The sequence below is a fragment of the Natronomonas aquatica genome (genome assembly GCF_024449025.1).
Taxonomy (GTDB): domain Archaea; phylum Halobacteriota; class Halobacteria; order Halobacteriales; family Haloarculaceae; genus Natronomonas; species Natronomonas aquatica.
In genome coordinates this window covers 113,698-167,163 of the sequence record NZ_JAHLKM010000002.1, presented here as the reverse complement: position 1 = coordinate 167,163, position 53,466 = coordinate 113,698, and the positions used below count along the sequence as shown (strand labels likewise).

64 protein-coding genes and 4 pseudogenes (2 of these 68 cut by a window edge) are annotated in these 53,466 nt (G+C 64.2%); 33 read left to right on the top strand and 35 right to left on the bottom strand.

The features are described 5' to 3' along the window. Positions 1 to 579: the 3' portion of a CNNM domain-containing protein gene (locus tag KM295_RS02755; protein ID WP_256028333.1), read on the top strand. The gene continues 501 nt to the left of window position 1, outside the view; only the last 579 of its 1,080 coding nucleotides appear in the window; the start codon falls outside the window, past its left edge; it ends in the stop codon at positions 577 to 579. Positions 580 to 765: 186 nt separating this feature from the next. Here KM295_RS02755 and KM295_RS02750 read toward each other — a convergent pair whose 3' ends face one another. The 4 genes from KM295_RS02750 to KM295_RS02735 all read right to left on the bottom strand — a co-directional run bounded on the left by KM295_RS02750 (position 766) and on the right by KM295_RS02735 (position 2,106). After that, complete coding sequence (locus KM295_RS02750) at positions 766 to 1,182, bottom strand: PIN domain-containing protein (RefSeq protein ID WP_256028332.1); 417 nt, start codon at positions 1,180 to 1,182, stop codon at positions 766 to 768. A gap of 9 nt (positions 1,183 to 1,191) precedes the next feature. Next, entirely contained in the window at positions 1,192 to 1,422 is a 231-nt protein-coding gene (locus KM295_RS02745; RefSeq protein ID WP_418904735.1) for a hypothetical protein, read from the bottom strand. 233 nt (positions 1,423 to 1,655) lie between these two features. Continuing rightward, the gene (locus KM295_RS02740; RefSeq protein WP_418904734.1) at positions 1,656 to 1,976 is read right to left on the bottom strand and encodes a chorismate mutase; all 321 of its coding nucleotides are present in this window, start codon (positions 1,974 to 1,976) and stop codon (positions 1,656 to 1,658) included. After that, on the bottom strand, positions 1,969 to 2,106 hold the full coding sequence (locus KM295_RS02735; RefSeq protein WP_256028330.1) for a hypothetical protein: 138 nt from the start codon (positions 2,104 to 2,106) through the stop codon (positions 1,969 to 1,971). The genes KM295_RS02740 and KM295_RS02735 overlap by 8 nt, the downstream gene beginning before the upstream one ends. A gap of 239 nt (positions 2,107 to 2,345) precedes the next feature. On the opposite strand from KM295_RS02735, the gene KM295_RS02730 reads away from it, so the two are divergent. After that, positions 2,346 to 3,446: an AI-2E family transporter gene (locus KM295_RS02730; protein WP_256028329.1), complete on the top strand. Its 1,101-nt coding sequence runs from the start codon at positions 2,346 to 2,348 to the stop codon at positions 3,444 to 3,446. 22 nt (positions 3,447 to 3,468) lie between these two features. On the opposite strand, the gene KM295_RS02725 is transcribed toward KM295_RS02730, so the two are convergent. Genes KM295_RS02725 through KM295_RS02715 form a run of 3 tightly spaced genes read right to left on the bottom strand, consistent with a single transcriptional unit; the run spans position 3,469 to position 6,240 of the window. Then, positions 3,469 to 4,437 carry a metal ABC transporter permease gene (locus KM295_RS02725; RefSeq protein ID WP_256028328.1) on the bottom strand — a complete coding sequence of 323 codons (969 nt, stop codon included), beginning with the start codon at positions 4,435 to 4,437 and terminating at the stop codon, positions 3,469 to 3,471. Next, positions 4,434 to 5,174 carry a metal ABC transporter ATP-binding protein gene (locus KM295_RS02720; protein ID WP_256028327.1) on the bottom strand — a complete coding sequence of 247 codons (741 nt, stop codon included), beginning with the start codon at positions 5,172 to 5,174 and terminating at the stop codon, positions 4,434 to 4,436. Before KM295_RS02720 ends, KM295_RS02725 begins: the two co-directional genes overlap by 4 nt. Positions 5,175 to 5,202: 28 nt before the next feature. Continuing rightward, positions 5,203 to 6,240: a metal ABC transporter substrate-binding protein gene (locus KM295_RS02715; RefSeq protein WP_256028326.1), complete on the bottom strand. Its 1,038-nt coding sequence runs from the start codon at positions 6,238 to 6,240 to the stop codon at positions 5,203 to 5,205. Positions 6,241 to 6,474: 234 nt separating this feature from the next. On the opposite strand from KM295_RS02715, the gene KM295_RS02710 reads away from it, so the two are divergent. From KM295_RS02710 to KM295_RS02695, 4 genes are read left to right on the top strand one after another with little or no spacing between them, the layout of a single operon-like run. Next, positions 6,475 to 6,888, top strand: a complete 414-nt coding sequence (locus KM295_RS02710) for a hypothetical protein (protein ID WP_256028325.1) — start codon at positions 6,475 to 6,477, stop codon at positions 6,886 to 6,888. Between the two features lie 8 nt (positions 6,889 to 6,896). Then, positions 6,897 to 7,763 (top strand): FAD:protein FMN transferase, encoded by an 867-nt coding sequence (locus KM295_RS02705; protein ID WP_256028324.1) that lies wholly within the window; start codon positions 6,897 to 6,899, stop codon positions 7,761 to 7,763. Further along, positions 7,747 to 8,034 carry a hypothetical protein gene (locus KM295_RS02700; protein ID WP_256028323.1) on the top strand — a complete coding sequence of 96 codons (288 nt, stop codon included), beginning with the start codon at positions 7,747 to 7,749 and terminating at the stop codon, positions 8,032 to 8,034. The genes KM295_RS02705 and KM295_RS02700 overlap by 17 nt, the downstream gene beginning before the upstream one ends. Beyond that, positions 8,034 to 8,576, top strand: a complete 543-nt coding sequence (locus KM295_RS02695; RefSeq protein ID WP_256028322.1) for a hypothetical protein — start codon at positions 8,034 to 8,036, stop codon at positions 8,574 to 8,576. Before KM295_RS02700 ends, KM295_RS02695 begins: the two co-directional genes overlap by 1 nt. On the opposite strand, the gene KM295_RS02690 is transcribed toward KM295_RS02695, so the two are convergent. Both KM295_RS02690 and KM295_RS02685 read right to left on the bottom strand, forming a co-directional pair. Continuing rightward, entirely contained in the window at positions 8,573 to 9,094 is a 522-nt protein-coding gene (locus KM295_RS02690) for a winged helix-turn-helix transcriptional regulator (protein WP_256028321.1), read from the bottom strand. The genes KM295_RS02695 and KM295_RS02690 overlap by 4 nt on opposite strands. A gap of 3 nt (positions 9,095 to 9,097) precedes the next feature. Beyond that, complete coding sequence (locus KM295_RS02685) at positions 9,098 to 9,385, bottom strand: hypothetical protein (protein WP_256028320.1); 288 nt, start codon at positions 9,383 to 9,385, stop codon at positions 9,098 to 9,100. Positions 9,386 to 9,616: 231 nt separating this feature from the next. On the opposite strand from KM295_RS02685, the gene KM295_RS02680 reads away from it, so the two are divergent. Further along, positions 9,617 to 9,775 (top strand): DUF7838 family putative zinc beta-ribbon protein, encoded by a 159-nt coding sequence (locus tag KM295_RS02680; RefSeq protein ID WP_256028319.1) that lies wholly within the window; start codon positions 9,617 to 9,619, stop codon positions 9,773 to 9,775. A 153-nt stretch (positions 9,776 to 9,928) separates the two neighbouring features. Here the strand turns inward: KM295_RS02680 and KM295_RS02675 are convergent, their stop codons facing one another. Then, a complete protein-coding gene (locus KM295_RS02675) occupies positions 9,929 to 10,768 on the bottom strand; it encodes a sulfite exporter TauE/SafE family protein (RefSeq protein ID WP_256028542.1) in 840 nt (279 codons plus the stop codon). A 106-nt stretch (positions 10,769 to 10,874) separates the two neighbouring features. Here KM295_RS02675 and KM295_RS02670 point away from each other — a divergent pair. Further along, positions 10,875 to 11,238: pseudogene (locus KM295_RS02670) on the top strand (CopG family ribbon-helix-helix protein). 30 nt (positions 11,239 to 11,268) lie between these two features. On the opposite strand, the gene KM295_RS02665 reads toward KM295_RS02670, so the two are convergent. The 4 genes from KM295_RS02665 to KM295_RS02650 form a co-directional block, all read right to left on the bottom strand. Continuing rightward, the gene (locus tag KM295_RS02665; RefSeq protein WP_256028318.1) at positions 11,269 to 11,655 is read right to left on the bottom strand and encodes a hypothetical protein; all 387 of its coding nucleotides are present in this window, start codon (positions 11,653 to 11,655) and stop codon (positions 11,269 to 11,271) included. Positions 11,656 to 11,967: 312 nt separating this feature from the next. Continuing rightward, a complete protein-coding gene (gene gcvPB / locus KM295_RS02660) occupies positions 11,968 to 13,422 on the bottom strand; it encodes an aminomethyl-transferring glycine dehydrogenase subunit GcvPB (protein WP_256028317.1) in 1,455 nt (484 codons plus the stop codon). Next, entirely contained in the window at positions 13,419 to 14,747 is a 1,329-nt protein-coding gene (gcvPA, locus tag KM295_RS02655; protein WP_256028316.1) for an aminomethyl-transferring glycine dehydrogenase subunit GcvPA, read from the bottom strand. Before gcvPA ends, gcvPB begins: the two co-directional genes overlap by 4 nt. Positions 14,748 to 14,845: 98 nt before the next feature. Beyond that, positions 14,846 to 15,229 (bottom strand): hypothetical protein, encoded by a 384-nt coding sequence (locus tag KM295_RS02650; RefSeq protein ID WP_256028315.1) that lies wholly within the window; start codon positions 15,227 to 15,229, stop codon positions 14,846 to 14,848. A gap of 197 nt (positions 15,230 to 15,426) precedes the next feature. Between KM295_RS02650 and KM295_RS02645 the strand changes: the two genes are divergently transcribed. Together KM295_RS02645 and KM295_RS02640 are read left to right on the top strand one after the other, a co-directional pair. After that, positions 15,427 to 16,113, top strand: coding sequence for an SOS response-associated peptidase (locus tag KM295_RS02645; protein WP_256028541.1), 687 nt, complete (start codon positions 15,427 to 15,429; stop codon positions 16,111 to 16,113). Between the two features lie 60 nt (positions 16,114 to 16,173). Then, a complete protein-coding gene (locus tag KM295_RS02640) occupies positions 16,174 to 16,884 on the top strand; it encodes a fumarylacetoacetate hydrolase family protein (protein WP_256028540.1) in 711 nt (236 codons plus the stop codon). Between the two features lie 6 nt (positions 16,885 to 16,890). Here KM295_RS02640 and KM295_RS02635 read toward each other — a convergent pair whose 3' ends face one another. After that, positions 16,891 to 17,322, bottom strand: a complete 432-nt coding sequence (locus KM295_RS02635; protein ID WP_256028314.1) for a universal stress protein — start codon at positions 17,320 to 17,322, stop codon at positions 16,891 to 16,893. Between the two features lie 139 nt (positions 17,323 to 17,461). On the opposite strand from KM295_RS02635, the gene KM295_RS02630 reads away from it, so the two are divergent. After that, positions 17,462 to 17,608, top strand: coding sequence for a hypothetical protein (locus KM295_RS02630; protein ID WP_256028313.1), 147 nt, complete (start codon positions 17,462 to 17,464; stop codon positions 17,606 to 17,608). A gap of 15 nt (positions 17,609 to 17,623) precedes the next feature. After that, complete coding sequence (locus KM295_RS02625) at positions 17,624 to 17,956, top strand: DUF5658 family protein (protein WP_256028312.1); 333 nt, start codon at positions 17,624 to 17,626, stop codon at positions 17,954 to 17,956. A 70-nt stretch (positions 17,957 to 18,026) separates the two neighbouring features. Here KM295_RS02625 and KM295_RS02620 read toward each other — a convergent pair whose 3' ends face one another. Beyond that, entirely contained in the window at positions 18,027 to 18,149 is a 123-nt protein-coding gene (locus KM295_RS02620; protein WP_256028311.1) for a hypothetical protein, read from the bottom strand. A 136-nt stretch (positions 18,150 to 18,285) separates the two neighbouring features. On the opposite strand from KM295_RS02620, the gene KM295_RS02615 reads away from it, so the two are divergent. Next, positions 18,286 to 19,407 (top strand): thiamine pyrophosphate-dependent dehydrogenase E1 component subunit alpha, encoded by a 1,122-nt coding sequence (locus tag KM295_RS02615; RefSeq protein WP_256028310.1) that lies wholly within the window; start codon positions 18,286 to 18,288, stop codon positions 19,405 to 19,407. Positions 19,408 to 19,447: 40 nt separating this feature from the next. Here the strand turns inward: KM295_RS02615 and KM295_RS02610 are convergent, their stop codons facing one another. Then, complete coding sequence (locus KM295_RS02610) at positions 19,448 to 20,788, bottom strand: cytochrome P450 (protein ID WP_256028309.1); 1,341 nt, start codon at positions 20,786 to 20,788, stop codon at positions 19,448 to 19,450. 90 nt (positions 20,789 to 20,878) lie between these two features. After that, positions 20,879 to 22,066, bottom strand: a complete 1,188-nt coding sequence (locus KM295_RS02605) for a redox-regulated ATPase YchF (protein WP_256028308.1) — start codon at positions 22,064 to 22,066, stop codon at positions 20,879 to 20,881. Between the two features lie 159 nt (positions 22,067 to 22,225). Here KM295_RS02605 and eif1A point away from each other — a divergent pair, with 159 nt between their 5' ends. After that, the gene (gene eif1A, locus KM295_RS02600; RefSeq protein WP_256028307.1) at positions 22,226 to 22,510 is read left to right on the top strand and encodes a translation initiation factor eIF-1A; all 285 of its coding nucleotides are present in this window, start codon (positions 22,226 to 22,228) and stop codon (positions 22,508 to 22,510) included. Positions 22,511 to 22,700: 190 nt separating this feature from the next. Here the strand turns inward: eif1A and KM295_RS02595 are convergent, their stop codons facing one another. After that, entirely contained in the window at positions 22,701 to 22,895 is a 195-nt protein-coding gene (locus tag KM295_RS02595) for a cold-shock protein (RefSeq protein ID WP_256028306.1), read from the bottom strand. Positions 22,896 to 23,193: 298 nt separating this feature from the next. On the opposite strand from KM295_RS02595, the gene KM295_RS02590 reads away from it, so the two are divergent. From KM295_RS02590 to KM295_RS02530, 13 genes are all read left to right on the top strand, one after another. Further along, positions 23,194 to 23,814 (top strand): archaellin/type IV pilin N-terminal domain-containing protein, encoded by a 621-nt coding sequence (locus tag KM295_RS02590; RefSeq protein WP_256028305.1) that lies wholly within the window; start codon positions 23,194 to 23,196, stop codon positions 23,812 to 23,814. Positions 23,815 to 23,858: 44 nt separating this feature from the next. After that, positions 23,859 to 24,434, top strand: coding sequence for an archaellin/type IV pilin N-terminal domain-containing protein (locus KM295_RS02585; RefSeq protein WP_418904733.1), 576 nt, complete (start codon positions 23,859 to 23,861; stop codon positions 24,432 to 24,434). 43 nt (positions 24,435 to 24,477) lie between these two features. Then, complete coding sequence (locus KM295_RS02580; protein ID WP_418904732.1) at positions 24,478 to 25,068, top strand: archaellin/type IV pilin N-terminal domain-containing protein; 591 nt, start codon at positions 24,478 to 24,480, stop codon at positions 25,066 to 25,068. Between the two features lie 184 nt (positions 25,069 to 25,252). After that, complete coding sequence (locus tag KM295_RS02575) at positions 25,253 to 25,687, top strand: DUF8159 domain-containing protein (RefSeq protein ID WP_256028302.1); 435 nt, start codon at positions 25,253 to 25,255, stop codon at positions 25,685 to 25,687. A gap of 281 nt (positions 25,688 to 25,968) precedes the next feature. Continuing rightward, positions 25,969 to 26,409 (top strand): archaellum stator protein ArlF, encoded by a 441-nt coding sequence (arlF, locus tag KM295_RS02570; RefSeq protein ID WP_256028301.1) that lies wholly within the window; start codon positions 25,969 to 25,971, stop codon positions 26,407 to 26,409. 1 nt (position 26,410) lies between these two features. Further along, positions 26,411 to 26,893, top strand: coding sequence for an archaellum stator protein ArlG (gene arlG / locus KM295_RS02565; RefSeq protein ID WP_256028300.1), 483 nt, complete (start codon positions 26,411 to 26,413; stop codon positions 26,891 to 26,893). Positions 26,894 to 27,007: 114 nt separating this feature from the next. Continuing rightward, the gene (gene arlG, locus KM295_RS02560) at positions 27,008 to 27,466 is read left to right on the top strand and encodes an archaellum stator protein ArlG (RefSeq protein ID WP_256028299.1); all 459 of its coding nucleotides are present in this window, start codon (positions 27,008 to 27,010) and stop codon (positions 27,464 to 27,466) included. Positions 27,467 to 27,476: 10 nt separating this feature from the next. Next, complete coding sequence (locus KM295_RS02555) at positions 27,477 to 28,127, top strand: DUF7500 family protein (RefSeq protein WP_256028298.1); 651 nt, start codon at positions 27,477 to 27,479, stop codon at positions 28,125 to 28,127. 81 nt (positions 28,128 to 28,208) lie between these two features. Then, positions 28,209 to 28,565: a chemotaxis protein CheY gene (gene cheY, locus KM295_RS02550; protein WP_256028297.1), complete on the top strand. Its 357-nt coding sequence runs from the start codon at positions 28,209 to 28,211 to the stop codon at positions 28,563 to 28,565. Positions 28,566 to 28,567: 2 nt separating this feature from the next. Then, positions 28,568 to 29,764: a chemotaxis protein CheC gene (locus tag KM295_RS02545; RefSeq protein WP_256028296.1), complete on the top strand. Its 1,197-nt coding sequence runs from the start codon at positions 28,568 to 28,570 to the stop codon at positions 29,762 to 29,764. 3 nt (positions 29,765 to 29,767) lie between these two features. Next, positions 29,768 to 30,271: a chemotaxis protein CheD gene (locus KM295_RS02540; protein ID WP_256028295.1), complete on the top strand. Its 504-nt coding sequence runs from the start codon at positions 29,768 to 29,770 to the stop codon at positions 30,269 to 30,271. A gap of 123 nt (positions 30,272 to 30,394) precedes the next feature. Next, positions 30,395 to 30,556 carry a hypothetical protein gene (locus KM295_RS02535; protein WP_256028294.1) on the top strand — a complete coding sequence of 54 codons (162 nt, stop codon included), beginning with the start codon at positions 30,395 to 30,397 and terminating at the stop codon, positions 30,554 to 30,556. Positions 30,557 to 30,601: 45 nt separating this feature from the next. Further along, positions 30,602 to 31,321, top strand: a complete 720-nt coding sequence (locus KM295_RS02530) for a sugar phosphate nucleotidyltransferase (RefSeq protein ID WP_256028293.1) — start codon at positions 30,602 to 30,604, stop codon at positions 31,319 to 31,321. Here KM295_RS02530 and KM295_RS16970 read toward each other — a convergent pair. The 3 genes and pseudogenes from KM295_RS16970 to KM295_RS02515 form a co-directional block, all read right to left on the bottom strand. Next, positions 31,318 to 31,732 (bottom strand): annotated as a pseudogene (locus tag KM295_RS16970) (gamma carbonic anhydrase family protein). The gene KM295_RS02530 and the pseudogene KM295_RS16970 overlap by 4 nt on opposite strands. Positions 31,733 to 31,754: 22 nt before the next feature. Further along, positions 31,755 to 33,050, bottom strand: coding sequence for a phosphoribosylamine--glycine ligase (gene purD, locus KM295_RS02520; protein WP_256028291.1), 1,296 nt, complete (start codon positions 33,048 to 33,050; stop codon positions 31,755 to 31,757). Between the two features lie 78 nt (positions 33,051 to 33,128). Then, entirely contained in the window at positions 33,129 to 34,799 is a 1,671-nt protein-coding gene (locus KM295_RS02515; protein WP_256028290.1) for an acetate--CoA ligase, read from the bottom strand. A gap of 215 nt (positions 34,800 to 35,014) precedes the next feature. Here KM295_RS02515 and KM295_RS02510 point away from each other — a divergent pair. Together KM295_RS02510 and KM295_RS02505 are read left to right on the top strand one after the other, a co-directional pair. After that, positions 35,015 to 35,323 (top strand): annotated as a pseudogene (locus KM295_RS02510) (MBL fold metallo-hydrolase); the annotation flags it as partial. A 4-nt stretch (positions 35,324 to 35,327) separates the two neighbouring features. Continuing rightward, entirely contained in the window at positions 35,328 to 35,507 is a 180-nt protein-coding gene (locus tag KM295_RS02505) for a hypothetical protein (protein ID WP_256028546.1), read from the top strand. A gap of 3 nt (positions 35,508 to 35,510) precedes the next feature. On the opposite strand, the gene KM295_RS02500 is transcribed toward KM295_RS02505, so the two are convergent. After that, entirely contained in the window at positions 35,511 to 36,290 is a 780-nt protein-coding gene (locus KM295_RS02500) for a hypothetical protein (RefSeq protein WP_256028289.1), read from the bottom strand. Between the two features lie 120 nt (positions 36,291 to 36,410). On the opposite strand from KM295_RS02500, the gene KM295_RS02495 reads away from it, so the two are divergent. Next, positions 36,411 to 38,525 carry a thioredoxin domain-containing protein gene (locus KM295_RS02495; protein WP_256028288.1) on the top strand — a complete coding sequence of 705 codons (2,115 nt, stop codon included), beginning with the start codon at positions 36,411 to 36,413 and terminating at the stop codon, positions 38,523 to 38,525. 4 nt (positions 38,526 to 38,529) lie between these two features. Here KM295_RS02495 and KM295_RS02490 read toward each other — a convergent pair whose 3' ends face one another. From KM295_RS02490 to KM295_RS02475, 4 genes are all read right to left on the bottom strand, one after another. Then, complete coding sequence (locus KM295_RS02490; RefSeq protein WP_256028287.1) at positions 38,530 to 39,264, bottom strand: metallophosphoesterase; 735 nt, start codon at positions 39,262 to 39,264, stop codon at positions 38,530 to 38,532. Further along, complete coding sequence (locus tag KM295_RS02485; protein ID WP_256028286.1) at positions 39,265 to 40,854, bottom strand: hypothetical protein; 1,590 nt, start codon at positions 40,852 to 40,854, stop codon at positions 39,265 to 39,267. Next, complete coding sequence (locus KM295_RS02480) at positions 40,851 to 42,125, bottom strand: Single-stranded DNA binding protein (RefSeq protein ID WP_256028285.1); 1,275 nt, start codon at positions 42,123 to 42,125, stop codon at positions 40,851 to 40,853. The genes KM295_RS02485 and KM295_RS02480 overlap by 4 nt, the downstream gene beginning before the upstream one ends. Positions 42,126 to 42,279: 154 nt before the next feature. Next, positions 42,280 to 44,931 (bottom strand): AAA domain-containing protein, encoded by a 2,652-nt coding sequence (locus KM295_RS02475; RefSeq protein WP_256028284.1) that lies wholly within the window; start codon positions 44,929 to 44,931, stop codon positions 42,280 to 42,282. Between the two features lie 91 nt (positions 44,932 to 45,022). On the opposite strand from KM295_RS02475, the gene KM295_RS02470 reads away from it, so the two are divergent. Then, the gene (locus tag KM295_RS02470) at positions 45,023 to 45,571 is read left to right on the top strand and encodes a hypothetical protein (protein WP_256028283.1); all 549 of its coding nucleotides are present in this window, start codon (positions 45,023 to 45,025) and stop codon (positions 45,569 to 45,571) included. Between the two features lie 144 nt (positions 45,572 to 45,715). On the opposite strand, the gene KM295_RS02465 is transcribed toward KM295_RS02470, so the two are convergent. From KM295_RS02465 to KM295_RS02445, 5 genes and pseudogenes are all read right to left on the bottom strand, one after another. Further along, the gene (locus KM295_RS02465) at positions 45,716 to 45,871 is read right to left on the bottom strand and encodes a hypothetical protein (protein WP_256028282.1); all 156 of its coding nucleotides are present in this window, start codon (positions 45,869 to 45,871) and stop codon (positions 45,716 to 45,718) included. A gap of 102 nt (positions 45,872 to 45,973) precedes the next feature. Beyond that, on the bottom strand, positions 45,974 to 46,756 hold the full coding sequence (locus tag KM295_RS02460) for an HAD-IIA family hydrolase (RefSeq protein ID WP_256028281.1): 783 nt from the start codon (positions 46,754 to 46,756) through the stop codon (positions 45,974 to 45,976). A gap of 72 nt (positions 46,757 to 46,828) precedes the next feature. After that, positions 46,829 to 47,509 (bottom strand): phosphate signaling complex protein PhoU, encoded by a 681-nt coding sequence (phoU, locus tag KM295_RS02455; RefSeq protein ID WP_256028280.1) that lies wholly within the window; start codon positions 47,507 to 47,509, stop codon positions 46,829 to 46,831. Then, positions 47,509 to 48,310 (bottom strand): annotated as a pseudogene (locus KM295_RS02450) (phosphate ABC transporter ATP-binding protein). The gene phoU and the pseudogene KM295_RS02450 overlap by 1 nt, the downstream one beginning before the upstream one ends. Positions 48,311 to 48,328: 18 nt before the next feature. Then, complete coding sequence (locus KM295_RS02445) at positions 48,329 to 48,481, bottom strand: hypothetical protein (RefSeq protein ID WP_256028279.1); 153 nt, start codon at positions 48,479 to 48,481, stop codon at positions 48,329 to 48,331. A 178-nt stretch (positions 48,482 to 48,659) separates the two neighbouring features. Here KM295_RS02445 and KM295_RS02440 point away from each other — a divergent pair, with 178 nt between their 5' ends. Continuing rightward, the gene (locus KM295_RS02440; RefSeq protein ID WP_256028278.1) at positions 48,660 to 49,655 is read left to right on the top strand and encodes a phosphate uptake regulator PhoU; all 996 of its coding nucleotides are present in this window, start codon (positions 48,660 to 48,662) and stop codon (positions 49,653 to 49,655) included. Positions 49,656 to 49,661: 6 nt separating this feature from the next. Here KM295_RS02440 and KM295_RS02435 read toward each other — a convergent pair whose 3' ends face one another. Genes KM295_RS02435 through KM295_RS02425 form a run of 3 tightly spaced genes read right to left on the bottom strand, consistent with a single transcriptional unit; the run spans position 49,662 to position 52,541 of the window. Then, positions 49,662 to 49,985: a DUF7126 family protein gene (locus KM295_RS02435; RefSeq protein ID WP_256028277.1), complete on the bottom strand. Its 324-nt coding sequence runs from the start codon at positions 49,983 to 49,985 to the stop codon at positions 49,662 to 49,664. Continuing rightward, on the bottom strand, positions 49,978 to 50,895 hold the full coding sequence (gene guaA, locus KM295_RS02430) for a glutamine-hydrolyzing GMP synthase (protein WP_256028276.1): 918 nt from the start codon (positions 50,893 to 50,895) through the stop codon (positions 49,978 to 49,980). The genes KM295_RS02435 and guaA overlap by 8 nt, the downstream gene beginning before the upstream one ends. Then, the gene (locus KM295_RS02425) at positions 50,895 to 52,541 is read right to left on the bottom strand and encodes a CTP synthase (RefSeq protein ID WP_256028275.1); all 1,647 of its coding nucleotides are present in this window, start codon (positions 52,539 to 52,541) and stop codon (positions 50,895 to 50,897) included. The genes guaA and KM295_RS02425 overlap by 1 nt, the downstream gene beginning before the upstream one ends. A 157-nt stretch (positions 52,542 to 52,698) precedes the next feature. On the opposite strand from KM295_RS02425, the gene KM295_RS02420 reads away from it, so the two are divergent. Beyond that, positions 52,699 to 53,466 carry the beginning of a hypothetical protein gene (locus tag KM295_RS02420; protein WP_256028274.1) on the top strand. Its footprint extends 969 nt past the window's final position, so only the first 768 of its 1,737 coding nucleotides appear in the window; it begins with the start codon at positions 52,699 to 52,701; the stop codon falls past the right edge of the window.

The following is a 53,466-nucleotide window of genomic DNA, read 5'->3' as shown; positions in this document are numbered from 1 at the left end:
GAGATGACCGGCGCGTGGCTGGAGACGGAGACGGACCGCATCGAATCGCGGGCGGAACTCCGGCACCGACTCGGGTCGACGCTGGATCGGAGCGACCTCCCCGAGGAACGGAAAACGGAGATCCTCAACGCCTTCACCGTCGGCGAGCGACCGACGAGTGAGGTGATGACCGACCGCGAGGACATCGTCTTCCTCTCGACGACCGTTCCACCCGAGGAGAACCTCGACCGGATCGGCGACAGCCCCCACACTCGCTTCCCGCTGGTCGGCGAGGACCCGGCCGACTTCCGGGGCATCGTCTACGTGCCCGCGGTCGTCGATCGGTTCGAGGAACTCCGAAACGGCGAGATCACTTTCGAGGAGATCGCGGTCGATCCGATGACGATCCGGGCGGAGACGCCGATCAGCGAGGTCGTCGATCGGTTCCAGCGAAAGCACCAGGAACTCGCGCTCGTCCAAGACGGATCCGAGGGCCCCGTCGTCGGCCTCGTCACCGCGACGGACGCCCTCGAGGCGGTGATGGGCGAGATCGAGGATCCGCTCGATCTCGAACGGCAGGATCGACCGTCGTCGGCGTGATCGGAGAGGAGCCGTGGTCTATCGACTCTCTTTGTTCGACCTTGTTCAGATAGCTGAAATCCACCATATATACGATTAAATTGATTTCGCGAAAACCATCTCCCCTGAATTCGAGATATAGAAGGTGTCTATAGATGGCATATATAAGTAGAGATAGCTTGCTCTACAGGCGGTTGTTCCGATCGGCTAGAGCGTGTCGAATGAGTTGATCACGTCGCTCGTCGAATGTGTCTCGACGAGATTTTGTTCGTTGAAATCGGTATCGTCGCTCCAGACGTCTGCGTCTTTGGCCAAGGCGCACGCGACATACAGCACGTCGTCGGGATCAGTTTCACCGATCGCTGCTTCGGCCTCTTCGATGTGCGGATAGAACTCCTCGGCGGGGACGACCTCGATGTACTGAAACAGGAGGTCGACAAACTGTGCGACTCGCTCTGGACTCATGCCGGACTTCTCGACGATCAACTCGGTGTAGTTCTCGATCTCGTCGTAGACGAATTTGGGTGTCAGGAGGTCGGGTTCGAGCGTGACGATGAGTTCACGAGTTTTCGAGTCAGCGATGAGCGCGGAGATGACGACGTTGGCATCGACCACCAGCTTCATTCGTCGAGGCTACTCCGACTCTTTTTCGACGCGCTCGCGTGCGCTCTCGTTGATTTTGTCGGCGATATCGACGACGTCGCTCTCGGTGAGTTCACTCTCGGACGTGAGTTCGTCCATCACTTCGAGTGTCTCGATTTTGTCTCGAATCGCCTGCCGAGTCACTTCGCTCCAGTTGATCTCTGGGTGCTTCTCCATCCGCTCTTTGAGTGCGTCGTCCACGTTAACCGTGATAGTGGGCATACAGAATACTATTGAGACACAGATTACTGTGTCTTACGGTGGATAGAGCCTACCGGACAGAACGAACCCGTCTAGACCTCAATTCGTGGCAATACAGGGGGCTGCTGATGGTGTTAGAGCCAGCGAGAGTGGATGTGGCGCTTTTCATCGAATCCTAATCGAAGGAGCAGCTACCAGAAGAGTACTTCAAGGACTAAACGCGGGTTATACGGCCTATATCGACATATTTCGACCTATCGAGACTCCCGCTGCTCCACTTTGTTCAGTTCGATCAACAGCCGGAATATCGCCTTGACGAGGTTCGCGTCCACGTCGAACTGTTCGGCGTTCTCTCCGGCGCGTTCCATGACCGCCTGTTCCTGGGATTCGTCGGTCGTCGGTAACCCTCTTTCGCGCTTGACTGCGGCGATGCTGTCGGCGACGTAGGTCCGCTGGGCGATCTGTTCGACGATCTCGCGGTCGATGTCCCTGATCTCCTCGCGGAGTTCCTCGAGGTCCATCTCGGCCGGGTCGCCCCGGACCGATACCTCCCTGTCGGCGTCCTCGTCAGCCATGGTATCCCTCCGTGATGATGCCGAGGATCACCGGTCGGATCGGATCTCGGCCGCGCCGTCGCGGTGACGCTGGATCTCGGATGCTCCCGTTCCGTTCGTGTTCGGCTACCGGGACGGCTGACTCGCTCATTACCGGGCATTCGCCGTGGGGACTACAAATCGGTGGCGATCGATGCGACATCGTTACACACCGCCGTCCGTTCGGTCGGCGACCGATTCGTTTCCAGGAGCGAAGCGAACGGCCCTATAGTAACCACCGCAACTATTTCGTCGATCGTACGACTGCAGTGCGATCGAGTGTGCACTGGCCTTCGATCGCTACTCTGGGTCGTCGTGGCGTTTATTTTCTCCCTCGTGGAGGATGTACATATGAACGAAAAGCGTCTCGTCGTCGCAGTGTTCGGCGTTATCGTCGGCGTGGCGGTAGGCTACATCGTCTATCAGTTCATCGCGGCGTTCACCGTGGCAGTCTTTCTGTATTACTCGACGCGGCGGTTCTACGACGCGTTGGGGCAACTCCACCTCCCAAAGCGGATCCGTGCGATGCTCACGATCTCCTTGCTCGCGCTGCCGCTCGTCTTGCTCCTCAGCTATACCGTGGTCCTGCTCGCGGTCGAAGCCCGGGCGTTCATCGAGACGTATCCGATCGTCGAGTCCGTCCCCGAAAGCGTGGCGTGGTTCCAGGGGATCGAGGACCTTCCCGAACCGACCATCGCCGGCATCGCCGAGGCGTATCGAGCCGGTGAACTGGACACGTTCATCGATTTCGCCACCCAACACGCGGCGTTCGTGACGAGCATCATCACCGGTCTCTTCATGAACCTCCTTATCGTCGGGATCGTGACCTATTATCTCCTGATCGACGGTACGGCGTTCCGCTCGTGGTTGCTTCGGTTCGACGACGGTGATATCGTCAGGGAGTACTTCGAGGCCGCCGACAAGGAACTCGAGGCGGTACTTTTCGGAAACCTGCTCAACGTCATCGTCATCTCGCTCGTCGCGATCGCGGTTTTTATGGGATACAACGCCGCCGTTCCCTCGGCAGTCGAGGTTCCCTACCCCGCACTCGCCGGCGCGCTGACCGGGATCGCCAGTCTGATCCCCGTCGTCGGGATGAAGGTAATCTATCTGCCGCTCGCCGGGATCGCCGCGGTTCCGATCCTGCTCGACGGAACCCCCGAGCTTTTCGCGTATATCGTCGGCTTTCTGGTGTTGGTGATCGTGGTCGTCGATACGATACCCGATCTCGTCCTCCGGCCGTACCTCAGCGGCGATCGTACCCACGTCGGCCTGCTGATGCTCGCGTACATCTTCGGTCCGGTGGTGTTCGGGTTCTACGGGCTCTTTTTCGCTCCTATCGTGCTCGTGTTGGGGCTGACGTTCGCCGATACGGCGTTGCCACGGCTGCTCGGGGGCGATCGGCCCGAGGAGGGGCCGCCACCGAGCCAGACGCGAATCGACGAGTTCTGACCGCCCGCAGGCGGGATCCACCTCAATCGGCCGTAGATTCGTCCGCAGTCGCGGGCGCGTCGGCAGCGCTCCGGTTCGTCCGTACTTTCCCGAACAGGACGGCGGCGATGTAGACCGCCACCGCGACGAGGACGATAGTACCGCCGGCGGTCGCCTCGTAATGAAACGAGAGCGTGATGCCGACGAGCACCGCGATTTCCGCGAGGATCACCGAGGCGAGCAGCGCTTCCCGGAAGCTCCGGGCGAGCTGTGCCGCGCCGGCGACCGGGACGACGAGCATCGCCGCGACGAGGATCACGCCCATGATCTGCATCGCTCCCACCACGACCATCGCGGTGAGCATCGTCATGATCCGGTTGTACCAGGGGACGTTGAGCCCCGCTACCCTGGCAGCCGTCTCGTCGAACGTTACGTACAGCAGTTGTTTGTACGTCGTGCCGACGACGAGCGAGATGATCGCGAACAGCCCGATCAGGATGATCGTGTTCGAGCGTGAAACGGTTGCCAGACTCCCGAAGAGGTACTGATTGACGCCGACCGCGAGCCCGCCGGCGTTGAGACTTATGAGAACCGCCCCGAGCGCGAAGCCGGTCGAGAGCACGATCGCCATCGAGACGTCGTTGTAGGCGTCGGTGACCTCCGATATCAGTTCGATCGCGAGCGCGGCCACGATCGCCACGACGACGGCGGTGAGATACGGCGAGACTCCCGTTCCGAGGGTCGCGTTGACGAACAGGCCGACCGCGACGCCGGCGAAGGCAGTGTGGGCGAGCGCGTCACCGATCAATGCGAGCTGTCGGTGGACCAGAAACGTGCCGATCAGCGGGGCGATCACCGCGATCAGTATTCCGACCAGAAACGCCCGGTGCATGAATGCGTACTGGAGCATCTCGATGCCGGTAAAGCCAGCGACTAAAGAGAGCAGATAGCTCCAGGCGTCGATGAGCCACCCAGCCGGCCGGGTGAACACGCGCGCTACGTCCGCGATCATCGTGTCACCCCGGCTCGCTCGCCGGTGGTGATCCCGTAGGCACGTTCGAGAGCGTCGCTCTCGGGGAACGCTTCGGAGGGTCCGTCGAAGTACAGTTCCCCGTTGAGACAGAGAACGCGATCGGTGTGTTCGATGACCGCCTCGATGTCGTGTTCGACCAGCAGAACCGACATCCCGTCACGGTTGAGTTCGTCCAGAAGCGAAAAGAACTCCCCGACGGACTCTGCGTCGACCCCGACGGTTGGCTCGTCGAAGACCAACAGGTCCGCCTCCCCGGCGAGAGCCCGCGCGATGTAGGTTCGCTGGCGCTGGCCGCCCGAGAGCCTCGTGATTCGCTTTCCGGCGAGGTGGGCGATCCCGGCTTTCCGGAGCGCTTTTCGGGCCCGTTCCCGGTCGTCGGCCGTGATACGGCCGAACCCGGCATGCGGGAACCGGCCCATCAGGACGACCTCCTCGACGGTGATCGGCATCTCCTTCGTGTTCGTTGTGACGTCTTGGGCGACGTAACCGACACGCTCGCGGTCGACGAACGCTCGTGTCGGCCGATCGAAGAGCCGGATGTCGCCACGGTCGGGTTCGTACAGCCCGAGGAGCAACTGGAGTAGGGTACTCTTTCCGGACCCGTTCGGTCCGACCAGCCCGACGTACTCTCCGCCGTCGATCGTGAACGATACGTCTCGAACCACCGGAGTCGCCGTGTATCCGAACGAAACGTTCTCTACAGATATGTGTGACATTGAACAATGAATCGCGGACTGATCGGTCTCATTCGAAGTTTCGCCACTCCTCCTCGAGCGTGGTCTCTTCGGGGGCTGTCGAGCCCAGAACGATCTCGAAGGTCGGCATGTTGATGCTGCGGGCGATATCGAAGTAGCTCCATTCCTCCCGGCTCCACTTTTCAGTGACGCCCGCGTACGGGGTGACGGGGTAGTACGCCTCCGCGTCGGTCTCATCGACCAACTGGCGGGCCCAGCCGTTAGGCTCGAAGATCGCCGCCCCGATATACCGGATGTCGTGTTCGGCGATCATGTCCTGGGCGAACTGCATGTCACTCGTCCGGACGTCGTCGGCCGCGGCGAGGTTCGTGATCAGCGGCTGGATGTTCACGTCGTATCGGTCGGCGACGTATCCGAAGGCGTTGTGCGCCGCCAGAAAGACGTTATCGCGCGCGGCGCGCTCGAAGATACCTTCCCAGTCGGCGTCGAGATCGTCGAGTCGCTGTTTGATGTCGGCGGCGTTGTCCCCGAAGGTCCCCTCGTGTTCGGGCGCGACCGCCGAGAGCCCCTCGACGATGTTGTCAACGGCCCCCTTCGCCAGCTCCGGATCGAGCCAGAAGTGAGGATCCTTCCCGCCCTGGATCGCCTCCTCTTCGTCGACGGTTTCGTCCAGATCGATCAACTCGATCCCCTCGCGGACGTTTATCGAACGCGTCCCCGCCCCGTCGTCTCTGACGGTCTCGAGTGCGCGATCGGCCCACGGCTGAAACTCCGGGCCGACGTTGACGAAGGCGTCCGCGTCGACGATGTCGCGGGTGATCGACGGATCCGGATCCCAGCCGTGGCCGTGTAGTCCGGCCGGGATCAGGTTCTCAACCGTCATGGACGTTTCCTGTGCGATCTGTCGTGCGAAATCGTAGAACGTGAAAAAGGACGCGACAGCGACGTATTCATCCCCGTCGTTGTCGTCCGAGGCGCTCCCGATACAGCCGGCGGTCCCCGTCGCGAGCGCACCGGCCGATAGTCCGAGGAACGCCCTGCGGGGGAGCCGTCCCGGCTCGTTCCGGATAGTTGATTCTGGTTTCACTACCGCCACGTTCGTGACGACCGAGGTTATATTTTACCCACCAAATCAAAAAATTAGATTAATCTAATCCAATCCGTCGGTCGAGAGCAAACGTCGGCTGCTGCTATCGGGATCGGTCCCTTCGGGTGAGAAAGGTCCCGCAAGACGCACCGGATTCGACGGCTGTACGACGATTCGACAGCTGGACGCGAACGCATTATATCGGGGAACGATTCCGACCGGACGCGAACAACCATGCGCGTTCCAGTTCCAACCAATCGACTCGTCGCGTTCACGCTCGTGGGCGCACTCTTGACTGCCGTCGTAGCCGGTGGACTCGCGTTCCCCGTTCTCGTCCCCGGTCTGACGGCCGATTCACCCGGAGAAGCGACCGGAGCAGGCACCGATACCGGTCGACAGCTCGCCGCCGACGCCCCCGAACCGAACCAGAACTTCACGCCCGAAGTCCGAACACAATCTGGCTACGAGGAACACGAAGACCACGAGGAAGAAGAATACGAAGACGAACACGGCGAAGAAGAGTACGAAGACCACGAGGAAGAATACGAAGACGAACACGGCGAAGAAGAATACGAAGACGAACACGAGGAGGAATACGAAGAAAACGGCGAAGAAGAGCACGAAGAGAACGAGGGGTACGAAGACTGACTCCCGATATGGTAGCTCTCTCTTTAGCCTACGAACGGCTCGGAGACGCACAGCGCACGTTCCGCTGCTGTGACACGTCGTTCCGTGTGCACGCGGCGGGAATCGCGACAACCACCGCAGCCGATACTGCTCAGCGAACCGCCGAACGACTCCGCGCTCAACTCGATGCCTTCGACTCAGCGAGCGCCGTATATCGACTTAACGAGGCTGGCTGCGTCACGAACCAGCAAGTCGCCCGCCTCGTCCGCCGAGGCATCGAATACTTCCACCGTACCGACGGTGTCTTCGATATCCATCAGGGCCGGACCGAACACGACCTCAAGGCGTATCTCCGGGGCGACAGCGATTCGCTTCCACGATCGTTCGATACGGGGACGGTGACCGTCGACGGCGACACCGTCGAGACGGACGTTCCCCTCGATCTCAACGGCCTCGCCAAGGGGTATATCGTCGATCGGGCCGCGGACGCACTCGACGGGATCGGCCGACGGGGGTTCGTCAGCGGCGGCGGTGATATGTCTCCGCCGACCGGTCCGATTGCCATCGAAAGCCCGTACGGCGACGAGACGCTGCTGAAAACGCTTGATACCGGGTGGTCGATCGCGACTTCGGGTGACTATCGCCGCGAACGCGACGGTGTCGACCACGTCTATGACCCGACGACAGAGCACATCGGGGCCCGCCACGAGTCCGTAACCGTCCTCGCGCGGCGGGACTGCATGGAAGCCGACGCGCTCGCGACGACGCTCGCGGCGCTTCCGCTCGCCGACGGACGCTCGCTTGCCGAGGACTGGGATGGGCTTGAGGCGCTCGTCGTACACGACGGCGTCTTCCATCGAACGGAGGGATTCAAGCATCATGTCCTGGACGAATAAGCAGCGAATCACTGTCGTCGCGATCGTCATGCTGGTCGTAACGACCCCATTGCTGTGGCAGATCGCGAGCGTCCGGACGGCCCAGGCCGCCGAAGAAGAGCAGGCTGATCTCACTAACCGGACCGTTCCGGAACGACAGGCTTCGAACGACTACGATGGGGACGGAATCAACGACTCGAATGACCGCTGTCCGACCCGCCCGGAGACGGACAACGGGTTCCAGGATTCGGACGGTTGTCCGGACGTCGTCGAAACGACGGGGGCCTCGTGATGTCCGAACTCGTGTGGCTGCTTGATCGCGGTGCCGCCCTCGTCGCGTACCCCACGCTCTATCTCGCTGTACTCACCGGGATCTTCTATAACACCGAGCCGTTCGGCGTACTACACGAGGCGGCCCAGCGCGTCCATATCGAACTCTCGGTCTTTGCGATGGTCGTGACACTCCTTCACGCGCTGTTGGGGATACTCGACACGTGGTTCGTCGTTACCGGAGAGGCTCCCTTGCCGGCCTACTCTCGATCGTACTTCGTCGGCGGGGTCGTCGTCGGAGTCGGCGCGTTGCTCTTGCTCGTCGTTGCCGTGTTCGGGTTCGTCGACGCGAAGCGGTTCTCACGGCCGTGGGGACCCAGGGTCGTCCACTCGCTCGCCTACGGCGGGTTCGCCTTCGGGACGATCCACGCCGCCGCGATCGGCACTGACGTGACCGGTCTGATCCGTCCCCTGCTGGGCCCGACGCTCGCGTTTCTCGCCTACGTGCTCCTGTTGCGAGCGTTGATCCTGAAAGACCTCGTGTCCGTCGCCGCCCCGAACTAGTAGCTCTCCCAGAGTCCGAGGAGCCGATCCACGACTCGGTCAGTGAAGGACTGTCGATGGACGGTGTACAGGTACGCGACCCGGTCGGGGTCTGTGACCTCGTAAACGACGCTTCGTCCGTCCCGCTCTTTCGTGACGAGGTCGGCGTCGGCGAGATTCGAGAGATGCCACGAGACGGTCGAGTTCGCCTTTCCGATCCGGTCGCTCAATTCCTTCGTTGAAAACGGTCCGTCCGCGAGGAGATGAGCGAGGATCCGGCGGCTGTACTCCCGACGGAGCGCGTTCATGACGGTCTGGTCCGCCTCGTCGAAGTCCGCTTCGGGATAGTATCGAGTGTACTTTCCGTCGTCGGAGACCGCGATCAGCCCTCGGTCGGCGAGCCACCGGAGCTGGTACTGGAGCGTTCCCTGTGCGTAATCGAGTTCCTCAAGCAGCGCACGGAAGTGAATGCCGGGCGTGTCGGCTATCCGCTGGTAGATAGCCCGCCGCGAATCCAGTTCCAGATCTGGCTCCGGCATCTCTCAATCCCGTGTCAGGGCGATGAAAAACGTCAACAGGCCACCGAGGATGAGGATCGCTCCCCCGTGTTCGAGTAGTTCGACTGTCTCGGCGCCGAGATATGGCATTAGCGGGTACTCGAGGAAGACAACGAGTCCGTATACCGCGAACATCGCGTAGCCGGCAGTGACGATCCGCATCCGCGAATCTCGCTCCCGTCGCCACGCGAGGTAACTGAAAACACTCAGCGCTCCGGCGACCAGGAAGATACCGAGACTGACGTACTGTTCGAGAAGCGCCGCGAGCGTCATAGATCTGTGTAGTGCTCGGCGGTCGTCGATACGTTGTCGGGAGCCGACATAATCGAATCCAGACGCCTGAACTCAAAAACCGTTGGCGTCCAATCGTCGAATCCGGAACTATCGACACGGAGGTCGATCGGACGAGTCCGTTGTTTCTATATCGCCATATGTGGTATATTAGTGCGACGGGGGAGGACGAAACCAGAAAAGTACAATTCCTTGGAGTCGTTACCGGTATGCATGAGCCTCTCGCTGGAAGACGACTGTCCCCGATGTGATGCATCGGAGTTCTACAAAGCGGCGAGCATGCGGATCCAGCTCGGAACGAAAAAAAAGTGGCACTGTACCAACTGCGAGTACGGGTTCGTCACGATCAACGGGATCGACACCTCGGCCTGATATGCGATCGGAGTCAGTGGTAAAACCGCAATCGAAGAGGTGTCTTTCGATCGGACGCGCCGGAACGTACTGACACCCCACCGGGGACGCAGGCATCCGGCAGTTCGCGCGGGATCTCGATCTCCCGATCGACGACCGATGACAGAAATATGTTCAGAACACGCCGATGATGAATCCAACGCCCATGATGATGAGGATCACAGCCGAAAAGGCTGGTAAATACGGTGTGTACTGTTTAACAGTCTCCTCGTGGTGCTGATAGCCCGCGACCAGTAACATCGTCAGTCCCACGATGCCGATAATAACAGTAATTGCGTACGCACTCATCAGTTCGAGACAGTAGTTCGACCCGGCACAGAGGGCGATAATCTCGAACTCCTCCTCGTGAGCGAACCCGAGCAGGAAGGCGAACCAGGCGATTCCGAACAATCCCCTCTCGGCGACATCATCGGAGTCCCCATGGGTATGTGAGTGCCCCCCGATGAACGGAACAGTGCGTTTCAGGCGCGAACGAACTCCCTCGTCGTCCTGTGGATTCGAATATTCGTGAATATCACCGTGGCTGTGGCCGTGTACCGAGTGGTTCGTCGACTCGTGGTCGTGACCCCCGTGCGGGTGAGAGTGATCGCCATCGGGACTGCCATGCGAGTGGCCGTGGCGGTACTCTCGGATCCCAAGACCGATTAGCAATACGCCCGCAGCCAGGCTGACTGGGCCACCGATCTGGATAGTATTGAGAACCGTGACGGGCTCGTTTATCTGTGTGAGACTGAAATAGGATTTCGCGTAGAAGAACGCGCCAACCATCGTGAGACTACTGATGAGGTGGCCGATACCGATGATGAACCCCGCCGCAAGGCCGTAGAGCCACTTGTTCGTCTGATCCAGCGCGTATGAGGCGGCGACGGGCCACCCATGACCGGGCTCGACCCCGTGGACAGCGCCAAGTGCGACCGCACCGAGCAGTAGGCCGAACGTGTCGCCAGACACCATCGTCATACCCTGAAATCGGAAAGAGCGCCGAATAACGGTTGTTAATACCTGATTGGGGGAACCATCATACTCGGGACTCTTGTGTCCGGATATCAAATATGACCGTATGCGAACGAGTTTCAATATTCCCGATACGGTGATTGACGAGTTCGATCAGGTCTGGCAGGATGAGGGGTTGGACAACCGATCCCGGGCCGTCCGTGAAGCGATGCAGGAGTACATCGAGTCGCATTCCCGACTCGAAGACCTCAGCGAGGACGTTATCGCGCTCGTCGCCTTCGACTACCGCCATCACGAGGTGATCGGGGAACTCCACGGTGTCCAGCACGACTCACACACACCAAGGGGAGTGGTGTCTCGAATCCTTGTTTTGCCAGGGGACCGGCGAACGCGTTCGGGAATTGACCTACCGCCTTCGTGACTTCGACGGCGTGAATCGGGTGAAAATTATGGTGATTCGGGATAACTGACCGCGATAGACGTCGCGTTAATGCGCACGTTCAGTCCGCTGCCGTTGCCGTGTTCCCGGCTGGCTCCGACGGTGTGTTCAGATAAAGATAGATAAACACGAGGATCAAGGCGACCTGAACCGCCTTGTCAACGTAGTCAATCGTCCCGTATTCTGACTTGGCCACGATCCAGAGGGGGAACTGCACGGCCGTATACGGAATCCCGATCAGATAGAGCAATCGCCGCCGGTAGTCGAACAGAAAGAGCACGAGAGCACCGGCGTAGCCGACACCTGCGAGTGCAACGGGAATCCGTCCCTCGACGATACCAGCATAGACGTGGAGAACGCCAGTGATAACGACTAATGCAACTGCTAGCCACTGAAATCGGGTGAGTGAACCTATCCAACTCGTGGAATTATTTTGTTCGTCCGTCACAATACTATGTAATTCGGGATAGGTAATAAACACTGTTATTATCAGACCACAGGTGTCGTCATACGGCGTATATTAAGTGTTTGTCCGGTTTCTCAGTCGCGATGATTGTAGCTACGCTTTCGATCGATAGAGTACGGTATTCACACGACCGTTTCGTTCCCTCACTACCAACTACGCATCGGGCTGGCCGGTCTCAACTTCTGTAGCGCGAACATACATAAATCGTATAAAACGATATAGAATCGACCAGATGGGGGTATAGCTATACGGATCAGCGGAGCGAAAAAGACGGCGAGAATCGTATCGATCGTTCTATTCGTCGTCCAGCGCCTGCCAGGAGAGCCGGGGGTTTCGCGCTGCCGACGCCTGATCGATCCGTCGGGCGGCCGTCCGCTGTGGAGCGTCCTCGAGCGTTTCCGTGTCGTCCGCCCGAGCAGCGTTGAACGCCGCGGCGAGTTGTTCGAGGGTTCGTTTGCGCTCTATCTCGGTCGGTTCGGTCATCAGCGCCTCGTCGACGGTCTCCGGCCACTTCGTCGTCGGGGGATGGACGCCGTAATCGAGCATCCGTTTCGCGGCGTCGGCAGCGTCCTGCTCGCCCGCGCTCGCGACGAACTCGTGGTGGAAGGGCCCGAAGGGGACCTCGTATTCGATCCGCTCGGCGAGGTAGTTCGCGTTGAGCACGGCTTTCGCGCTCGCGTCGGTCAGTCCCGCCCCGCCCAGGCGGGTAATGTACGCGTATGCCTTCAGCAATACGAGCCAGTTTCCCTCGTAGCCGTGGACCTTCCCGATCGAACGGACCGGGGTATACCGTTCGTACCCGCCGTCCGCCCGTCGAACGTGCGGATCCGGGAGGAACTCCGCGAGTTCCTCGGTCACGCCGACGGGACCGGCTCCCGGGCCGCCGCCGCCGTGGGGTGTCGCGAAGGTCTTGTGGACGTTGTAATGCATAAGGTCGAACCCCATGTCCCCGGGGCGGCCGCGCCCGAGCAGGGCGTTGAGGTTCGCCCCGTCGTAGTACAGCAGGCCGCCGACCTCGTGGACCATTTGGGCGATCTCGGTGATATTGCGTTCGAACAGCCCGAGGGTGTTGGGGTTCGTCAGCATCAACGCCGCCGTTCGCTCCGAGAGGGCCGCCGAAAGCGCCTCGAGATCGACCCGGCCGTCGTCGCCGCTCGGCAACTCGACCACGTCGTACCCCGCCATCGCCGCGCTCGCGAAGTTGGTCCCGTGTGCGGAATCGGGAACCACGACCTCCGTCCGATCGTCACCGTTGGCCTCGTGATAGGCCTTCGCGATGAGGATCCCCGTGAACTCGCCGGCGGCGCCGGCCGGCGGCTGTAGCGTGACGGCGTCCATACCGCCGATCGTCGCGAGTTGCTCCTGCAGGCGGTGTTGGATCTCGAGGAGACCCTGAACGGATCGTTCCGACCGATCGGGGTGGACCGACGCCTCGCGACGGGCGGCGACGTCCTCGGTGAACTTCGGGTTGTACTTCATCGTACAGGAGCCGAGCGGGAACGGACCCGACTCGACGCCGTAGTTCATCTCCGAGAGCCGGGTGTAGTGGCGGGCGAGCGCGGGTTCCGGGAGCGACGGGAGCGTCAGCTCATCGCGTGTCAGCCCGTCCGGAAGCGAGGATTCGACGGTCACTCGGTCGGTGTTCTTCTCGGACAGAAGCGGCTCGTACCGGGAGTCGTCGACGCTCCAGCGAGCCTGGTCGTATTCGAGTGGATCGTCGGGATCGGGGCCCCCGTCGGACCCGGTCATCGTGCCGCCTCCCGGAGCGCCTCGAGGAAGCCGTCGATCGCGTCCTCGTTCGTCTCGGTCGTACAGATCTGAATCTCGTGTTCGTCGAGGACGTGGACAGCGTAGCCGTCGCGTTCGAGGTCGGCCGCGACGGCGGCGGCGGGCTGGTCGGTGCGGGCGACGAACTCCCTGAAGTGGTGTCGGTCGTGGACCGGTGCCCCGATACCCCGGATGTCGTCGATCCGGGCGGCGAGTTCTTTCGGTCGGGTCACACAGTCTTCCGCGAGATCGATCAGTCCGTCCGGTCCGAGCCAGGCGAGATGCATCGCGGTCCGCAACGCGACCCACGCCTGATTGGTACAGATGTTGGAAGTCGCCCGCTCGCGTCGGATATGCTGTTCGCGGGTCTGAAGCGTCAGAGTGTACGCGCGACGACCGCTCGCGTCCTCGCTGGCGCCGACGAGGCGTCCGGGAACCTGTCTGAGAAACTCCTCCCGGCAGGCGAACAGTCCCGTTCCCATGCCGTACGCCGCCGGTAGTCCGAGCGTTGCAGCCTCGCCGATGGCGACGTCGGCGCCCACATCTGCCGGCCGTTCGAGTACCGAGAGCGCGACCGGATCGGAGCCGACGACGAATAGCGCGCCGCTGTCGGCCGCCAGATCCCCGATCGCGTCGAGTCGTTCCTCGATCGTTCCCCGGACTGTCGGTGTTTCGGCGTACACCAGAAGCGTCTCCTCGCCCATCCGTTCGGAGAGCGCCTCGACGTCGGCGATCCCGTCGGCCATCGGATACGTTTCGATCCCGACATCGTGGCCGACGAGATAACTCTCGAGCGTTCGGCGGCGCCCCTCTTGGAGCCGTTCGGGGACGAGTACCCGGTCCCCGTCGACCGCCCGCACGCGGATCGCGAGCGTCGCGGCCTCACCGAGCGCCGTCGCCGCGTCGTACATCGAGCAGTTCGCGACCGGGAGCCCGGTTAGCTCGACGAGCATCGATTGATACTCGAAAAGCGCCTGCAGGAAACCCTGGGCTACCTCGGGTTGGTACTGGGTATAGCTCGTCAGGAACTCCGATCGAGACGACAGTTGGTCGACCATCGAAGGAACGTAGTGATCGTAGTGTCCGCGCCCGAGAAACTCGATAAGATCGTCGTTTCGCTCGAGCGTCCGGTCGATGAGCGATCGGACCGCCTGTTCGCCCCGCTGTTCGATCCCGAGTGATTCGTCGAACCGGACCGACTCGGGAATATCGAAGAGTTCGGCCTCGCTTTCGGCTCCGATCGCCGAGAGCATCGCCTCCGTCTCGGCGTCGGTGTGTGACGCGTAGGGGCTGCCGTTTGCTGTCATGAGAAACGTTATACCGGTGTTGCACCGCGTCGCTAATAGTGGTTGTGAGAGGTTTCGACCGGGAACCATCGATCGGCCGGATCGTCGCCTAGAGCCGATCAATCGGTTCGGCAAGTCACGTCCCAGCCCGTCTCCGAACGCGCGTCGGTCCGCCGGTAGAACGCACGGAGCCCATCGGTACCGGTCTCCGGGAGGACGTGCAGTTCGACGGTGTCGTCACGGACGGCGACCCGGAACGTATCCCCCGTTCGGTCGTCGTGGACGAGATACAGCGGCATCGGGAGGTCGAACCAGTCGCCGTACCGGTAGGGCCCCTCCTCGAGGACCCGCTCGACGAGCTCCCGAAGCGATTCGTCGTCGCGCCTCGTGTGAGGAGACAGCGAGAACACGGTTTCGCCATCGTATTCGACGCCGCCGCGCCGCAGGTACCGCCGGGTCGGACGCTTCGGAATGGCGAATGTCGGCGTTTCCTCGTCGGCCACACGGGTTGTACGTCGTGATATCGTTTAAATTCGCGGTCGATCGACACGATGGTTTAAGTACCATCCCGGGACCAGAGGCCCCGTGACGTAACGGATCGCCGACGGCGGCCGGGGCAGTCGTGTGGAACACCGCCGTCGGATCGACCGCGTTCCACCTGTTCGCCACCTATATCGATCGCGAGGCCGTAGCTGTCGGCATGTGTGGCCGCTACAGTCTCTTCGCCGACCGTCCCGATCTCGAAGCGCGGTTCGATGCGACCTTCGAGTTCGCGTTCGAGCCGCGGTACAACGCCGCTCCGGGGCAGGCGCTTCCGGTCATCACCGACGCTGATCCCGACAGCGTCCGGCGGCTGGAGTGGGGACTCGTTCCGCGGTGGGCCGACGACGCGAACGAACGCCACATCAACGCACGGTCGGAGACGGTCGCCGACAAACCGGCCTTCGCCGAGGCCTACGAGAGCCGCCGGTGTCTCGTGTTAGCCGACGGGTTCTACGAGTGGGTCGAGACCGCCGACGGGACGCGGCCGTATCGGGTCGCCCTCGAGGACGACCGCCCCTTCGCGATGGCCGGGCTCTGGGAACGCTGGACGCCACCGACCCACCAGACCGGTCTCGATGATTTCGGCGGGAGTTCGCTCGCCACGTCGGAAGCGGAGCCGATCGAGACGTTCACCGTTCTGACGACGGAACCGAACGAGGTCGTCGAGCCCCTCCACCACCGGATGGCCGTCATACTCCCGCCAAGGAGAGAGGAGGTGTGGCTCGACGGCGAGGATGTCGCCTTCGAGCCGGCGTCCCCGGAGCCGTTCCGATCGTACCCGGTGTCGACGGCGGTGAACGATCCGTCAAACGATCGCCCGGAGCTGGTTCGCCCCGTCGAGTGACCGTTGCGGTAGAGCCGGACGATGGCAACACGTAAGGAAGCGGCGGTCGCCGTCGTCCGTATGAAGCACGCACGCATCGAGACACCGGCCGGGATTCTGGAGGGAGAATACGACGACGACGACGGGACGGTCCACACCGACGACGGGACCTACGTCCCCGAGGAGTACGACCTGCTCGCACCGTGTGAACCGTCGGCGCTCTACTGTACCGGGAGGAACTACGACGAGACGATCGATCAGATGGGCTATGAGACGCCGGACGATCCGACGTTCTTTATCAAGCCACCGGTGTCGTTGCATCCGCCCGAACGGCCGATCCCGTACCCGGAGTTTTCCTCGGAGTTGACGTACGCTGGTGAGTTGGCCGCGGTCATCGGCACCGAGTGCAAGGGAATCGAGGAAGGCGACGTCGACGACGTCGTCCGAGGGTACACGATCCTCAACGACCTCGACTGCCTCGACCAGGAATCGCTGTCGGCGCGGAAGGCGTTCGACGCCTCTGGACCGCTCGGTCCCGTCATCGCCGATATCGAACCGGTCGGCGTCGAGATGACGACCCACATCGACGGCGAACTCCGACAGGAGGACACCACCGAGAGTATGCTAATCAAGCCACGGCAGATCGTCTCGTTTCTCTCCGATCGGGTGACGCTCAAACCGGGGGACGTCGTCAGCTTCGGGAGCCCCGCGAATCCGGGGCTACTCGAACGCGGCGACGAGATCGAGATCCACTACGAAGGCATCGGTACCCTCCGAAACGCCGTCGCGTGATCGCGGTTACCCGATATCGACGACGAGGATCGGCCGTTCGGCCTTCTTGACGATCCGCTCGGTCGTGCTCCCGAGATTGAGTCGCTTTTCGCGTCCGGTCCGACCCTGGGTGCCGATCACGATGAGGTCGATCGCCTCCCCGTCGGCGTACGAGAGAATCTCCCGGTATGGGACGCCTTCGGGTGTCGCGGTCGTGGTCGGGATGCCAGCCTCGGCGGCGCGAGTCGCCAGCCGGTCGACCGCGGCCGCGGCGTCCTCAGAGAGTTCCCTTCGAACCGACGATTTTTCGTCGGTATCGGCGGCGAGAACGACCCGGCGGTCGACGACCGAGACGAGGTGCAGATCTGCCCCGTAGGCATCGGCGGCGGCGAGAGCGTGTTCGAGAGCCTCCGTGGCACCCTCGCTGCCGTCGGTCGGCAAGAGGATCGAATCGTACATGCCCCCGTCTCGGAGGGCCACCTACTTGAAACGACCCGTCTCCGAGGGGGACGAGACGGTTGTGTCGACACCGGGGCGATCCGACTCAGCGCTCGAAACGACTCCGATATTGAAATACGGGTATACCGTACCCGCGGGTATGGCCGCGGACAACCCACACACGACCGATCCGATGGCGACCGAGCCGGTCGAGGAGGCGTATATCTCCCCGGTCGTCGATTTCGTCGTTCTGGCCGTTTTCGTGTCGATTCTCGCCTTCGCCGCCGTTGCAGTTATACTTCCGTGAGTTCACGGGATGGGTGTGAACGACGAACGCGCCGTTCCGGTGGTGGGGGGAAACGACCGGTGGGTCTGGATCGCCGCACTCCTCCTCTATGGGGTCGGTGACACGGTAACTACCCTCTGGGGGCTCTCGACTGGCGGAGTCACCGAAGCCGGGCCGGTCGCAAAGCCGCTCATCGCGGCGTACGGTCACGCTGCGATTCTCGGCATCAAAACGGTCGTCTTCCCGTCGTTTTACCTCGTGTGGCGGGCGCTCCGAACTCCGGGGCGGATCGCGGTCCCGTTCGCGCTCGCGGTCGTCGGTGCGGTCGTGACGGCGTGGAACCTTCTCGTCATCGTGGGAGCACCATGACAACCGATCGGATACGCGTGTTCGACGCCCCAGCCGGTCCTACGGGGCAGACCGGTGTGCCCCGGAGTCGTCACAACAGAAGCGAAACGAGCTGATAGAGGAATCCGATCCCGAAGATCGCGACGAGGACGACGGTCGTGCCGACGACGACTGGCGATAGATGTTCTTGTTCTTCGATGATGTAATCAGCCATAGTCGGGTTCGATTACTGTCTTCTGCGCCGTGAGGGCACTTATTGGTAGCGCTTTGCGATCCCGCGTCGGCCACACCGAACTCGGATCGGGGTCGCGTTCCCTAAAGCTATATCCCCGGCGTTCGGGTAATCGAGTATGGAATTCGAGGACGCAGACGTTCACCGGCGGCTCGACGTCGACGGCCGTCCCCTCGATGGGGACTACGAACCGCCACTGTCCGACGACCGGATGCGTGAACTGTATCGGGACATGCGGCTCGCCAGACACTTCGACGAGCGAATGATAAGCCTCCAGCGGCAGGGCAGACTCGGTACCTACGCCTCCTCGGCCGGACAGGAGGGGTCACAGTTCGGCTCGATGTACGCCCTCGCCGAGGATGACTGGGTGCTGTATCAGTACCGCGAGCACGGCTCGGTCATCGACCGTGGCGGACTCGCGGAGTACGTCAGCTACTGGCTGGGCTACGAGGAGGGCAACGCCGAACTGACCGAACACCACATCGCGCCGCTGAACATCGGCATCGGCTCACACATCCCCCACGCGGTCGGGATGGCCTGGGCGTCGAAGCTCCGCGGGGACGAAAACGCGATCATCTGTCACTTCGGCGACGGGGCGACGAGCCAGGGGGATTTCCACGAGGCCGCGAACTTTGCCGGCGTCTTCGACGTGCCGGCAGTACTCATGTGCAACAACAACCAGTGGGCGATCTCCGTCCCGGCGGACCAACAGACGGCGAGCCGAACGTTCGCCGAGAAGGCCGACGCCTACGGTTTCCCCGGTATCAGAGTCGACGGCATGGATCCGCTCGCGACCTTCGAGGTCGTTACCGAGGCGGTCGAGCGGGCCAAGGACCCGGAGAGAGCGCCGCCCGAGGGAACGAGCGGGCGGGCGACGCGACCGACGCTCGTCGAGGCCGTCCAGTACCGTTTCGGCGCGCATACGACCGCCGACGATCCGACGGTGTACCGGGAGGACGAGGAGGTCGAATACTGGAAGCGCTGGGATCCGATCCCGCGGATGGAGACGTATCTCAGAGAGCGGGGAACGCTAGACGACGAAACGATCGACACGATCGAGACGGAGGTCACGGAAACTGTCGCCGAAGCGATCGATCAGGGGACCGATATCGAACCGGATCCGGAGGACCTCTTCGCCGACGCCTACGCCGAACTCCCCGAAGATATCGAGGAACAACGCGAGTATCTCCGACGGCTCCGGGAGGAATACGGCGACGAGGCACTCCTAGAGGACCACTGACGACACCGGGAAGGCGACGAACTCTGGACACTCCGGTCGGTTACCGAACGGGCGTGATCGTCGCCGGAACACCGTCGGCCGGCCGTAGCGTCGGCGTCAATCGGAGATCGTCCAGGGCCGTCTCCGACACGTCGATGTCGAAATCCCGAACCAGACGAGCCAACACGAGTGTCGCGCCGGCCATGGCGAACCCCTGTCCGATGCAGGCATGTGGTCCGCTGGAGAACGGCCGATAGGCGGCGACACGTTTTGGATCCCGACGCCCCCAACGGTCGGGATCGAACGCCCCGGGGTTCTCGAAGTACCGACTGTCTCGGTGGATCGTCCACAGCGGCATAACGATCGCGGACCCGTCCTCGATGACGTATTCGCCGAGTTCGGCGTCGCCGTTCGCTCGCCGGAAGACGGCCCACGCGGGCGGATACAGCCGGAGCGCCTCCCGGTAGGCACGCTTCGTGTACTCGAGGTCGACGAGATCGTCGTGGGTCGGCGGCCCGCCGCCGAGGACCTCGACCGCCTCGGCCCTGACCCGCTCGCGCGCGTCGGGGTTCCGGGACAGCAAGCTCAAGGTGTAGGTGAGACTCAACGCCGTCGTCTCGTGGCCGGCGATAAGGAAGGTCGCGACCTCGTCGCGGATCTGGTTGTCGGGGTACTCGATGTCGGGATCGTCCTCGGCCCGCAACAGCATGGTCAGCATGTCAGTATGCTCCGGTTCGTCCCCGGCGGCGAGGGCTTCCCGTCGCCGGTCGATGAGTTCCTCGCTCAGCTCTCGGATCCCCGTCGCCGCCTCGCGGAATTCCTGTGAGGTCGGCGTCGGCACCCATTCCGGAAGGACCGTCTCGAGGCCGAACTCGAACTCCTCGCCGGCGATCCGCATCCACTCGTGGAACTGGTCGGCTCGCGCCTTGCCGATGTCCGTGCCGAGGATGATTTCCGAGGCGACCCGGACGGTCAGCGACGTCATCTGCCGGTGAAGATCTGTCCCGTGTGTCCCGTTTTCGGCCCACCGAGCAGCCCGCTCGTGGATCCGGCGGCCGGTCGTGTTCGCGTAGGCGGTGACCTGCCGACCGCCGAAGGCGGGAGCCACGATCGAGCGCTGCTGTGCCCAGAGATCGCCCTCGCTCTGTACCAGCCCGTTTTCGGCGATCATCGCGGCCGCACCCCCCGCGGGAACCCGGGGGAAGTCGTCCGGACGTTCGAGGGCTTCGGCGACGAGGTCCGGCCCGGTCAGGACGACGAGCGGCGGCCGGCCGGGGATCGAGACCGCCGTGCCGTCCTCGAAGCGGGCCTGAATCCCCTCGAGGAACCGGACAGTATCGGTCCCGAACCGGAGAGCGTTGACGACGCCGGCCTCCGGTGGCTCGGGGAGAGAGCGTACCATACTGTATTGAGGGGTCGAACGCTATTGGGGTTTTCGCGCCCGGCAGCGCCGTCCGGCTCTCGATCGTGCAGGGGATGGCGTCGAGGGCGGTCAGTTCGTCGTCGTGATCTCGATCACGTCCCGGTGTGCGAGTTCGGTGTCGGCGCCGATCTGCCGATCGGACCGGACGTCGTGGGCATGGAGAAAGCCCTCACCGATGTCGGTATGGAGAAAGTAGGCGAACTCCTCGGCGGTCGATCCCCCCGGAAAGACGAAACAATCCTGCAGGAACGTCCCGTCATCCTGCGGTTTGTGTGCGCCGGGGAAGACAGCGACGGCGCCCAGTTCCTCGAAAAGCGCCGTCTCGACGGCGCGTTGGACGCCGGTCCCGCCGAACTCGTCGAGAAAACCACGGATCCGTTCGAGACCGGCCGCCTTCTCTGCGGGCAGGTCGGCGGTCACCTCGAAGCCGTTATCTCCCGGCCGGTACTCGAGGACGCCCGCCTCGTCGCCCTGTTTCAGCGCCTTCTCGGCGTGGGCCGACACCGGCACGAAGGTCAGGTGCTCGTAGCCGGGATCGTTCGTGATCGGCCCCCAGTTTGCCTGTGCCGCCTCGGTGTCCATCTTGTTGGCTGCGACGACCATCGGCTTCGTCCGGATGCGGATCTCGCGAGCGAGCCGCCGGCGGTCGGCCTCGTCCCACGGCTCGGGAGCCAAGGGCAGCTCGAGCGCGAGTATGACCTGCTTGAGTTCGTCATCGTCGATGCCGAACGCCGACATCTGTTCGGCGAGATCGGCCTCGATGTCCCGCTCGGCGCCGTGATAGCCCGACTCGTAGCGCTCGATACCCTTCTTCAGGATGTCGAGATACCACATGTCGAGTTCGCTTTCGAGAAAATCGATGTCCTCCCGGGGGTCGTGGTCCTCCGTGGGTTCCCCCTCGAGGTCGGTTTTACCGGTGAAATCGACAACGTGGAGCAACACGTCGGCCTCGTTGAGATCCGTCAGGAACTGATTGCCGAGGCCCTTGCCCTCGTTGGCGCCGGGAACGAGCCCTGCGACGTCGACGAGCTTCGTCGGAACGAACCGGACCCCGTCCTCGCAGTACCCGTGGTTCGGAGTGCAGGTATGTCCGAACTCCGGGGCCGCACACTCGACGCGGGCGTACGCCTCCCCGACGGTCGGATCGATGGTGGTAAACGGGTACGCACCCTCGGGGACGTCGTTCATCGTCGCCGCGTTGAAAAACGTGGACTTGCCGACGGAAGGTTTGCCGACGAGCCCGATCGTGTAGCTCATTACAACCGTGAAGTCGAACGGTCCGTTAAAACGTTGTCAAACCCGCCTCCGTTGGGTGTTTCTCTCTCGCAGGGTCTCGATACCAGTGCTACTATCGATCGTGTCACCCGGTGGCGTCCCTCCCGCATCTTTTTATTACGTGCGGCGCGTAGATTAGGTGTGAGCGAAGAGACAGGGCGTCGAAACCTTCGGATGCCCAACGACGACGAGCTGTTCGCGGTCGTGACCCAACACGACGGCGGGAACCACGTGCGCGTCCAGTGTGAGGACGGCAAAAGCCGGATGGGCCGGATCCCCGGCCGCATGAAGTACCGGGTCTGGATCAACGAGGGCGACACCGTCCTCGTCGAACCCTGGGACTGGCAGGACGAGAAAGCCAACATCGAGTGGCGCTACGACAGCCAGGACGCCGAACAGCTGCGCCGCGAAGGCCACATCGAGTAACCGACGCCCTTTCGGACCGCCCACACACCGGATAGCCGATCGGCCGGCATTTCGATCTATTCTCCGAGAGTTCTACCGGACGCCGGAGTGTTATCTCCCGGCACCGCGTAGCTCCGGCTACAGGGCGTGAAAACAAAGGGAGGATTCGTTCGGGTACAGTACGAGCCGAGGGCGGGAGAACGGGCCGGGATTACAGCCGAACGACGTTCTTCGCGCGCGGGCCCTTGGGGGCGTCCTCGATTTCGAACTCGATCTCGGTCCCTTCGGTCAGGTCCTCGCCGCCGACGTCCTCCATGTGGAAGAACACGTCCTCGTCGGAGTCCTCAGTATCGATGAAACCGTAGCCGCCAGTGTCGTTGAAGAAATCAACCTTGCCGTCTGCCATTACGAATAGACGCAGTCCGCGGACGGGTATAAGCCCTTCGAACGTCGGCCCGTCTCCGTAGTGTGAAAACAATACACGGTATTCAGGCATCTCTAGTGAATGATCGTTTCACAATCGCCGCCCGGACCGCAAGCCGTACTTATACTCTTCGGCCGTGTTAGTCACCAATTCGAGACGGGATACGGGGTCGGAGTCGCGTCTCGGCTTTAGTAGGGGTGGACATGTACTACCCGGTAACGTCCGAGGCGAATCCCCGACGCGGTGACGCAGGGGGGTCGGCGGGCGTGCAATAGAAAGCATGTTCGACACAGAAACCGAAACGCAGGACCGCGGTCAGGTGGGCATCGGGACGCTCATCGTCTTCATCGCCCTCGTGTTAGTGGCGGCGATCGCGGCCGGTGTCCTCATCAACACCGCAGGCTTCCTGCAGACGCAAGCACAGTCCACCGGCGAAGAATCAACCGAACAGGTCTCGACTAACTTGGTGTATCTGAGTACGACCGGTAGTGTCGTTGAGAGTGGCGATGAGCCAGTCGGTATAGATAGTTTCAACACGACGGTTCAGCTGGGACCGGGATCGGATGCAATTAATCTCAACGATTCGACCGTCTCCGTGTTCACTGACGACGGTGTCTCCGCAGAATTTAATGGTGCTGACTCCACTGATTCCGGAATATCCATCGTCGAAGGCTCGAACGTGTTGAGCACGGATTCGAGCGACACTGATGCAACCGCAACGATCGAGTTTGACCTCACTGCAGGTCAGTTCAGTGATATAAGCAATAATCGATTTGACGCGGGGACAACGGTCGACATCGTGATCACCACAGCAGAGGGCACGCAGGCTGAGACGAGTTTCATCATCGAAAGCCCGCTCGACCCGCAGCTCTCTTCGGGTGACCAAATCAGACTTGACTGAGAACCATGATAGAACTATTCACAGACGGTGAGGAGCGCGGTCAGGTGGGCATCGGTACCCTGATCGTCTTCATCGCCCTCGTGTTGGTCGCGGCCATCGCGGCAGGTGTGCTGATCAACACCGCCGGGTTCCTCCAGACGCAAGCACAGTCCACCGGGGAAGAATCGACCGAACAGGTCTCCACCAACCTCGTCTTCCTCAGTACGACGGGGACAGTAAACGCGACTGATGGCTCGCCGACTGGAGTCAGCGAGTTCAATACGACGGTCCAGCTCGGGCCGGGATCGAGCGCGATCGATCTCAACGACTCGACCGTCTCCATCTTCACTGATTCCGGGTTCTCCGCCGAATACGACGGTGTAGATAACAGCCCCGAACTCTCCCTCGCCGAACGCTCTTCGGATGACACGGTCCTAAGTACGGATTCGTCTGACTCGGAAGCGACGGCGACGCTCCAGTTCAGTGCTGCCGATGCAACCACCGCCGGTGAGTTCGAGTCTGGAACGACGGTCGACATCGTGATCACCACGGCAGAGGGCACGCAGGCCGAGACGAGCTTCATCATCGAAAGCCCGCTCGATCCGCAACTCAACGACGGTGAGGAGATCAGACTCGATTAAAACAATGTTCGAACTATTCACAGACAGTGAGGAACGCGGTCAGGTGGGCATCGGTACCCTGATCGTCTTCATCGCCCTCGTGTTGGTCGCGGCCATCGCGGCAGGTGTGCTGATCAACACCGCCGGGTTCCTCCAGACGCAGGCACAGAGTACCGGCGAAGAATCAACCGAACAGGTCTCCACCAACCTCGTCTTCCTCAGCGCGACGGGGAACGTCTCCAGCAACGAAGACGGCGTCAACGAGGTCAAGACGACAGTGCAGTTGGGACCGGGATCGAGCTCCATCGATCTCAACGACTCGACCGTCTCCGTCTTCACTGATGCCGGAAGCTCGGCCGAATTCAACGGCGTTGAAGACGGCGAAGGAACTAGCGGCGCGATCTACCTGGACGGACAGACCAACACTGTCCTGAGCACGGATTCGTCGGATTCCGACGCGACCGCGACGATCGTGTTCGATCTCGACGGCAACCAATCGAACGGCGATTCGATCACTCCCGACCAGTTCGACGCAGGGACGACAGTCGATATCGTGATCACGACCGCGGAGGGCACGCAGGCCGAGACGAGCTTCATTATCGAAAGCCCGCTCGATCCGCAACTCTCCGCAGGCGACGAGATCAGACTCGACTAATCGGACTTCGTCGCTCGGATCCTGACCTCCTTTCTTCTTGACGGAATATCGGAGCGGTAGCCGCAGCACCGTTCGTTGAATCGACGGACCGTTGTCGTGTGTGAAGACCGTGCTTCACGCTCGGATTCGACGGCTGAAACACCTCCGCCGATTATACGAGTAAGCGCCGTCCATACAAACAAGGATGAAACGACGCACCTTCGTTACCGGGACGGCTACCGTCGCCACCCTCGGGTTGGCCGGCTGTCTCGGCGGAAACGAAGAACAGCCCCGAACCGACGACGAACACGTCGACGCGCTCCAGGCGGAGATCGCCGACCGTGACGTCGAGGTGATCGACATCCAGCTCGCCGAGGACGTCGTCGAGGTCGAACACGGCTACGACGGGGAGCCCAACGACGCGATCGCCAACGTCGCGATGGCGTTCGTCGAACGGATCGCCGACGAATGGGACGTCGAACGGCTCGAAGGGTATCTCCAGGATGAGGAGGGCAACGACTGGGCGTGGCACGCGAAAGCCGAGTGGGCCCGGGCGTACGCCGACGGCGAGATCGGCCCCGAGGAGTACGGCGAACGGCTCAGGGGAACACTGTCACAGGTACTCGACGCCGAAGAGTAGCAGGTCCGGGACCGTCCGCTCCCGGCGGCGACCGACACCGAGTGAATCACGGCCGGTTTCGGGGGCTGAAACGAACTGCTGGCTTTAGTGGTTCACAGAGGTAGCTAGAGACAGGAGCGAACCGACCGACGACTTAGTCGTGTGGGCGTCACTCTCGGGCGTCCGGCACCGCAAACCGAGGAATCCGACGATGACAGCAGACGACCAAAGGCGACGACAGGGCAGGGCGGACGCGGCCCCGAGCGTCGTCTCTCCCGATCGGAACGAGGGGGTGATCGGGCGTGGGCTTTAGCGTCAGCGGCTCGGCGGCGATCGTCTTTATCGGGCTGATCGTCGCCGCCGGGATCGCGATCCCCTCCGCTGTCGGCAGTTTCGAATCGATGGCCAGCGCACAGGGGGACCAGACCGACAGGGGGGTCGAAGCGCTGAACACCGCCATCGAGATCGAGAACGCCAGCCACAACGCGACGGACGGCGAACTCGACGTCCGGCTGCGGAACACCGGGAGCACGACCCTGTCGGTCAACAAAACGAGCGTGCTGGTCGACGGAACGGTTCCGCCGGCGGGGGACGTCACGACCGACGTCGAGGGGGATACGGGCGCGGAGCTTTGGCTCCCCGGCGAGACGCTCAACGTCACGGTCGGGAACATCGCCGATCCCGGACGGGTGAAGGTCGTCACCGGAAACGGCATCGCCGAAACCGCGGAGGTCGGGGGCTGAGATGAGCGGCGTTTCGGCCTCGACGCTCGTGATATTCATCGCGAGCATCGTCGTCGCGGCGGGCGTCGCCGGCACCCTCGTCACGACCGTCGGGGAGATCTCGACTTCGGCCGAGACGAAGGGCGACGAGATCACCGATTCGATCGACGCGGAGATCGAACTGCTCAACGACGGCGGCGGCGCGGACTTTTATACCGAGAACGGCGACGGGACCGCCAACGTAACCGTGTACGTCCGAAACACCGGCACGACGACGCTATCGAAGGATCCCGACGAACTCGACGTCCTCGTCAACGGACTGTTCGTCCAGAACGGAAACCTGAACGTGACGTCGATGAACGGCGATACCGGATCGGCGTGGGCCGAAGACGAGGTGATCGAGATCGAGATCGAACTCGACGAACAGCTCGACGGCAGCGGCAACCGCCTGACGGTCAGGACGGGCGGCGCCGAACGCTCGCTGGAATTCAACGCGGACGGATAGACCAATGAGAGAAAGAAAGACGGCCGGAACGGATCGATCGCGGGGCGACGGAACGCGTCGAGCGATCGGTCGACCGGACGGCCGGAACTCTCCCGGATCGAGGGGTGACCGACGATGAGCGGCGTTTCGGCCTCCCATCTGGTAATCTTCATCGCGAGCATCGTCGTCGCAGCGGGCGTCGCCGGCACCCTCGTGACGCAGGTCGATCGGGTCAGCCAGTCGATTACCGAACAGAGCGAGGGTATCGAAGAGCAGATCGACGCCGACGTTCAAATCATAAGCGACACCGGCAATAGCGGCTCGATCTACGACAGCGAAAGCGGGAGCCTCACACTGTACGTAAAAAACACGGGGGACAGCGAGCTGGATCCCACTCCGGACGACGTCGACGTTCTCGTGGAGGGACGTTTTAAATCCCCGGCGAACGTAACCCGCGTCGACGGCGGCAACGGAGCGATCTGGCCGCCCGGATCGGTCGTCGAGATCACCGTCGAGGGCGTCGATATCGACGGGCCGACCCGTGTGACGGTCACCGTCGAGGGAAACGAGGACACGATCCAGTTCCGCGCCTGAACACAGACCAATGACCCAAGACAGACCCGACGATCACGACCGCGACGGCGAGTACGTCGATCCGGAGGTCCCGACCGAACCGGATGCCGCCGACGAAGGGGGGAAAGTACTCTCCCCCGAGGAACTCGACATCAGCGACAGCGAGTACGTCGAACCGCTCGACGACGAGGGTAGATACGTCGTCTCGCCCGGCGGCGGGCCGCCGAACGTCCCGGATCCGACGCCGGAGAGCGATCCGGCCGACGGCGACGGCGGGCGCCGTCGCGCTCCGAGTGGGTCGGAAGCGTCGGGCGGGGATCGACAGCCACAGAGGGCCCGAAGCCCGGAGGCAGCCCGGACGCTGCTCTCCGAGGAGCTGGGCCGGTCGAACGCCCGCTATGGGATCGACATCGTCGCCCGCTTCGACGGCGACCCGGTCCGTCACCGGACGGCCTCCGACGACGTGATCGCGACCTTCGAGAACCTCGTCCAGTGGTACGCCAGACACGTCACCGACGGGACGCCGGCCGACGAGGTCATCGACATCCTACTCCGGGAGTCCGGGCTCGCCGAGACGGAGACGCCGAACCTCGCGAAACTGCTCGAGGCACACGACCTCGATCGGTCGGACTCGATCGCCGATCTCGTCGCCGCGATCCGCAAGGAGAGCGCCCGGGACTGACGCCGGTACGGTTTCGTCTCTGTTTCGAACGCTGAGTGGACGGCTAGGTTCACATACTGGCTGGGACAAACTCCGGTAGAGATGGACGTCCTGATCGCGGACGATTCAGAGTTCATGCGCAGCCTCCTCCGGGAGATCCTCGAAGGTGAGTACTCGATCGTCGACGAAGCCGAAAACGGCGTCGAGGCGATCGAGCTGTACGACGAGTACGACCCCGATCTCGTGATGATGGACATCGTGATGCCCATCAGGGACGGGATCGAGGCGACCGACGAGATCACCGATACGGATCCCGGAGCGAAAGTCATCATGTGTACGAGCGTCGGCCAAGAGCAGAAGATGAAAAGCGCCATCCAGGCGGGGGCGGAGGGGTACATCACGAAACCGTTCCAGAAGCCGAGCGTCCTCGATGAGATCGAGAACGTGGTGGCCGGATAGGCATGCAGATCGATATCGACTCCCTGGAGACGTACAATACTCTCGCGCGGGACGGTGCACAGTCGGCCGCCGAGTCGCTCTCGCAGCTGACCGGGATCGACACCCACGTCGAGGTGACGAACGTCTCGCTCATGACGCCGGGCGATCTCGAGTACGAGTACGTCGGAAGCGAGTTCTCCGGTGTCCGGATCGAACTCGGGGGTGCGCTCACGGGCGAGACGCTTTTGACCTTCGACGAGGCGGCCCGGAGCGTCATCGCCGGGACGCTCGCACCCGAAGAGCCCACCGACATACGCCGGAGCTCCATCGAGGAGGTCGGCAACATCATGACGAGCGGCTTCATCGACGGGTGGGCCGACCACCTCCAGACGACGATCGACATCTCGCCGCCGACGTTCCTCTCGGGGTCGGGTGCGGACGTGCTGGCGGCGTCGGCCGCAGCCGAGGACGAACAGGTGTTCGTCTTCCGGAGCCGGGTGGAATCCGCCGCCGAGTCGATCGATTTCCACATCCTGTTCGTCCCGGAGCGCGACAGTCTCATCGAGGCCCTCGGCCCGACGGGCGAGGAGAGTGTCTCCTTCGAAAAACTGGAGGTATTCAACGAGATGACGAAACACGGCGCCGAGCAGGCCGCCGAGAACATCACGACGATGACGGGCCTGGAGACGGACGTCGAGGTCAACCGCATGAGCTTCGTGCCGATCGACGACGTCCCCGCCACGGTCGGCGACCGGCGCTACATCGGGACAGTGATGGAGTACACCGGCAAGCCGAGTGGCTATCTCGCCATCCTCTTCGATCAACCCTCCGCGGAGGCCGTCGTCGACGCCCTGGTGCCGATGGAAACGGAGGGCGAGTGGTCGGAGATGGAACAGAGCGCGGTCAAGGAACTCGGCAACATCATGACGAGCGGCTTCATCGACGGATGGGCGAACGTCCTGGAGAGTTCGATCGACCACTCGCCGCCGGAGTTCGTCTCCGATATGGGATCCTCGATCATGAGCCCGATCGTCGGGCGGATGGCCCGGACCCAGGAACACGCCTTCCTGCTGGATTCGATGATCCACACAGACGGGGACGGTGCCTTCCACTGTGAGATCCTCGCTTTGCCGGACGAATCCGAGCTCCGGGAGGTGTTACGGGAACTGCTCGTCGAGCGGGCGGACAGGACCCAGGTAGACCCGAGCGAGGTGTTCTGAGACGTGGCGAGGCTCGTCGAGGGACGGGCCGGCCTCACCGACCGGGTCAAAATCTCGATCGCCGATCACGCGGTCGGCTCCGAAGGGCTGTTGACGACGAGCGGGCTCGGATCGTGTCTCGGGGTCGTGATCTACCATCCGGAACGCGGCATCAGCGGGCTCGTTCACCCGATGCTCCCCCGCCGGAACGAGGCGGAGAGCCGTCCCGCCGAGCGGTTCGTCGATTCGGGCATCGAACTCCTCGTCGAGGAGCTGCTCGCGGCGGGGGCCGACGAGTCGGCTCTGCGGGCGAAGATAACGGGCGGCGCCGCGGTCGTAGACTTCGGGAACGACGACGAGTCGATCGGGGACCGAAACGTCGCGGTCGCCCGCACGGTGCTCGCTGACCGAGGGATCGAGGTCGTCGCCGAGGAGGTCGGTGGCGACTGCGGGCGGACCGTCCACGTCGACGCCGAAACGGGGACCGTCACAGTCAAACGAACCGACGGCGTCGAAACGGAGCTATAGCCGTTCGGATACAGGTTTCTGCGGTGTCGATCGTGTTCACTTTCACCTTCACCTTCACTTTCACTTTCACTTTCACTCCGGGGATGGCCGGGCGTTTTGTCCCCGTCCGTACAACGAACAGGTATGTCAGTCGAATCCACCCGACAGGGAGACGGGCCGACGCGGGCACGCGTCCTCGAAGTGAGCGAGCTTCCGACGTCGGAGGTCCGACGGTACGCCCGGAGCGCGGGCGAGGTTCACTTCGAGCGACGGGGCGGTCGGACGTTCCTCGTCGCGGACCGGTAACCGGGCGGCGAACGGCTTTTCCGATCCCGGGCGGTACGGGTCGGCGTGCAGGCGATCGTCCCGGCAGCGGGCCGCGGCTCCCGGCTCCGGCCGGCGACCGACGACCACCCGAAAGCGCTCGTCGAGGTCGCCGGCCGGCCGCTCCTCTCGTACGTCTTCGATTCGCTCGCGCCGTGTGCCTCCGAGTACGTCGTCGTGGTCGGCTACCTCGGCGACCGGATCCACGAGCGGTTCGGGAGCGTCTATGAGGGGACGCCGATCACGTACGTCGAGCAACCGAGCCGTGAGGGGCTCGCGGACGCTGTCGGACGGACGGAACCGATCGTCGAGGACGATTTCCTCCAGCTCAACGGCGACAACGTCCTCCGTGGGAACGTCGTCGAGGTGATCGAAACCCACAGCGAACGGAACGCCGACGCGACGCTGCTCGTCGAACGCGTCTCCCGGGAACGTGCGAGACGAGGGGGCGTCCTCTCGATTGAAGACGGCACGCTCGCGGGGATCGTCGAGAAACCCGATGATCCGCCCACCCGGCTCTCGACGACCGGCTGTTTCGCCTTCTCGCCCCGGATCTTCGGGGCGATCGAGGCGATCGAACCCTCCGAACGCGGCGAGTACGATCTCCCCGACGCGATCGGGTACCTCCTCGATCACGGCGGTCGGATCGAGACGGTTCGTCTCGACGGGTGGCGGGTGAACGTCAACACGGAGACGGACATCGCCCGTGCCGAACGGCGGCTGTCGGGCGAGTCGACGAACGGTTAATCGATCCTGTCGGAGCCTTCGGCGTGTCGCCGGGCGAGTTCGACGTACCGGTCGCCGGCCTCCGTCCAGTGGGTATCCCCGATGTAATTGAGTTTCGTCGCCGGCGCGCCGGCGTACAGCGTTCCCGGCTCTACGTCCGTCCCCTCGGTGACGGGGCTGTTGGCGCCGATGACGGCTCGCTCGCCGATCACGGACTCATCGAGGACGGTTGCGCCCATCCCCACGAGCGCCCGCGTTTCGACCGTCGCGGCGTGGACGATCGCGGTGTGGCCGACGGTCGCGTAGGGGCCGATCTCGACGCCCTCGTAGAGGACGGCGTTGTCCTGGACGTTCGCCGATGGCGACCGCTGTCGGGTCGACGTAGACGCTCTCGTCGATCTCCGGCTCGGTTCCCTCGAAACTTCGGATCATGGGGTAGCCGACCGGCGCCGGGCTACTGTCCCCGGAGCTCGCTCGTGTGGTCGATCCGCTTTTCGATCAACGATGCCGTCCCGATGTCGTGTCTGACACGGAGGCCGTCCGTGCCGGTCCGCTCGAAGGCGTCCTCGACGATGGCCTCGGCGTCGGCGATGGAGTCGGCAATTCCGACGACAGCGAACGAACGGGACGTCGTCGTGTAGATACCGTCCTCGCGGGCGTCGACGCTGGCGTAGAACAGCTCTGCGTCGCCCGCGCTGTCGGCGTCGATGGCCACTTCCGCGCCGGCGACGGGATCGGTCGGATACCCCTCCGGGACGGCGTACTTACAGACGGTCGCGCGTTCGGCGAAAGACAGCTCGGGGAGACCCTTGCCGTCGCGGGCGGCGACGAGGAACTCGACGAAGTCGGTCTCCAGAACGGGAAGGGTGTTCATCGCTTCGGGGTCGCCGAACCGGGCGTTGAACTCGACGACCTTCGGCCCCTCGGCGGTCAGCATGAACTGCCCGTAGAGGATCCCCTTGTACTCGGGCATCGCCCCGACGACGTCTTCGATGATACCGACCGCCGCCTCGTAGTCGGCTTCGGACATGAACGGCAACGCGTAATCGGCGTCGCTGTAGGATCCCATCCCGCCGGTGTTGGGGCCCTCGTCGCCCTCGTAGGCGCGTTTGTGGTCCTGAACTGCAGGCGAGACGCGGTACTCGCCGCCGGCGACGAACGCCTGGATCGTGAACTCCTCGCCGACGAGCCGTTCTTCCAAGACGAACGACTCGTAGTCGCTCCCGCGGACGTACTCGATGCCCTCCGCTTTCGTTATCTGATCGCCGATCACCCGGACGCCCTTCCCGCCGGTCAACCCCTGCGGTTTGATCGCGAGATCGCCGTCGTAGGCCTCGATGTACTCGGCGGCCGCGTCCGGATCCTCGAACGTCTCGAAGTCCGGACAGCCGTCGATCGCCTTTTCAGCCATGAACTCCCGCTGGAAGGCCTTGTCCGTCTCGATGCGGGCCTCGGCCTCCCGCGGGCCGAACGCGTAGACGCCCGCGTCGTCGAGTGCGTCCGCGACACCCGCGTTTAGCGCCGATTCCGGCCCGATCGCCGCCAGCGTCGCGCCGACCGAGTCGGCGTACTCGACGATCGCCCCGGCGTCGGTCTCGTCGATCTCCTCGTAGCCAGAGGCCAGCGACGCGATACCCGGGTTGCGGTTGGAGGCGCAGGCGTACAGTTCCCCTCGTTCCGAGTCGGCCACCGCGCGCGCGATCGCGTGTTCGCGTCCGCCGCCGCCGACCAGAAGCACCGTCTCGCTCATATCCGGAGTCGGGGCACAAAGACGCCTAAACGTTGCCCTTGGAGACGGCGACGATATACACGAGTGTGTATATTCGCGCTACTTGAGGCCCTCCCGTTCGCGGAGCGAGGTCCGCCGTACCTTTCCGGTCGTCGTCGTCGGAAGCTCCTCGACGAACTCGATCTCTCTGGGGTACTCGTACTGGGCGAGCCGCTCTCTGACGTGCGCTGTCAGTTCCGTCCGGAGATCCGCATCGCCCGCCCGGCCGTCGGACAACACGACGAACGCTTTGGGCACCTCGCCGCGCTCGTCGTCGGGGATCCCGATCACGGCGCTGTCGACGACGGCGCCGTGGCTCGTCAGCGACTCCTCGATCTCCGTCGGGCCGATCCGATAGCCCGCACTGATGATGACGTCGTCCTTGCGGCTCTCGAAGGCGACGTACCCGTCCCCGTCGATCCGTCCCAGGTCCTCGGTGAGGAGCCACCCGTTCCGTACCTTCCCGTCGGTCGCCTCGGGCCGGTTCAGATACCGCTTGAAACACACCGGGTCGCCGTCGTATCTGACGGCGATCTCGCCGGTCTCGCCAGTCTCGACGGTCGCATCGGCGGTGTCTGGATCCACGATGGCGATCTCGTGGCCCACGCCGGCCCGCCCCATCGTCCCGTCGCGGAACGGGAACAGTGCCGTACAGTCCCCGACCAACACGTTCGCCTCCGTCTGGCCGTATCCTTCGTGGATCCTCGCGCCGTCGAAGGTCTCGTCGGCCCACGCCGCGACGTTCCCGCCGAGCGATTCGCCGCCGCTCGTGATACACCGCACCGACCCGAGATCGTACGCCGACGCGTCGGCCCCCATCAGCATCCGGAGCGCCGTCGCCGGAGCAAAGAGGTTCGTCACCCCGTAGCGCTCGATGACGCCGAAGGCGTCGGCGGCGTCGAAGGCACCGGCGTTGTGGGCGACGATCGGCTGTCCGTAGTAGAGCCCCGAGAACACCACGTCGAAAAGCGACGCGATCCACGCCCACTCGGCGGGCGTCCAGAAGACGTCCTCCGTCCGGATCGACATGTTACAGAACGTCGTCACGAACAGCGGGAGATGGCCGAGCAACAGCCGGTGGGCGTGTCTGACGCCCTTGGGTTCGCCGGTCGTTCCGGAGGTGTAGATGATGACCGCGTCCTCCTCGGCGTCGGTTTCGACGACGTCGAACGTCCGGGGTTCGCCGTCGATCGCCGCCCAGAGATCCGCCTCGTCTTCCTCGGGCGTGACGTCACCGACGGTCAGCACCGAAAGCTCCGCTCCGATATCCGTGCGGGCCTCACGGAAATCTTCGACGTTCGATTCGTCGACGATAGCCGCGACGGCGTCGGCGTCGGAGAGCCGATACGAGAGCGCGTCCGGACCGAAAAGCGTACTGAGCGGTATCGAGACCGCCCCGAGCTTCCAGCAGGCGATGTGAGCGATGACCGTCTCGGCCCGCTGTGGCGTGTTGATACCGACCCGATCGCCGCGCCCGACGCCGGCCGCCCGGAGATAGTTGGCCAGCCGGTTCGTCGCGTTCCGGAGCTCGTAGAACGTGTATGTGTTCCGCTCGCCGTACTGCTCGTCGAAGACCGCGATGCGACCCTCCTCGTCGGCCCACCGATCACAGACGTAGGTGGCGATGTTGAACTGCTCGGGAACCTCCCACTCGAAGGCCGACCGGAGCGCCTCGTAGCTCTCCCAGTCGTCCTCGTGGAAGTGATACGCTTCGATTCGGTTTCCGATCATCGCGTTTCGTCCCCGGTCGATCCTCTCTCCGTCGGTGATGCCGCGACCCCCGTTTCCCGTCCGGAATTTCTTTCTCGGCCGGAGGCACCCTCGAACACCGAACGCGTGTGGTCGGTTCCGTACATGAGCCTGTCAGGTATCGTTCGATAGAACCGATAATAAATCCCGGCCGACGGACAACGGTGATACGGGCCGGACGCGTGTTCCCCGGTCGCATGGTGAACGCAGCGGTACACGTCGTCGGTCGTGGCACGATCCGGGCCGACCCGAACTTCGCCATCGAGGGACACACCACGGCGTCGGTCGGGGATCCGTCCCCCGACGCCGGGGACAAGTACTGGCCGTCGGCACTGTACGCCGAGTTCGGACACTACGACGCCGCCGAGCGGGATCTCGGGACCGCCCTCGGGGAGATCGGCTACGGGATCGACGACGTCGAGTACGTGATCCAATCGCACCTCTATCCCGACCACGCCGGCGGCCTCCGACACTTCGACGGCACCGACACGCCCGTCTTCGTCCACCGCGATGAACTTCCGCGAGAACTACGAGGAACGGCGCCCGCTCGGCGGGGGACTGCTCCGGAGCAAACGCGAGTGGTTCGAGAGCCTGCGGCTGATCGAGGACTTCCAGCGAAGACACGGGGCGTCGGTCGTCTGCGGGCACGCGCCGCGGGATCCCGAAACGCTCCGGGACGGGTTCGCCTGACCTCTAGACCGTCTCCTCGTAGCTGTAACCCAGCGACGTCTCCCAGAAGAAGCGGTACTCGCCAGTCGTCTCTTCCTCGCAGACGCCGTTTACCGACTGGACGCCGTCGAGGTCGCCGTCCCACTCGACGCCGTAGATCCCGCGTTCGCCGGTGACCCGGGTGTTCCGGAGGCGTCCGCCACGGAGCGGGAACGTCCCCGACGGGGGCGATCCGAGACCGACCGACGCTTCCTCGCCGTCGACTGACGGTTCGGCTGCGTCGGCCAGGATCCCCTCACGCAGCCGCAGCGTCGCGCCGAGTTCGCTCACCCGTACGTCCCGGACCAGCCGCCCCTCCGTGGCGTCGGCGGCCGCCCACAACCAGTAGCGCCGCCGGCCGTCGGCTGGCTCGTAGACGGCGACACACGCGTTCGTGACCAAAAGCGGCGCTTCGGGGTCGATATCGTCCGGTTCGAGACTCGTCTCGGTGCCGCCGGGATCCCCCGGCGTCTCGCGGGTGATGGCGAGCCGCTGGACGTAGGCGACCGCGAAGTCTTCGGCTGTCTCGGCGTCGAGCCCCCAGACCCCGCTGTCGCCGTACTTCGATTCCATCCGTCCGACGTAGCTTTCGAACGCGTCTCTGTCGAGCGAGGCGTCGGCGGTCTCGGGGGAAAGCGCCCAGACACCGCTCGAGTCGACCCGCGTCCGCTCGTTCGTGACCCGCTCCTCGACACAGCCGGCCACGCCCGTCCCGGCGAGTATCCCACCGCCGGCGCGGATGGCGTCCCTGCGAGAGAGTTCCATATCCGGGTTGAACAGTCCCCGACTCAAATAACGTGCTATCGACGGCCGACATCGTCTCGCCGGCGCGTCGCCACGTGTCGCTTCCATCGTGCTTACCATCCTCCGGACCGATGTTCCCGTATGGAAAACCGCCTCGACGAGGCCGCCTCGCCGTACCTCCGCCAGCACGCCGACAACCCGGTCGCCTGGCAGCCGTGGGACGAACGAGCGCGGGAACTCGCCGCCGAGCGGGACGTTCCGATCTTCCTTTCGATCGGATACGCCGCCTGCCACTGGTGTCACGTGATGGCCGAGGAGAGCTTCGAGGACCACGAAATCGCCGAAACGCTCAACGAGAACTTCGTCCCGATCAAAGTCGACCGCGAGGAGCGCCCCGACGTCGATACCCTCTATATGAACGTCTGTCAGATGGTTCGTGGCTCCGGCGGGTGGCCGCTTTCGGTGTGGCTGACGCCCGACTGTGAGCCGTTCCACGTCGGCACCTACTTCCCGCCGGAACCGAGAGGGAACACCCCCGGATTCGGCTCGGTTCTCGAGGATATCGCCGAGGCCTGGAACGATCCCGAACGACGCGGACGGCTCGAATCACAGGCCGAACAGTGGAGCGAATCCGTGACCGGCGAACTCGAGGGTACGCCCGAGACGCCGGGGGAAGCCCCCGACGAGTCGTTCGTCGATACGGCGGCAAACGAGGCCGTCCGGAACGCCGACCGGGAGCACGGCGGCTGGGGCCGGGGCCAGAAGTTCCCCCATCCCGGCCGGATCCACCTCCTGTTGGGCGCCTACGAGCGGACGGGGCGTGAGACCTACCGGGAGGTGGCGACCGAAACGCTCGATTCGATGGTCTCGGGTGGGCTCTATGATCACGTCGGCGGCGGGTTTCACCGGTACTGTGTCGACAGCGAGTGGACGGTGCCGCACTTCGAGAAGATGCTCTACGACAACGCCGAGATCCCCCGCGCGTTCCTCGCCGGCTACCAGGTGACCGGCAAGGAACGGTACGCCGATGTCGTCGAGGGGACCTTCGCGTTCGTCGACCGCGAACTCACCCACCCCGAGGGCGGGTTCTACGCGACGCTGGATGCCCAAAGCCAAGACAGCACCGGGTCCCGCGAGGAGGGGGCCTTCTACGTCTGGACGCCGGAGGCCGTCCGCGAGGCGATCGACGACGGGACGACCGCGGACCTGTTCTGTGAGCGGTACGGCGTCACCGATTCGGGAAACTTCGAGGGGAACACGACCGTACTCACCGAATCGACGCCCGTCGGCGAACTCGCGGCCGACTCCGTGATGGACACCGAATCAGTCGAAGAACGCCTCGAAGACGCCCGGAGACAGCTCTTCGAAGCCCGCAAAGAACGGAGCCGACCGCCCCGCGACGGGAAGATCCTCGCGGGGTGGAACGGGCTGATGATCTCGGCGCTGGCCGAGGGGGCGCTCGTCCTCGATGCGTCCTACGCCGAACCCGCCGAGGACGCGCTGTCGTTCTGCCGGGAACACCTCTGGGACGAAAGCGAAGGTCGGCTCGACAGGCGGTTCGAGGACGGATCCGTCGGTATCCCGGGCTACCTCGAGGACTACGCGTTTCTCGGCCGCGGGGCCGTAGACACCTATCAGGCGACCGGCGACGTCGAGCATCTCGCCTTCGCCCTCGATCTCGCCCGCGTGATCCGGGAAGCCTTCTACGACGAGAGCGAGGGAACGCTGTATTTCACGCCGACGGACGGCGAGTCGCTTCTCGCCCGACCACAGCAACTCACTGACAGTTCGACCCCCTCCAGTACGGGCGTCGCGGTCCAGTTGCTGTCGACGCTTTCACACGTCGCCCCCGAAGAGGGCTTCGACGAAATCGCCGAGCAGGTCCTCGAAACGCACGCCTCGACGCTGGAGTCGCGGCCGCTCGAACACGCCTCGCTCGTCGTCGGCGCACACGACCGGGCGGTCGGGGCCGCCGAGGTGACTGTCGCCGCCGAACGGCTCCCGACGGAGTGGCGGGCCGACCTGGCCGAGACCTACCTGCCGTCGCGGTTCCTCACCGTCCGACCGCCGACCGACGAGTCCCTCGAGGCGTGGATCGAGGCGCTCGGCCTCGATTCGGTCCCGCCGATCTGGAAGGGTCGGGCGGCGATCGACGGCGAGCCGACGGTGTACGCCTGCCGGTCCTTCGCCTGTTCGCCCCCGAAACACGACATGGCGGCGGCCATCGAGTGGCTTCGCGGTGAGGCCGACGCCTGAGTGTCTACACCGTCCGATAGTTCCCGAGCCGTGTCCCGTCGAGCAGGTACGCCTCCCCCGCGAGGAGGCCGTCGGGCAGGAACGGAGAGAGGAACTCCCCGCCCTCGTTGATCGCCGTCCCGCCCGAGAGATCGTTGAACGCCGGACAGACGACGAGACGGTCGCCGACGGCCGGATACTCCGGGAACCCCGTCGGATCGATCCGACCGCGGAGCCAGACTCGCTCGGTCCGTCGAGCGCCGACCTCGTCTTCGAGCCGAACGAGCGGGTGTTCGTGGGCAGTACAGACCAGCGGCGCGCCGAGGACCGATTCGCTGGGCCAGGTGTGGCCGTGACAGAAGCCGACGTCGCCGATCCGGATCCCGTCGCCAGAGGTCACCTCGGCGCCCTCGACACCCCGACACAGCGACTCGATCCCACCGTCGTGGTTGCCCTTCGTGACCGTCACCGGGACTCGCTCGGTGACCGATTCGAGCAGCCGCCGGATCTCGGCGCGCTCGGCCCGTTTCGGCTTCCCGATGCTGTCGCCGAGATCGCCGAGAAAGAGAATCCGGTCGACCGAACGGTCCTCGAGCAGCCGATGGAGCGATCCGCGCCGCGCGTCCGATCGGCTGTCGAGTTCGACGCCGTCGCGCCGCAGTCCGACCTCGATGCCGGCGTGATAGTCCGCGACGACGAGGACGCGTTCGGCGCCGCAGTCGGCGATCCCGGCGGGTTCGCCGGGGACCGGCTCGAGCATTCAGATCGATTTCAGGGTGCCGTCGGTCGGTTCGTAACAGCGACCGCCCATCAGGGCGTCCTGGATCGCCGCCTCGACGTCGTCGGGTTCGGCGCCGTGTTCGTCCGCGACGGTCGAAACGATGGCGTCGCGGTCGGCTCCCTCGCCGTCGTCGAGCCGATCCATGGCGTCCATCACCGCGTCGGTGAGATCGACGTCCCCGTCGGCCGCCCCCGCCGACGGTTCCGTCTCGGTCGCCTCGGGCTCTGTCGCCGGTTCGGCATCGGCCCCAGCGGGCTCCGTATCGACCGCTGTCAGTTCGTCGTCTTCCGCGTCCACACTTTCGGATCGGTCTACTTTCCCGTCCTCGTCCGAACCGGACTCCGACGGTTCGACCTCCCCGGCGGTCGAAAACTCCGTGCCGAACTCCTCTTGGACCTCCCGTCGTTCCTCCTCGTCGAGTTCGAACTCGCCGGGATCGAAGTCATCGAGTTCTTCCTCGACGGCCTCGGCGTCCGCTTCGGAAGCCGGAGACTGGGTCTCGGATTCGCCATCGTCGGCCCCGGCCATCGCCCCCTCGCCGTCTTCGGTCGGCTCCGACGCCATCTCCGCCGTCTCCGTTTCTGTCGACGACGGCTCGTCCGTCGGCTCCGGTGTTTCGCCGATATCGGCCGCCGCTCCGCTCCCTTCACCGGGGGTCGCTTCGTCGTCAGTGTCCCGCCCTTCGGCCGGCTTGGACCCCGACCCGCTCCTCGCGGGATCCGGTTCAGCTGCCAGTTCCTCGCCTTCTGTGGCGGATTCAGTCGTTTCCGCCGCTGGTTCGGGGCCGTTATCGCCCGTCGCGGCCGTCTCCTCTGATCGTCCCCTCGGCGACGGGGCGGTCCCTTCGAGATCGAGCGTCGCGAGCGGGCTCGCATCGCCGGCTCCCCCGTCGGGGGCGACTTCGAGACGGCCGACCTCGTCGCGTTCGCCCGCGACGACCCGGACGGCCTCGATCGCGAGCCCCCGGAGCGCTTCGAGATACGCCGGTGTCGTGCCGTAGTGCTCGAGGGCCAGCGCGACGCCCTCCGCGAGCCGGTCGTCGACGCCAGCCTCCGAAAGTGCGGCCCGGAGCCGATCGCCCGAGAGACCCGATTCGACGGCCGAGGCGGCGATCCCGATCCGTTCTACGGTCCGTTCCGCGGCCGTCACGACCCACCGGTCGCGCGTCCCGCTGTCGACCTCGCTTACCGTCTCCGGACGGACCGACGTGTAGATCCGGTCGCCGTCCTCGGGCTCGTAGGTCCGGGCTTTCCCCGAGAGCGCGAGAAACGCCGGCGGCTCGGTACGCTCGAGGAAGGCGAGGGCCTCCGGCTGGTACTGGCCGGCGTAGGTGACGAACGCTCCCGTCGGACCGACGACCCGGCCGCGGACCATCTCGGGGTTGACGTCCTCGACCTCGGTGAGGACGCCGACCGCGAACAGCCGGTTGACGCGGGCGCCGGTCGGCGTTACGACGTAGTTCGGAGCGCGCTCCTCGTCGCTCTCGCTGTAGGAGAGCTCCGCGTCGTCGAACTCGGCGGCGAAAAGGCGGTAGGCGACCTCCCGTCGTCCCGGTCCGGATCCGCTCATGGCTCTGCCTCCGTAAGGAACGTCTCTGCACGCGCTTTCGGGTCCTCGTCGCTTTCCTCGAAGGCGGTCGCATCGAGGTTCGCGCCGTACTCGTCGACCGACAGTGCGCCGCGGACACTGAACTCCCGCCCCTCCAGTGTCTCGGCGATCTCCTCGGCGATCACGTCCCGATCCATCGCGTCCCGGGCGTGATCCAGCGCGTCCTCGAGCGTCCCGCCGTAGATCTCCTCGGTCAACTCACGGCCGAGGATGACGGTCACCGTGTCGGTCCCGTCGTCGAGGATCGCCTTGATGCGCATGTCGTCCTCGGGGTCGACCTGTCCGTGGCTCCGACACTGGTCGTTCTGGACGACGCGGCCACACTCCGGACACCGCTGGATGAGTCCGGAGCCGTCCCGGACCTCGATCACGTTGCCGGTCAACACGGCATCGTAGACGCCGCCGGCTGCGACCGCCTCCCGAACCGAGAGTTCGGTTCCGGAGTCGCTAACCCGAACTTCGGTCGCCGGCTCGACGGTCGAGAACTCGGTGACGTTCACCGACGGAACGCCGCGGAACTCGTCGACGTAGACGTTCTCGAGTCGGACGGATGCCCCTTCCGTGATCGCCCCGTGGGGGTCCCAATCGGTGAACGGCAGCCGCGTCGTCTCGTCGCCGACGACGCCGCTTTTGATCTCGGTTTCTCCGTCCCGGCCGTCGATGATCCGCTCTTCGACCTCCAGTACCCGGACCTCGAGGGTCCTGCCGCGATCGCCAGGCTCGAGATCGATGAGGTCGCGCTCGCCGCCGATCTCGTGGGGGACCGAAAGCGGTTCCTCCTCGAGTGTCACCGTCGTCGACTGTCCGAGATTCAGCTCCGGTTCGCCGTCCCACTCGCGGACGCCGGCGTTGCCGGCCGTGATCGTATCTCCCGGCGACAACGAGAAATCGGTCCAGGCGGTGTAGGAGATCCCCCCCGTTTCGTCGGCGAGTTCCCCCTCGAAGATGACCTGGTCTTCGCCCTCGTACCGTATCGATCGTTTCCCGACCGTCAACACCCGGGCAGTGACGGTGACGTTGCCGCTTTCGGGTGTGACATCCGCAACGTCCGTCCGCGAGGGAGCTTCCCCGCCGTCCCCGCCGCCGGCGTCGCCGTACTTGCGCCGCAGGCTCTGTTTCGCCTCGTCCATCGGCACCGAGTACGAGACGAGTTTTTCGAGATCCGCTTTGACCTCCGTTTTGTCCACGCCGAGGCTGGAGGCGAGTTCCTCGGCAGCGTCGTCCAAGCTCATAGCCTGAGGTTGGTCGTCCCCCTTCAAAAGCGTTCGTGACGGGGGGTTACCCGAACACCGTTACCGGATCACCGTTGCCGGAACCGGCGACCGTTCGACGATCCGCTGGGCGATGTACCCGAGCGGAACAAACGACAGGTCGGGCGGTGCGTAGTCACTCTGCCCACTCGAGCATCCGGGCATAGAACGGATCGCTCCCCAGTGCCTCCCGATCGCCGACCAACACGAGGGCTCGCTTCGCCCGCGTGAGCGCGACGTTGACCCGGCGGTAGTCCTCGAAGATCGGGCTGGAAAGCTCGCCGGTCGCGACGAAGGAGACGACGATGACCTCCGTTGCGGACCCCTGAAACCGATCGACGGTGTCGACCGTAACGTCGGAGAGTCGCCGGGATATCTCGGCGACCTGTGCACGGAAGGGTGCGATGACACCGATGTCGTCGGGATCGACGCCGGCCTTCAGGAACGATTCGACGACGTCCGCCACGCGGTCGGCCTCGGCCGCGTTCGTGTTCCCTGTCGCGGTCCCGTCCGGATCGACGAAGGTGACCGGATCGCGCAGTTCCGCCGGGAGCGTGTCGGGGGCGACGCCGTCGATGTCCCCGAGTCGACGACCCGCCACCGCGGCGTTCGCCGGCCGGAGCGCGCCGTCGTAGAACTCCCGACTCGAGAAGAACTGGATCCGCTGGTTCATCCGGTACTGTCTGTCGAGAAGCACCGCCGCCCCGGGGTACCGTTCGATGAGCCGCTCGAAGAGCGATCGCCCCAGGTCGTTTTCCGCCCTGACGACCGGCGGGAGCTGCTGGTGGTCGCCGATCAGCACGAACCGGTCGGCGAGCGTCGTCGCCAGGAAGGTCCCGGGTTCGGTGAGCTGGCCGGCCTCGTCGACGACCGCGACGTCGAAAGTCTCCGTTTTGAGTGTTCGGGAGCCACAGGCGGCGGTCGTCGCCGCGACGACGTCGGCGTTCCGGAGCTCCGCCGTTCGTTCCGACGGATCGCCGGTCCGATCGAGGCGGTAGCGCTCCATGTCCTCGCGGACCCCCGTCTCCGAGCCCCACCGAACCACGTCGGTAAAGCCCTGCTCTTCCAGCGCCTCGATCGCGTTGTCGACCGCCCGGTTGGTGAAAGCCGAGAGCAACACCCGTTCGCCGCGATCGACCAGCGCCCGGACGATCCGGGCGAGCGTGAAGGTCTTGCCGGTCCCCGGCGGTCCCTGGATCAACGCGAGGTCCTCGGCGGTCAGCGCCGCGTTGACCGCGTCGTTTTGGGCGTCGTTGTTGTCGATGTAGGTCCCCTCGGAGCCGCCGAACTCCGGGTCCCGGCGGCCGAAGAGGACGTCCCGGCTGTCGGGATCGCCCCTGAGGATCGCGTCGTGTAGCGCGGTCAGTTGTCTGTCGACGCCGATCTCGGAGGGGTACCGATCGAGCCGGCGGAGTTCGATGGGTTCGTCGGCGACGACGACGATCTCCTCGCCGAGTTCCCTGACCGTCGCGAGTTCGGCGGTCCCCCGGGTCGGGTGGCCGTCGCTGGCCAACACGCGATCGCCCTCCCGGATCTTCGAGACGGCCTCGTCCGTCCGGCGTGCGCGCAGCTCCCAGCGGCCGCCCGAAACGGCCTTTCGGCCGACCGGCTCGAGATCGATCAGCGCCCGGTCGTCGTCGGCGCGTTCCTCGGCGGACTGTTCCCACAGTTTGCGGTACTCGGTGTGGACTTCCCGCCGCTCCTCCTCGATCGCGCGGTAGAACCGCTCGAAGTACGCCCGTTCGGCCTCCGGTAGCGGTTCGCCGACCGTCCCGGCCTTCGACTCCTGGTCGAGCCGGCCGGCGACGGCCATACAGGTGTCCCGCTCGAAGCAGTACTCGCATTTCGCGTCGGCCTCGAAACCCGTCGGGACCGACAGGTCGTACTCGGCGGCCGCGATCTCGTTTCTGATACGGAGGACGTACTTCAGGAAGCCGGGGCCGATCGAGAACTCCTTTGCGGGCGAGAGATCACCCGACGCCTCGCCCCGGTCGAGCGCCGTGTTCTTGGTATACAGAAGCGTCCCCGTGTCCGGGGCGTCCTCGATACTGTCGGTCAAAAGGAGCGCATAGCAGGTGGCCTGTACCTTGTCCTGGAACCGCGGTTTGCGTTTGAGGTTCTTGCCGGTTTTCAACTCGACGGGCATGCCCCGCCGGACGGCGTCCGCCCGTCCCTTGATGCCGAACCGTTCGGAGATGAGCGTCTGTTCGGACCGCCAGGAGTCCTCGCCGAAGCGACCCTGCTGAAGCCAGCCCTCGATCGCGGCCGCGTTCTGTCTGACGTCGTCGGCGACGCTCTCTGCGGTCTCGCCGAGCAGACCGACCTCGATGGCCGCCTCGGCGACCCGCTCGTCGATGCTGTCCTCGATGTCCCGTCCACGGAGCAGGTCGCCGAACACCTCGTGAACGACGGTCCCCTTGAGGACGGGGTATTTCAGCGGCATGCCGGTCAGCTTGTTCAGATAGTAGATCCGGGGACACTGGACCCACCCCCGGATGTCGGTCACGTCGACGAGAAAGTCCGGCTCGACGACGACCGCCGAATCCCCCGTGGTCGAAAACTGCGTCTCGCCGCCGAACTCGCGTTCTTCGACGTCCGTAACCAGAAGCTCCATTCCCGCCTCGAGGACGGCGGCCGTCTCGGTCCACTTGCCCCAAAGCGTCACCTGCACGGGGGAGCCGGCGCCCCCATCGGGGCGGACCAGTACCTCCGCGAGGTCGCTCGTCCCGCGGCTCGTTTCGACCGTCCGGGGGTCGCGTACCTCGACGACCGGACCGCGTACGTTCACGTTCGTCCCTGCGTCCTCGGCGAAAAAACGCTGTCGGTCGTCCCATCAGGGAGTCGATAGCTTCTTTTCGCTCTCCGCCGAAGTGACGGACATGCGCGTCCGCGACTGGCAGGATATCCTCGAAGACGTCGTGGAATCAAACGCCGAGCCGAGCGGGTGGCGGGCCGTCGCCGGGGACCGAAGCGGCGGCGTCGGCGAGGACATGTTCCTCGGACACCCGTCGGTCGGCGTCTTCCAGCTGAAGACGTTCGCGAAGAACCCCTTCGAGGTACAGGGCGTCGGCTCGCAGGTCGCCCGGCGGATCGACGACGAGCTCGATCCGATCTTTCCGGGCGAGGACAGCGGCGGCCGGTTCGGCGTCAATCAGGGCATCGAGGACGAAGACCAGGCCGAAGCGCGGGCGAAGGAACTCGAAACCGTCATCGAAACCCACGCCGAGGCGCCGACGACCGGCGACGCCCTCTTCGAGGACGTCATGGACGCCCTCGATAGCCCCGCTTTCGGGCCCATGGAGTACGACATGTACGACCGGCCCGAGGAACTCGAGGACCTCTCGGACACCTTCGAGGAGGCCGAGGAACTCCTCTCTTCGGAACTCGACGACCTCATCGAGGAGGACGTCGGTCGCGGGTTCCACTGAGTTACGTATATAAATACACCGTCCGCTCGTCGGTGCCCGACGGTCCTTGCTTGGGGCACCCCCGCTCACAAACGGGCGGGACGGAGCCGGTCCGGCCGTCGGCGGCGACCGGGCCGGGGGCCGACGGTTGTCGGCCCGCGGGGGTCACTCGGGTTCGGCTCTCGTGTAGCTTCTGTAGCTCATCGTCGACCCGTCGACGATGACCATGTCGGTGCCGTGCTGTCGTTCGTGCGGCGGGTCCTCGCCGACCGCCTCGATGTCCGCATCGCCGTACGTGTACGGTGTATAGGTTTCCACCATGTTCGTGGATGGGTGTCGACCGCATATAAACCCTTGGTAGGTATTATCACGCATTACAGCGAGAGCGAAACGAAAGCTCGCGGTTCCAGCCGGAGGTGAGAATCAAAGCACGTCCGCGATGTCGGCCAGCGAGTCGATGACGTGATCCGGCGTGACGTCGCTTTCCTCGAGGTCGGCGTCGGTACTGACGCCGGTTCTGACGAGCACCGTCGTCATTCCCGCCCGGTCGCCGAGCGCGATGTCCGTGTTCAGCCGATCCCCGACGACGAGACACCGCTCCGGCGGCACGGACAGCGAATCGAGGGCCGCCCGCCGCGCCTCGGCGGACGGTTTCCCGAGGACCTTCAGGGGTTCGCGCCCGGCGGTCCCGGCGACGGCGTTGACGATCGCTCCCGAGCCGGGGACCATTCCCTCCTCGGCGGGGATCAACCGGTCGGGGTCGGTTCCGTAGAACGTCGCCCCCGCTTCGATCGCCCGATACCCGGCGAGCAGGTCGCCGTACCCGAACTCCCGTGTCCAGGAGACGACCAGCACGTCGGCGGCCGTCGCGTCGTCCACGAGGTCGATCCCGGCCGCCTCGAACTGCTCGCGGAGGCCGTCCGCGCCGATCAGAAAGACGGTCTCTTCGGTGTGTGTTTCCGCCAGATACTGCGTCGTCACCGTCCCGGCGGAGAGTATCTTATCCGGTTCGGTGTCGATCCCGAACCCCGCCAGCCGTTCGACGTAGGCCCGCCTGGATTTCGTCGGGTTGTTCGAAAAAAACAGCAGGCTAGTGTCTGCCCTCCGGAGGTCCGCTATCGCTTCGGTCGCGCCCGGGATCGCCCGTTCGCCGCGATAGATGGTCCCGTCCATGTCCAGCACGGCCCCCTCGAACGTCGAGTCCATGCCCCGATTACGGGGTGGGACCACTAATAGGGGTCGTCCTCGGAGACGCCGGCCGGGACGGGGCGGCCCCGGTCAGTAGATCAGTTCGTCGCTGTTTTCGATCATATACAGGGTTCGGGCCGCGATGTTGACCGCGTGATCCCCGACCCGCTCTAGGTCCCGGATCGTCAAAAGCAGCCGCGAGACCTCCGACATGAGCGACTCGATCTCGGTGTCGGAGGAGGTGTCGTCGATCTCCGTCTCGATGAGGTCGCGGACGACGATGCCGGAGGCGTCCTCACACATCGCGTCGATATCGTCGTCCCGGTCGTCGATCTCGAAGCACCGTTCGGCGTCGTCCTCAGCGTAGGCAGTCATCGCCTTCTCGACCATCTCGATGACGGCGTCGCCGATCCCCTGGATGTCGACGTCCGGATAGAGGTCGCGTTCGGCCTGGAGCGTGTATTCGCCGAGGTTGGTCGCCAGGTCGGCGACTCGTTCGAGGTCGGTGATGATCTTAAACGAGGCGGCGATGAACCGGAGGTCGCCGGCGACGGGCTGTTGGAGCGCGAACAGGTCGATACAGTCCTGCTCCAGACCGAGATAGAGCTCGTTGATCTCGTGGTCGCCTTCGATGACTTCCTTGGCCAGCGATTCGTCTTTCGTCTCTTGGGCGTCGAGTCCCATCCGCAGCCGTTCCAGGACGATCTCGCTCATATAGAGGATCTCCTCGCGGAGCTCGCTCAACTGCTGTTGGAATCCCTTGCGCGCCATTAGGGTCGGTTTGTGGACACTCCGATATGTCTCTTCGGGAGATGTCCGACGAGCGTCCGACTGGTGAGCTCGGCGATCCCCGGCAGTTCTCCGAACTTGCCGGTGATGTAGTCCTCGACGCGGTCGGTTCCGGGATTCCCGAAGATAGCGTCGGTGTCGTCGTACTCGACGAGTTCGCCGCCGGTGAGAAAGACGGCTATCCGATCGGGGATCCGGGCGGCCTGTTGCATGTTGTGGGTGACGATGATGACCGTGTACCCCTCGGCGAGGTCGTCGATAAGATCCTCGATCTTCGGGGTCGCGACCGGGTCGAGCGCCGACGCCGGCTCGTCCATCGGGATCACCTCGGGGTTCGGTGCGATCTCGCGGGCGATACAGAGCCGCTGCTGTTGTCCCCCAGCTCCAACCCCGACTCGCCCAGCTGATCCTTCAGCTCGTCCCACAGCGCGGCGTTCTTCAGTGATCCCTCGACGCGTGCGTCGATACCGCCCTCGTACCCCTGGATACGCAGTCCGTAGGCGACGTTGTTCCGGATCGATTTCGGGAACGGGTTGGGCTTTTGAAACACCATGCCGACGCGACGCCGGAGGGGCCGATCAGCGCCGTCACCTGTCCCTCGGGGATCGACACCGTGATCTCGGAAAGCGCCCGTGTTTCGCCGTAGTGGACGCCGATGTTCCGGATCCCGATGACTGTCCGCCCCGTCCCGCGGCGTTCGGTCGTCTCGGCTACCCCGGCTGTCGGCGAATCGGCGACCGGTCCGGTCTCTGTCGTCGGGTCGGCGGTTTCCTCTGAACCTATGATTGCTCCGTATCGTCGTCACAGAGAGGAACGCGCCCGCCCGTGCTCGACGAACGCGGCCGCGGGATCGGGCGTGACCGGCCACAGGATACCGGAACGTCGGTTCCCCGCGCGTCGGCCGGACGGGTCCCCCGTCTCGCTCCATCGCTGTCCGATGATCGATACGGCCATACGTAGCTCGCTGTGCTTTCTATATATTTCTATGTTCGATAACGTTTATCTCTCTATATTGATCCCAAATCGGACGATATTGCGGCAAAGAAACCGCTGTAACGCGACGATTCCGGACCGATTGCCCGTTTCTATATATCTCGACACTAATTTATACTATATCCGCATATACCTCGATATGGAGACGCGAAAAGTCCAGGTGACCGGCGGATCTACGTACACTGTCTCGCTCCCGAAAGGCTGGGCGACCGAAAACGGGATCTCCGGCGGGAGCCGCATCGAGTTCCATCCCGAAGACGAGACGCTGCTTTTGATTCCCGAGACGGACGACGGGAAGATCGAGGGTGCGCTCGACATCACGGGACTGGAAGGCGAGGAACTCATGCGCGCCGTCGTGACGATGTACGTCAGCGGCTTCGACATCATTACGCTCGAGACCTCACAGGTGACCGCCGCCCAACGCCGGAGCATCCGCGAGGCAACCCAGGGGCTCGTCGGGCTCGAAGTGATCGGCGAGACCTCCGGCCGGGTCCGGCTGCAGGACCTTTTGGACTCCTCGGAACTGTCGATGCACAACGCCGTCACCCGGATGCGGCTCGTCGCGACGACGATGCTTGACGATGCCGTGACCGCGCTCATAGAGGACGACGACGAACTCGCCGCCGACGTCGTCCAGCGCGACGACGACGTCGACCGGCTGTGGTCGATGGTCTCGCGCGTGTTCCGGTCGGTGCTGCGCGATCCCTCGGCCGCCGCCGAGATCGGCCTCGACCGGGAGACCTGTTTCGATTATCACTCCAGCGCCAGACAGCTGGAGCGGATCGCCGACCACGCCGCAAAGATCGCGACCCACGCCCAGACGCTCGGGGCTCCGCCGTCCGACGCCGCCGAGGCGCTCGAGGCGCTCCACGGGGAAGCCACGGAGGTAATCGAGGTGGGGATGGACGCACTCTTAGAGGAAGATTCCGACCAGGCGACCCGGCTCGCAAACGACGCCAGACGGCGTCTCACCCGGATCGACGAACTCTCCCGGGCGGTCGACGATCGAATCCACGAACTGGAGGCCCAGCAGGCACAGTCGCTCGGGTTGATCGTCGATTCGCTCTCCCGGAGCGCGGACTACGGCGGCAACGTCGCCGAGACGGCGCTGCAGAACGCCGCGCCGAAGCCCTGAACGGCCCTACCGCAACAGTTCCTCGGAAACGGTATCGGGATCGAGAACCGCCGGATCGACGATGTGACCGGCCTGTCCCCTGATGAATTCCGGAACCGAATCCCGGGTATAGAAGACGATCCGGAGATCGGGATTGCAATCGAGGGCGACAGTCACGGACGTGGCCAGCCCCGCGTCGGTCACCACGAGCGTATCGGCGTCTTCGATCCCCGCCGCCTCGAGCGCCGGACGATCGGCCGTCCCCTCGGCGTGACGGACCGTCGCCCCCTGGCGTTCGAGCGCCCCGCCCAGCCCCGCGGGATCGCCGCCGGCGATGACGATCTCACTCATATTCGATCGTTGCCGGGGGTTTGTGCGTCACGTCGTAGACGACGCGGGCGACGTTTTCGTTCTCGCCGGTGATCCGCGATTGGATCCGCTGGAGCGTCTCCCAATCGAGCTCTTGGGCCCGGGCGGTCATCCCGTCGCGGGACTCGACCGAGCGGACCGAGACCACCCACCCGTGGACCCGGTTGTCGCCCTTGACACCGGTGGCCTTCCCGAGGACTGCCGCCAGCGCCTGCCAGGGTTCGTACTCTTCGAGTTCGTCCTCGACGACGTGGTTGGCCTCCCGGGCGACTTCGAGTTTCTCCTCGGTGACTTCCCCGAGGACGCGGATCGCCAGCCCGGGACCGGGGAACGGCATTCGCTCGGAGACGACCTCCTCGAGGTCCAGCGCGCGTGCGACCTCCCGGACCTCGTCCTTGTAGAGGTCACGCATCGGCTCGACGATCCCCTCGAAATCGACGACGTCGGGGAGTCCGCCGACGTTGTGGTGGGATTTGATTGTCCCCTCGCTCTCGATCCGGTCGGGGTAGATCGTCCCCTGGACGAGGTAGTCGGCGTCGACGTCGCGGGCGACGGTCTCGAATTCCCGGATGAACCCCTCGCCGATGGCGTGGCGTTTCTCCTCGGGATCGGTGATCCCCGAGAGGGCATCGAGGAACCGATCGCGGGCGTCGACGATCCGGAGACTCTCCATGTAGGAGAACGTCTCGCGGATCGATTCCGTTTCGCCCTTCCGCATCAGCCCCGTGTCGACGTACACCGGCGTGAGCTGGTCGCCGACTGCCTCGTAGGCCAAGGCGGCGGCCGTCGAGGAATCGACGCCGCCAGACAGTGCGATGACGGCGTTTTCGTCGCCGATCGCCGCGCCGATCTCTTCGATCTTCTCGCCGATGAACGGTTCGGCGTCGACCATCAGGCGGTCACCTCCTCGGCGTCGGTCTCCTCCGATTCGAGGATCGTCTCGACGAGGCTGACGAACGGCGGCGAGGCCCGCCCCGGCCGCGACCGGAACTCGGGGTGGAACTGCGTGCCGAAAAAGAACGGGTGATCCGGCAACTCCAGGATCTCCATCCGGTTTTCGGCCCGCCCCGAAAAGACCATGCCGGCGGCCTCGAGGCGCTCGATGTACTCGGGATTGACCTCGTAGCGGTGTCGGTGTCGTTCGGTACAGGCGGTAGCGCCGTAGACCTGGTGGGCGATCGTTCCGGGCTCGATGTCCGTCTCGTGGGCGCCGAGCCGCATCGTCCCGCCCATGTCCTCGATTTCGTACTGCTCGGGGAGGATGTCGATGACCGGGTGCGGCGTCGACTCCTCCATCTCCGCCGAATGGGCCCCTTCGAGCCCACAGACGTTCCGGGCGAACTCCACGACGGCCATCTGAAAGCCCAGACACAGCCCGAGGAACGGCACGTCGTTCTCGCGGGCGTACTGAACGGCCCCGATCTTTCCCTCGGTCCCGCGGGCCCCGAACCCGCCGGGGACGATGATCCCCTCGGCGCGTTCGAGCCGCGCTTCGTGGTCGCCGTCCATCTCGTCGGCGTCGACCCACAGGACGTTGATGTCGGTGTTCGTCTCGAAGCCGGCGTGTTTCAGCGACTCGTGGATCGAGAGATACGCGTCCTCGAGGGCGTACTTGCCGACCAGCGCGATGTCGATCTCCTCGGTCGTCTCCTGTGTGACGATTCCTCGCCACTCGTTTTCGCGGTCGGCTTTCTGGATCGCCTCTCCCGCGAGATCGAGTTCGGACATGACGTACTCGTCGAGCCCCTCGTCTTCGACCATGAGCGGGACGTGGTAGATGTCCTCGACGTCGGGGTTCGAGAAGACCGCATCGACGGGAACGTCACAGAACAGCGCGATTTTCCGTTTGGTTTCGGGGTCGAGTCTGTCCTCACAGCGGCCGACGACGATGTCCGGCTGGAGGCCGATCGACCGGAGTTCCTTGACCGAATGCTGGGTCGGTTTCGTCTTCTGTTCGCCGTTCTTCGAGTACGGGACGAGCGTCACGTGCGCGAAGATGATATCGTCGTCGTCCTCTTCGTGGGCGAACTGTCGCAGCGCCTCCAGATACGGCATTCCCTCGATGTCGCCGACAGTCCCGCCGACCTCGATGAGACAGACGTCGTGGCCCTCGGCGGCCTCCCGGATCCGCCGTTTGATGTCGTCGGTGATGTGAGGGATGATCTGGACGGTGTTTCCCAGGTAATCGCCCGCGCGCTCCTTCTCGATGACGTGGCGGTAGGTCTTGCCCGTCGTGATGTTGTGATCGAAGGTCATATCGATATCGAGGAACCGCTCGTAGTTCCCGAGATCGAGATCGACCTCTCCGCCGTCCTTCAGGACGTATACCTCCCCGTGCTGGTAAGGGTTCATCGTTCCCGCGTCGACGTTGAGGTACGGATCGATCTTCACTGCCGTCACGTCGAAGCCGGCGTTGGCGAGTAATCGGCCGGTACTGGCGGCCGTAATCCCCTTGCCGAGCCCGGACATCACCCCGCCGGTTACGAAAACGAATTTGTTCCCCAACGTGGGATCGTACTCAGTAAGTTCCGTCGGCATACTGACGGTGCGCGAGCGTTCAACTAAACCGTTTCGACCGCCCCCACGGTCGGTACGTGGTGACGTTCGACTCCCGTCCGAAACGGGTCGATCACGTCCGACCGAACCTACGAACCTCACGCCGGATTTATATATTCCAAATACGACAGGCCGGTACATGCGGTACAATCGGGGGGCACTCCTGGCGTGGGCTGCGGCCGGAATCCCGCTTGCGGTGTCGTTACTACAGGCCATTGTGGCCGGCGCTGTCGGAACGGATACGGCGGCTGGATTGCTGATTGTCCCGGGGTTCTACGGGGCGGCGGTGGCGACCGAGGGCGGTGCGGGGGCCGTGTCCGTCCTCTGTTTCTTCGGCGCCCTCGGCTGGCTGGGGCAGGGGATCGCCCTCTTCGTCCGCAGCGAGCGACGGCTCGGGATCGCATTCGGCGTCGGTACCGGCGTCGTGGTCGTCCTGTTGTTCGGCTGGCTCGCCGTCTCCGCCATTTCGGCGGGCGCACTCGCGTCGCTTCTCTTGGTACTGCTGGTTTCGGTCGTTACGGTCGGCGGCGTCGTCGGCGCGCTCGTACTGATGCCGGACCAAACCCCCTCCAGCGGACGTTCGGATACCGGATCTGATTCGGAGCGTGACAGCCACGCTGACACGGTCAGCGGGGACGCTCCCGATACTGAGCCGAATCCCTCGACCGTCGATAACGCGACGCTCGATCGGCTGGAGGAGATCGCACCCGACGCCGTCCGGTACGCCCGCGAGAACGCGGCTCAGGGCGACGACAGGATCGAAACGGAGCTTTACCGCGGGATTGAAACCGCACTCGCCGACGGCTGGTTCGAGATGTCCGTCGCGTCCAGGTACGGTGAGGGATACGAGATCGTCAACCTGCCCGCCCGGCTCCGGGAACTCGATCTCCCGACTGTCGGCGGTCGA

Coding starts and splice junctions, on each gene's coding strand:
- KM295_RS02535 (WP_256028294.1), top strand. CDS start 30,395: ATGTCAGTCGAATCCACCCGACAGGGAGACGGGCCGACGCGGGCACGC.
- KM295_RS02685 (WP_256028320.1), bottom strand. CDS start 9,385: ATGACGCTCGCGGCGCTTCTCGAACAGTACGTCAGTCTCGGTATCTTC.
- KM295_RS02575 (WP_256028302.1), top strand. CDS start 25,253: ATGAAACGACGCACCTTCGTTACCGGGACGGCTACCGTCGCCACCCTC.
- KM295_RS02435 (WP_256028277.1), bottom strand. CDS start 49,985: ATGAGTGAGATCGTCATCGCCGGCGGCGATCCCGCGGGGCTGGGCGGG.
- KM295_RS02620 (WP_256028311.1), bottom strand. CDS start 18,149: ATGGCTGATTACATCATCGAAGAACAAGAACATCTATCGCCAGTCGTC.
- KM295_RS02705 (WP_256028324.1), top strand. CDS start 6,897: ATGGTAGCTCTCTCTTTAGCCTACGAACGGCTCGGAGACGCACAGCGC.
- KM295_RS02445 (WP_256028279.1), bottom strand. CDS start 48,481: ATGGCCGTATCGATCATCGGACAGCGATGGAGCGAGACGGGGGACCCG.
- KM295_RS02595 (WP_256028306.1), bottom strand. CDS start 22,895: ATGGCAGACGGCAAGGTTGATTTCTTCAACGACACTGGCGGCTACGGT.
- KM295_RS02490 (WP_256028287.1), bottom strand. CDS start 39,264: ATGCTCGAGCCGGTCCCCGGCGAACCCGCCGGGATCGCCGACTGCGGC.
- KM295_RS02735 (WP_256028330.1), bottom strand. CDS start 2,106: ATGAGCGAGTCAGCCGTCCCGGTAGCCGAACACGAACGGAACGGGAGC.
- KM295_RS02485 (WP_256028286.1), bottom strand. CDS start 40,854: ATGAGCGGATCCGGACCGGGACGACGGGAGGTCGCCTACCGCCTTTTC.
- arlG (WP_256028300.1), top strand. CDS start 26,411: ATGAGCGGCGTTTCGGCCTCGACGCTCGTGATATTCATCGCGAGCATC.
- KM295_RS02695 (WP_256028322.1), top strand. CDS start 8,034: ATGTCCGAACTCGTGTGGCTGCTTGATCGCGGTGCCGCCCTCGTCGCG.
- gcvPA (WP_256028316.1), bottom strand. CDS start 14,747: ATGACAGCAAACGGCAGCCCCTACGCGTCACACACCGACGCCGAGACG.
- KM295_RS02515 (WP_256028290.1), bottom strand. CDS start 34,799: ATGATCGGAAACCGAATCGAAGCGTATCACTTCCACGAGGACGACTGG.
- gcvPB (WP_256028317.1), bottom strand. CDS start 13,422: ATGACCGGGTCCGACGGGGGCCCCGATCCCGACGATCCACTCGAATAC.
- KM295_RS02545 (WP_256028296.1), top strand. CDS start 28,568: ATGCAGATCGATATCGACTCCCTGGAGACGTACAATACTCTCGCGCGG.
- KM295_RS02480 (WP_256028285.1), bottom strand. CDS start 42,125: ATGAGCTTGGACGACGCTGCCGAGGAACTCGCCTCCAGCCTCGGCGTG.
- KM295_RS02635 (WP_256028314.1), bottom strand. CDS start 17,322: ATGTACGATTCGATCCTCTTGCCGACCGACGGCAGCGAGGGTGCCACG.
- KM295_RS02645 (WP_256028541.1), top strand. CDS start 15,427: ATGTGTGGCCGCTACAGTCTCTTCGCCGACCGTCCCGATCTCGAAGCG.
- KM295_RS02555 (WP_256028298.1), top strand. CDS start 27,477: ATGACCCAAGACAGACCCGACGATCACGACCGCGACGGCGAGTACGTC.
- cheY (WP_256028297.1), top strand. CDS start 28,209: ATGGACGTCCTGATCGCGGACGATTCAGAGTTCATGCGCAGCCTCCTC.
- KM295_RS02730 (WP_256028329.1), top strand. CDS start 2,346: ATGAACGAAAAGCGTCTCGTCGTCGCAGTGTTCGGCGTTATCGTCGGC.
- KM295_RS02610 (WP_256028309.1), bottom strand. CDS start 20,788: ATGGTACGCTCTCTCCCCGAGCCACCGGAGGCCGGCGTCGTCAACGCT.
- KM295_RS02675 (WP_256028542.1), bottom strand. CDS start 10,768: ATGGTGTCTGGCGACACGTTCGGCCTACTGCTCGGTGCGGTCGCACTT.
- KM295_RS02680 (WP_256028319.1), top strand. CDS start 9,617: ATGAGCCTCTCGCTGGAAGACGACTGTCCCCGATGTGATGCATCGGAG.
- KM295_RS02495 (WP_256028288.1), top strand. CDS start 36,411: ATGGAAAACCGCCTCGACGAGGCCGCCTCGCCGTACCTCCGCCAGCAC.
- KM295_RS02500 (WP_256028289.1), bottom strand. CDS start 36,290: ATGGAACTCTCTCGCAGGGACGCCATCCGCGCCGGCGGTGGGATACTC.
- KM295_RS02505 (WP_256028546.1), top strand. CDS start 35,328: ATGAACTTCCGCGAGAACTACGAGGAACGGCGCCCGCTCGGCGGGGGA.
- KM295_RS02465 (WP_256028282.1), bottom strand. CDS start 45,871: ATGGTGGAAACCTATACACCGTACACGTACGGCGATGCGGACATCGAG.
- phoU (WP_256028280.1), bottom strand. CDS start 47,509: ATGGCGCGCAAGGGATTCCAACAGCAGTTGAGCGAGCTCCGCGAGGAG.
- KM295_RS02590 (WP_256028305.1), top strand. CDS start 23,194: ATGTTCGACACAGAAACCGAAACGCAGGACCGCGGTCAGGTGGGCATC.
- KM295_RS02605 (WP_256028308.1), bottom strand. CDS start 22,066: ATGAGCTACACGATCGGGCTCGTCGGCAAACCTTCCGTCGGCAAGTCC.
- KM295_RS02745 (WP_418904735.1), bottom strand. CDS start 1,422: ATGCCCACTATCACGGTTAACGTGGACGACGCACTCAAAGAGCGGATG.
- KM295_RS02750 (WP_256028332.1), bottom strand. CDS start 1,182: ATGAAGCTGGTGGTCGATGCCAACGTCGTCATCTCCGCGCTCATCGCT.
- KM295_RS02460 (WP_256028281.1), bottom strand. CDS start 46,756: ATGGACTCGACGTTCGAGGGGGCCGTGCTGGACATGGACGGGACCATC.
- KM295_RS02640 (WP_256028540.1), top strand. CDS start 16,174: ATGAAGCACGCACGCATCGAGACACCGGCCGGGATTCTGGAGGGAGAA.
- KM295_RS02700 (WP_256028323.1), top strand. CDS start 7,747: ATGTCCTGGACGAATAAGCAGCGAATCACTGTCGTCGCGATCGTCATG.
- KM295_RS02720 (WP_256028327.1), bottom strand. CDS start 5,174: ATGTCACACATATCTGTAGAGAACGTTTCGTTCGGATACACGGCGACT.
- arlG (WP_256028299.1), top strand. CDS start 27,008: ATGAGCGGCGTTTCGGCCTCCCATCTGGTAATCTTCATCGCGAGCATC.
- KM295_RS02710 (WP_256028325.1), top strand. CDS start 6,475: ATGCGCGTTCCAGTTCCAACCAATCGACTCGTCGCGTTCACGCTCGTG.
- guaA (WP_256028276.1), bottom strand. CDS start 50,895: ATGGTCGACGCCGAACCGTTCATCGGCGAGAAGATCGAAGAGATCGGC.
- KM295_RS02615 (WP_256028310.1), top strand. CDS start 18,286: ATGGAATTCGAGGACGCAGACGTTCACCGGCGGCTCGACGTCGACGGC.
- KM295_RS02630 (WP_256028313.1), top strand. CDS start 17,462: ATGGCCGCGGACAACCCACACACGACCGATCCGATGGCGACCGAGCCG.
- KM295_RS02690 (WP_256028321.1), bottom strand. CDS start 9,094: ATGCCGGAGCCAGATCTGGAACTGGATTCGCGGCGGGCTATCTACCAG.
- KM295_RS02725 (WP_256028328.1), bottom strand. CDS start 4,437: ATGATCGCGGACGTAGCGCGCGTGTTCACCCGGCCGGCTGGGTGGCTC.
- purD (WP_256028291.1), bottom strand. CDS start 33,050: ATGAGCGAGACGGTGCTTCTGGTCGGCGGCGGCGGACGCGAACACGCG.
- KM295_RS02425 (WP_256028275.1), bottom strand. CDS start 52,541: ATGCCGACGGAACTTACTGAGTACGATCCCACGTTGGGGAACAAATTC.
- KM295_RS02470 (WP_256028283.1), top strand. CDS start 45,023: ATGCGCGTCCGCGACTGGCAGGATATCCTCGAAGACGTCGTGGAATCA.
- KM295_RS02440 (WP_256028278.1), top strand. CDS start 48,660: ATGGAGACGCGAAAAGTCCAGGTGACCGGCGGATCTACGTACACTGTC.
- KM295_RS02740 (WP_418904734.1), bottom strand. CDS start 1,976: ATGGCTGACGAGGACGCCGACAGGGAGGTATCGGTCCGGGGCGACCCG.